The sequence below is a fragment of the Prosthecobacter sp. GW821-HT29F12 genome (genome assembly GCF_058803405.1).
This window is the reverse complement of sequence record NZ_CM179517.1, coordinates 4,417,296-4,473,332: the sequence shown is the minus strand read 5'-3', so window position 1 is coordinate 4,473,332 and position 56,037 is coordinate 4,417,296. Positions and strand designations below refer to the sequence as shown.

The window sequence follows — 56,037 nt, the reverse complement described above, 5'->3', positions numbered from 1 at the left end:
CGATGCCTTAAATGAAGGCTTCCAGGTGAACTTGATAGCTCAGGCCTGCCGGGGTGTAAATCTAGTGCATGGAGATGTGGCACGCGCGTTGGAGGAAATGCAGGCGGCGGGCGCGCTCATCCAGGATTGATCGCGTCAAGCCACCATCGCCTCCCACATCGGGTGCGTGTCGGCAAACATGCGAAAGCGGGCGATCCGGCCATCTCTCAAATCATAGACGTGGGCCACGGCGGCTCTCATGGCTTTGCCGGTGGCGGGAGAGGTGCCACTATAGTGACCAAGTACAACGACACGGTCACCAGTCGCGAACATCTCTTCTTCCGTGAAGGCGAAGCCGGCCCAGCGCCTGGCATTGGCGCGGAAAACATTCTCAATCACCGCAGCAGCTCCATGCCAGGTGGAGCCGCCGGGAAAACCCGCGCTCTGCTGCCAGACGAGGTCGTCGGTGCAGAGCGCGGTGAAGGCTGCATCATCTCCCGCGCGCATGGCACGATACATTTCGCGGATGATTTCGAGCGGGGTCATGACGCGTGATTATTACTGCGCAAGCAAGCCGCCATCAACCTTCAACGATGTGCCGGTGATGAATGAAGCTGCGTCGCTTGCGAGGAAGAGCACCGGATTGGCTATCTCTTCCGAGCGCCCCATGCGGCCAATAGGATGCAGGGAGCGCAGGTAGCTGAGTGCCTCTTCATTTCCATTGCCGGTGAAGCGCGTCATCATGTCAGTCTCGATCGCAGCAGGTGCCACAGCATTCACTCGGATGCCCTGTTTGGCATACTCTAGCGCCGCTGCTTTGGTGAGGCCTTCCACAGCATGCTTGCTGGCCACGTAGATGCTCGCACCAGCCATGCCCACATGTCCGGCCACGCTGCTGGTGTTGATGATGACACCCGCGCCTTGCTTGAGCATGACGGGAATTTCATGCTTCATCGAGGTGATCACACCCCACACATTGATGTCAAACACGCGGCGGTAATCCGCTTCCTTGGCATCAACGACAGCTCCACCGAGCTCGACGCCTGCGTTATTAAAAGCGATGTCGAGTCGGCCATACGTCTCCACCGTTTTGGCCACGAGCGCCGCGACATCCGCCTCCACGGCAACGTCCGCCTTTACAAAGGTGGCTTCACCACCCGCCGCTTTGATTTCACTGACGACCGCCTGACCTTCGGCTTCACGCCGGCCGCTGACGACGACTTTCGCCCCGGCTTTGGCGAAGGCGAGAGCACTGACTTTGCCGATGCCACTGGTGGCTCCGGTGATGAGAACGACTTTGTTTTGGAATGAGGTTTGCATGAGAGTATGGTCTTGAGGGATGGAGTTGAGGGAGTGATGGAATCAGGCTTTGCCGCCGAAGGAGACGTGATCGTCGAAATCGAGAAAATCGAACCAGGTGGCGATGTCTTCACGTGCAGACCCGCCTGCCTTGGCAATCTGCGCACTGATGTACTCGCGGCTTTCATTGTCAGCAGGCACGGCAGCTGCACGGTATTCGCTCCAGTGGGCGATCTCGTAGTCGCTGCGTTTGTGCAGCGCGCTTTTCTCGATCCAGGCGAACATGTCGGCATCCCCCAGTCCCTTCGCCGCTTCGGCTTTCAGTGCCTCATGGTCGATGCCGGTGAAGCTGAGGAAGCGCTGATCCAGCGGGCAGTTGTAGTGATACTCGCCGTTTTTACCGGCGATTTCAGCGCGGCATTTGTCGAGCAGGCGAGGGAGCAGAACGTAGCCGCCGAGGCGGACGCGTGGGCTGCGTGGGGGACGTTGGGTGAGGTCGATGGACATGGTTTTGGGGTTGTTTTTGCGTTGTTTTTTGGGGGATAAAGAAATCAGGCGGCCAGCGCAGCTTCCAGGAAGCCCTTGCTCTTCACGCCGGTGATCGTGTTCACGGGCTGGCCGTTTTTGAAGACGATGAGCGTGGGGATGGCGCGGATGCCAAAGCGAGCTTGCAGGTCGGGGAAGGCGTCGATGTTCACCTTGGCGATGGTGGCACGTCCTGCCTGCTCGGCGGCAAGCTGGTCGAGGATGGGCGACATCATTTTGCAGGGGCCGCACCACTCCGCCCAGAAGTCCACAAGGACGGGCTGGTCGGTGTTGGCGAGGGTGGTGTCGAAGCTTTCAGTGGTGAGGGCGATGGGTTTCATAAGTTAGTCAGGGTAAAAAATAGACCGGTCGGTTTGTTTACGATTCAAAAGCAATCAAGGCGTCAACAATGTGCGCACAAAATTCAGGGCATCGCGCGGAGGGGTGGCATCTCGGCTGATCGCCGAGCGCTGCATGGCTCCGTTCCAGAGATCGTGAATGATGATCGCCATTTCGGCAGGGCGCACAGTTTTGGCGATCTTCTTTTTCTCAATTCCTTCCTGCAGCACCTGCTCCAGAATGGCGATCGACTCGCGATTTCCAGCCGCAAGCACCTCGCGCATCGCCTCACTCATGTCAGCGACTTCAGCCGCCAGTTTGAGCACCAGACAAGGGCACTTCCCCTTCGTTTCCAGCACACGACAGATCGTGCCTTCGCAAAAACTGAGCAGCCGCTTGAGCGGGTCTGGCTCAGGCGTGTCGGAAAGCAGCATCTGCTTTTTGTAGGCCGTGGCATCGGCCACGTAATGCCTCAGCATTTCCACGCCAAACTGTTCCTTGGATTTGAAGTGGTGATAGAAAGAGCCCTTGGGCACCTTCACGGCCTCAAGAATCTCGGTCAGCCCGACTGAATGAAAGCTCTTCTCAAGCATCAGCCCTTCAGCTGCGTCGAGAATGCGTTCTTTGGTCGTCCGGTCACTCATGATGGGTGAATCAGTAGACCGATCAGTCTAATCAGTCAACCGCATTCTTTTATTTCTGCAATCCTGCCCGGTGATGCTATGAAACGCAGTCCCTGCACGCAGTCGATCATTCAATCGCCATGACACTCATCCATCCACACCTCGAAGTCAGCATCGGCACGCAGCGGCTGCGTTTGTTTGATGACAGGCGCCTCGTGCGCGAGTGGCCGTGCAGCACTTCGAAGTTCGGCATCGGCTTCACCGAAGGCAGCAACAAGACGCCGCTGGGCCGTTTTGTGGTGAAGGAAAAGCACGGCGACGGCGCAGAAAGCGGCACCATTTTCAAGTCACGCCAGCCCGTTGGTCGCTGGACCCCTGGCATGGAAACAAAGTCCGATCTCGTCCTCACGCGCATCCTCTGGCTGCATGGCACGGAGCCGCGCAATGAGAACACCTTCCAGCGCTACATTTACATCCACGGCACCAACGATGAAAGCAGCATCGGCCGCCCCGCCAGCCACGGCTGCGTGCGCCTGCGCAATCGCGAAATGATCGAGCTGTTTGATCTCGTGCCGGCGGGGACGCCGGTATGGATCGAGGAATGATCAGTTGAGCAGCCCGAGAGACTTCAGGAACGCATCTGTCTTCGTCATCGTGTCGTCAAAGAGCACCTTGTCGCGCATGAGATAGCCATGCACGCCACCTTCGTTGATGTCTAGTTCACAGCGGTTGCCCGCCTTCAGCATGGCCTCTTGGAAAGCCTTGGCGCCTGCAAAGGGCGTGACAGTGTCGCCGGTGCCGTGGAAGATGATCGTTGGAGGCACGCCCGGGCGGACATGATGCACGGGGGACAGCTCCTGCCATCGCTCGCCGATCTTCGCATTCCCGTAGCCTTCCTTGGAGGTGTCGATGACAGGAAAGAGCAGCACCAGTGCATTGGGAATCGGTGAGATTTTGAGGTCGTCGCTGTCTTCATTCACGTTGTCAAAGAGGGCCGTGGCTGCGGCCAGATGACCACCGGCGGAGCCACCGCTGACGATGACTTTTTGCGGATCAATGCCCAGCTCCATCGCATGCGCACGGATGTAGCGCACGGCGGAGCGCGCATCCTTCACGCAGTCAAAGACGCTGAATCCGGTCTTCGCGCTGTGCAGGCGGTACTGCATGCTGATCCCCACCAGTCCGAGCTTCGCGTAATGCGCAGCGAAGGGGTACATGCGCTGCGGTGTGCCGCCCGTCCAGCCGCCGCCATGAATGATCAGGTGGCAGGCGCGCCTGTCGCCAGCCTTGAAACCTTCCGGCTCAAAAACATGCAGTTGCAGCTCTTTGTCAGCGATCTTCTTGTACGGCACGATTCGCGTGGGTTTCAGCACGGCGGCCATCTGGTCCACCGCATCAGGCGTTTTCGGCTTGGCGGCGGGTTTTTCCGTCGGAGCAGGGCTTTGGGCGTGCAGGGATGTGATGGCAAAAACGAACGCGAAGCAGAGTTGTTTCATGGCAGGTGGCTTGAACGGCCAAAAGGGCGCAGCCATTTCACTCAAGGTTCGGGTCACCGTTCTGCTGTCTCCAGGTGTGCAGCTTCGCGGCCAGTTCCTCTTTCTTTGCGCGATGCACCGGATCTCCGCTCAAATCATGCAACTCATCGGGATCGCTCTTCAAATCAAAGAGCTGCTCCCGTCCCACCTTCGGGTAAATCACAAACTTCCAGCGCTCATCGCAGATCATGCGCTGGGTGTCCGTAAAAACACCGGTGACAAAATCATGCACGCGCTCGGCTTGATGCCGCAGCAGCGGCACGAGACTCTTCGACTGCACAGTGGCAGGAACCGCGATGCCCACGAGATCACACAGCGTGGGGAAAAGATCGTTCAGGTTCACCAGTGCTGCGCTGCGCTCATTCTTCGGCAGGCCAGGACCGCAGATGATCAGCGGGCTGCGGATGCTGTGCTCATATTCGTTCTGTTTGCCCAGCAGCCCGTGGCTGCCCAGCGCAAGGCCCTGGTCGCTGGTGAAAATAATGATCGTTTCATCAGGCGCTGGCAGCGCATCCAGAATGCGGCCCATCTGCGCATCGAGATCCGTGATCATGGCATGGTAGATGGCCAGTTCCTCGCGCACCTCGCTTTCAATGCGCGGCGTCTTCAGCAGCAGTTCATCACGCCCGTCGATGTTGCCGTGGTCAAACGGATGCTTCGGCGCAAAGTTGGCTGGCAGCGGCATTTTCGCCGCGTCATAGCGGTCCTTCATGCCCGCCGGCCATTGGCGTGGATCGTGAGGAAAAGCAAAATTCACATGAAGAAACAGCGGCTTGCCCTTGGGTGCCGTTTGAATCCCACGAATCGCCCCATCAGCGATGTGCCGGCTGTTGTCGGACTGGAGGCCGACGCCTTTGCCGAGTTCAGCCTGGTTGTTTTCATCCTTGAAAGTCCAGCCGCGATACCCCGTGAGCGGCCGACCACGATCATCCATGTCCGGTTGCGTGACACCCTTGCCACCGCCGCTGGAATAAAGCCCGCTGGTGGTGGTGTAGCCTCGCTGCGTTGGGTGGCCATCGTTGTGCCACTTGCCCGTATAGCAGGTGTGGTAGCCTGCCTTTTGCAACGTCCCGCCGAGCGTGGCCAGGCGGGGATCAATCGCGCCGCCAGGATACTTTGGCAGCGCTTTGAAAGCGGGGGTGCCTGTGAGGATCTGCGCACGGCTCACGTGGCAGATGGGGTAGCCCGCATAGGCACGGGAGAATGAAGTGCCGCGAGCGACAAGGCGGTCCAGATTCGGTGTGTCGATCACGTCATTTCCCAGCGCGTGAATCGTGTCCGGCCGCTGATCATCAGCGACGATCAGGAGAATGTTCGGCGCAGCGTGGAGGCTGATGCCGACTATGAAGAAAAGAAGCAGCGTGCGCATTCAAGAATAACGCTGCAAATCATCTCGCCCATCAAGCTTTCGGCCGGTTGCCCAGCGCTGCCAGAAACACTTCGTGGAGGCGCTTGGTGAATGCCGCAGCACTTTCATCCGGCGGGCTGGCCAGTGGCTCTCCCAGCGTGATGCGCATGCGGATCTTTTTATCTGGCAGATGCCACAGCGGCCAGCCCTTGGAAAGGTAGTCGCTGTTGGTTTCGATGAACACCGGCCACACCGGAGCGCTCGACTGCGTGGCGATGATGCCCAGGCCGCCCTGAAGCGTGTTGATGCAGTTTTCCAGCTTCCGCGTGCGCGTTCCCTCCGGGAAAAACAGCAGCCGGTCGCCCTGGCGCAGCGCTTCGATGGAATTCTGCAGCATTTTATGCGCGGGCTTGTTCGGGATAAAGCCCGCCAGTTTGGCTGCACCACGTAGAAACGGATTGTGCATCAACGACGCCTTCAAAATGCAGCGCAGCCCGTGGATTTTGGACAGTATGAAAACGGCATCCCAAAGCGCCGGATGATTAGGTGCAATAATCAGCCCCCCTTTGACATCCTTCAGCGCATCAAAACCGATGTATTCGCACTCATACACACCGCACACGCGCAGGAAGGTGAGGAAAAGGCGAAAGGCCACACTCAGCAGCCACTGGCCCAGGGAGCGGGATTTTTCCACGGGCAGAACCGGCACCAGCACAGCACCGGCCAGCACAAACAACAAGCCCCCGATGGCCCAGTAGATCATGCTCAGCAGCAGCACGACGACATGCCACACATGGATGAGCACACGGCAGAACGTCGGCGCAGGAGCGCATCTTGGTGTTTGCTCTGTGAGTGAATCGTGAATAAGACCGCAGCATGCCATCTTCTGCCGACCTAATTCAAGCGCTTTCCTCCCTTCCGCACGGTTCTGAGTTTTGTTTTATTGACGAGCTTGTAGAGCTGATTCCCGGCACCTCCGCCACAGCGGTGTGGAAGCTCAAGGGTGATGAGGAGTTTCTCCGTGGCCATTTCCCCGGTTCCCCGCTCATGCCCGGCGTGCTGATGATCGAGGCGCTGGCCCAGCTCGGCGGCATTCTCATTCAAACCCGCCCTGGCGAAGCCCCGCTCAAAAACATGCGCCTCACGGCAGTGCGCCAGATCAAAATCCTCGGCAGCATCACACCCGGCCAGTCGCTTCACCTCAGTGGCGCGCTGCAGGGCATGCTCGGCAATCTCGGACAGGTCAGCGGCGAAATCCGTGATGATGCCGGCAATGTCATCCTCACGGGGGCTGTCACACTCGCGGGAGAGAGCTGACTACTTCGGCAGGCGCAGCATGAAACACGCACCCTCTTTGTGCGTGGCATCCAGCGTGATCGCGCCGCCCAGCGCGGTGGCCAGCCTGCGGCACAGGGCGAGTCCCAGCCCGACGCCGGGTGCCGAATGCGCCGCCTGATCGGCGCTTTTGTGAAAGGGGTGGAAAATCCGCCGCTGCTCGCTGCGGGAGATGCCGCCGCCGTGGTCGCGCACGCGCAGCATGGCAAACTTGCCACTCGTGTCCGCCTCCACATGGATCACCGGCTGCGCCGCACGCGGAGCGGCGTATTTGCAGGCGTTGTCCACGAGGTTGAAAAGGATCTGCTCCACCGCCGCCGCGTCCACATGCAGCTCGGTTTTGCGGTCCGTTTCCGTGGCTTGCACCTGCACCGTCATGCCGCAGTCATCGGCACGCTGCTGCAGCCGCGGCAGGATGCGGTCCAGCAGCTCGCCAATCGTGATGTTTTCGGCTCGTGCCTTCGCACTGCCACGCTCAAGCCGGGCATAAGCGAGCACGTTTTCGACGAGATGGCTCAGCCGGCTCGCTTCTCCGGTCAAGGTGTCGAGGTAGGTCTTCCGCTGCGTTTCATCGGTCACCATGCCGTCTGCCAGCATCTCGGAGTAGAGGCGAAACGTCGTCAGCGGCGTGCGCAGCTCATGCGTCACGGCGGAAACGAAATCCGCGCGGCGCTCGCTCAGCGCCACCGTGCCAAACAGTACCAGTCCCACCGCTGCCGCCGCGAGCAGGACACATGCGAGAGCAATGCCCAGAGACCTGCGCAGCGGCGTCCAGAACGGCAGCGGTGGCAGCTGGATGGCTCCTGGCACCAGACGCACCGGCAGTGCGGCAAAGCGCAGCGGATCGTCATTCGGCCGTGTGCCTGCGGTGGCGTTCGCGGCTGGCTCCAGCTTCGCGTCTGGAAACAGATCGGTGATCTCCCGCAGCAGGGCTTCGCGCAGCGCAGGCCAGTCCAGCCACACGCCCTGCACCATGCGCACACCATCCACGAAGGCTTCGCGGGTCAGCATGAGGTTGCTGCCGATCCACACACCTTGAAAGGGACGCGAACTGTTCGCGGCTGGGGCGTTTTTGAGTGGCGGCTGCACAGCGGAAGGAACGCCTGGAGCAGCGGGTGTGGCGGAGGACTCATGGCCCAAAGCTCGGGCGGCATCATCTTGCTTCGGCTTCAAAGGCATAGGCGCTGGAGCCGCCATTTGTTTGTCATCCATCGCCTTTGCTGCCGGTTCTGCGGAAGCGACGAGGCTGGATCCATTGCTGCTGCTTGCCGGCTTCGCGAATTCTTTTTTGAAAGCCTTCCCCGTTGCGGGCTTGGGCTCGGCCGCCTTTTCGTTGGTAAGAACCAGGGCGCCGGCACCTTGCTTCATCTTGATCTGCGGCTGCTGCTTGATCGCCTCTTCGGCCTGCAGGTTGACGGCACGATTACGCGAATAGTTTTCCGTGCTGTTCAGCATCAACTGCTGGGACGCCACCTGGCCCTGCTGGGTGTTCCAGGCCGGGTTGCGTGGAAGATTGGCATCATTGGCTTCAGCCGTCTTGGAATCATCAATGTCAAAGCGGGCCACGCAGGCCATTTCGGCAAGCAGCTGGCGGTTGAGCGGGGTTGCCGCGGCTGGGGCCATGGGGGGCGCACGTCCGTTGTTCCAGGCCGAGGACTCGCGTTGTTGCGGCGGCGTGATCACCTGCACCGGCTTGGCGAGCAGTTCGCGCAATCCGCTCAAGCGTTGCTCGCTGCGAGTCAGGTCATCCGCATTGATGAACTGCGCCAGTGCCAGGGTACGCTCGTTGTTTTGCGGCACCTGCGGGGACAGAACCTGGCCGCGCGTGTCCATCTGAAAATACAGCAGCACATGCTCCGGCACTTCCGCGAGTAGCGGCGATGGCACCAGCACCTCCCCCTTCGCCACATTGTCGTACGCTTTGTTGATCAGACCTTCCGGCGAATGAAACGGCCGGAAATCATAGGGCGGCCGTGCATTTTCTCGGATCATGAGCGCGCTCGCCTGGAAATCGAGCCGCCACAGCGCCAGCCGAACGCGCTCCTGCTGGTCAGCCTCCCGCGCCGCCGTTTCACGCTCACGCTCCAGAGCCAGCGTGTGCCAGCTCACCCACGCCATCGCCGCGAGCAGCAGCCCGAGGCAGGCGATGAAGGTGATCCAGATGTGAAGCGGTTTGCGCATGGGGGAATCAGGTGAGTTGGTAGCCTTTGCCGCGTATGGTGACGATCACACGTGGCGACTCTGCATCATCTCGCAGTTTGTGGCGTAGATTTGCAATGTGCATGTCCACAGTGCGTGTTTCGGTCTGCTGGTTCTCGATGTGCCAGACACGCTGCAGCAGCTCCTCCCGTGAAACGGGCCTGCCGCGATTGAGCGCAAGATAGCGCAGCACATCACGCTCGCGTTCGGAGAGTTCGGCACTCTCGCCATTCTCAAAACGGGCCACGCTTTGCCCGAAATCGATCGTCGCTGCGGTGAGAGTGAGCGTTTCACTCACGGGCTGGCGCTCGGGCGCACGGCGCAGCACCGCCTCCACGCGGGCGAGCAGTTCGCGCACGCTGAACGGCTTCACCACATAATCATCCGCACCCAGCCGCAGGCCGCGCACACGGTCATTTTCTTCACCACGGGCGGAGAGGATGATCACCGGTGTGCCGGGCCGTTCGCGGCGCAGGGCTTTCAGGATGTCAAAGCCGCTCGCATGGGGCAGCACCAGATCCAGCAGCATGAGGTCGAAGGTCGAACTCAGGGCCAGCTTCATGCCCTTCTCACCATCGGTTGCCTCCAGTGTCGTATGACCGGCGAACTTGAGCGCATCCAGGACGCCGCGACGGATCGCGGCGTCGTCTTCAACAACAAGGATGGTGGCGGGCATGGCGAAGTTTAAAGGTTCATTTCTCCCACGCGATGCCTTTTTTCTCCGCCTGGGACCGCAGGGCCTTGGTCATGGCGGTGTCGAGCGTGTCGGCCTTGGCGGACTCTTTGCGCTGCGTTGCCACGTAGGCCTCGCGTTCCTTGTTCAGTGCCAGCACCTGCTTTTGGATTCCCTCACGTTCCGCCATTTTCTTTTCCAGGTAGGTTTTGCGCTCTTCGACGCTCATCTTCTTCATCTCCTCCGGCAGGTCGGCCTCCTTGATCTTCGTGATGTCGAAGTCCTTTTGCTTGCAGGCATCCACCAAATCCCAGCCGGTGTTGCAGTAGTTTGCGCTGGCTTTGCTGACGATGCGCTGGACCTGGGCGCCGGATTCGGCCTTGGCGGCGGCGTTGCTGTCTTGGGCGAGTTGCCGGGCCTTGGCCATCGGTGCCTCTTTGCCGTAGTTGATGTAAGTTTTGTTCAGCTCTTCGTTGAGCTTCACGATCTCCTTGTCCTGCGGTGCTTCGATGTGAACGATGGCCTGGTTCTGGTCGATCACGAGGTATTTGCCGTCCGCTAGCAGCGCACCCTGGTTCCAATGCTCGGCGATGCCCTGGGACTCGCTGCCGCAATGGATCGTGTTCACAATAATGCCCTTCGCGATGGCGTTCTGGCAGCTTTTTTTGGAATCGATGGGACCCTGGGTGAAAGGTTCGTTGCCGGCGATGAAGATCGCCTTGTATACCTTTGAATTCGCATCCCAGGCGAGATCTTTCGTCGCCCGCTCAATCACCGCGCCGCAGTATTCGTCACCACCGTTTGTCGTCAGGGCGAAGAGTTCTTCAGACACTTTGTCCAGATCACGGGTCAGTGGCTGGATCTGACGGATCCAGTTCTCTTCCGCCCGCAGCGATGATTTGCCATATTCATACAGCGCCACCTGCACGATGGGCGTTTTACCGTCCTGCTTCGCGGTGATGAATTCGTTCACCATCTTCCAGAGCTGGGTCTTCGCCTGTTCGATCAGGCCGCTCATGCTGCCGCTGGTGTCCAGCAGCACGGCGATTTGCACCAGAGGGGTGTCAGCGGCGGTTGTTTCGACCTTGGTGATCTCCGCCACGGGGGCGGGCGGTTGAGCCTCTTTGGCAATGGCGAGGCATGCGGACAAGGCCGTGGCGATGAGGATGGATTGCGTTTTCATGGATGTGTTTGTGGATGAGTTGACGGGAGAAATTTCAGCGGATGAGGACGAGCTGGCCGCGATGCTGCAGCAGCAGCTCCCCACGCAGGGCCAGCAGGCTCTGGCGGTTGTCGGCGGCGAGTTCATCGACCAGGCGGCCAAACTCAGGGCTGCCGATCTCGATGGTGCGGTCGGGTGCACGTTCAGCCTTGGCGGCGCTGGCGTCGGTCCAGCGGTTGCCTTTGTTAAAGAGGGCACCGGCCTGGCACTGTTGCACGCTGGTGATCTCAATGGCCTGCATCTTGTCATCGAGGAAACGATTGCGGACGTTGAGCTGCTTGGAACTGGCGGCTTTGGTCAAATTGCCTTCCTGAGAGACGGAGCCGACACCACTGCGCATCTTCATCGCCCGGTCGCTGTAATTGTCGGCGGTTTTGATGGCATTGGCAGGCGCTGCGGCGAGCGAGGTGCCTTCTTCGGCCAGGAAGGCGGTGTATTCCGTGAGAATGCCGAACTGCGTTGAAAGGCGCACGATTTCATTCACCAGCTCCGTGGTTCCACCCGTTGCACCATCGGCACCCAGGTCACGGATCGCCTCGCTGAGCACCGCGATTTTGTTGCTGGCCCAAAGCCGGGCCACAAAGGCGTTTGCGGTGCTGGCCTTGTCGAGATTGAAGGTGAAATCGAATTTTCGTTCTCCCCCGGCGGCGGCGCCGGTGAGCTGGAAATGCAGCGGTGCTTCACCACGGTAGGTGCCGGACAGGAGAATCTGCTCCCCTTCAAACACATCGGGCAGGGGAGAGGGGATGAGATCGCTCACACGGCTTGGATCATCCACCCGCACTACCGGTTTCGTGAGCAGCGGTCCACGCAGACGGTCAAAAACACGGCCTACTTTGACCTCCACATCCTCCTTCGGCAGCACAAACTCCGCGCTGCCTCGGGTATCGCGGGCGATGCGGGAAAGCAGCGGTGTGTTCACATCCACTCCGACGCCGAAGGTGAAGACGCGGCGCTGTTGCGGATTCCCCTTGGCCACCGCCTCACGGATCGCCTTCTCCGAGGTCTGGCCGATGGTGGGCAGGCCGTCGGTGAGGAAAAGGACGATGGGCAGCATGCCTTCGAGCGGCTTCTGGCGCAGCGCCTCGACGACGGAGTCATGGATGTTCGTGCCGCCGCTCACCCGCAGCGCACTGATGTAGTCGCGGGCCTGCTTGGTGGTCTCGGTATTTTTGATCACCGGCTGAGCTGCAAACATCTCAACTGCCTCATTATAAACGATGAGGTTGAAGCCCTCGCCGTCGTTCAGGCCTTCGATCACCTGCAAGGCGGCAGCTTTGACCTGATCGAGCTTGGGGCCGGCCATGCTGCCGCTGCGGTCGATGACGAGGGTGACCTCGCGCAGGATGGGTTTCGCATCTGCCTTGGGCTTGGGCGGGGCGATCATTACGAGGAAATAGCCGCCGCCAATCTTCGGATCTGGATAGGCCAGCAGCGAGGCGGTCATTTCATCTTTGGTTTCGCGTAGCAGAGACACCCGGAAAGCTCCTGGGTCCCTGGTCTCGCAGGAGAGGGTGGCGGTGTTGCCATCCGGCTGTTTGGCCGAGATCTCGTGGCTTGCAGAATACAGCGAGGCGATGCGTGACGTGGATTTGACGCGCATGGAGAGCTTCCACGGCACTGAATATTCCACTGCTTCCGAGCGCGGCAGGATATAATCGAGCCGTGCACCATCGGCTTCGAGCAGTTGCTCATAGGTTACCCGCACTTTTTGCGTGCCATTGGCCGGGACGGGGAACACGCTCGATTTCACGACCGCGTTACCGACAAACTCCAGCAGCGCCGGATCGCGCGTCTGTGCAACGATAGTGTCGTAGATGCGTCGAGCTTCATCACGCGGCAGCAATTTGGCCGTTCCCTCGGAATTGCCGCCCTCAAAGGCGAAGGCCTTCAGCACCGCTCCGCTCGGCACCGGGACGAGCAGTTCGGACTCCTGCGGACGGGCGGTCGGATTACGCAGGGCGATGTCGAGGGTGGTTGTGGCGATTTGATCCGCGATGTCGATGTGGGCATCGACCTGGGTCACCTGCACCGGTTGTGAGTGAATGATGCGCGAACTGGGAGAAATCCAGGCCCGCTGGCGGAAATCCTGCGCAATCAGGGGCGTGGCGATGAAAAAAGCATAAAGAATCGTCTTCATGCCACCATGGTGGTTTAGGCGGCGGCTGGCGTCTGTAAACGCACTGTAAAGGAGTGGAAAACGCCCTGACTGGCCCTGGACAGTGGAGTGAATCGGGCTGCTCAACTGGAACTCCCCCTTGCCAAGCTGGGAAGTCCCCCCATATTCGCGCCCCTTTTATGGACATCTTCATTGGAATTCTTACCGTAGTCGAAGTCATCGTCTGCCTTCTGCTCATTCTCGTCGTGCTTATGCAGCGCCCCCGTCAGGAAGGCCTCGGTGCCTCCTTCGGCGACGCCGCCGCCAGCCAGGTCTGGGGCGCACAGACCACGAACGTGCTGCAGAAGTTCACGGTCTATCTGGCCATCTTCCTTTTTGCCATCACCATCCTCCTGGCCGTGCTTGTGAGCCGTCACCAGACCGGCAGCAAGGCCCCGACTATCTATGGCGATGCCAAGCCTGCGGCAGCAGCCCCGGCGGCCGCAGCCGCCCCAACGGCTGAAGAGCAGGCCAAGGCCAAGATTCTGGAGAAAATCCAGGAAGCCGTGAAAAAGGATGCGGCCAAGCCGGGCGAACCTGCCAAGGCAGCTGAGGCTCCGAAGGCTGAAGCGAAGAACGACGCTCCTGCGCCTGCTCCTGCCAAGACAGAGCCGGCCAAGGCTCCTGAAGCACCCAAGGCCGCTGCACCCGCGCCAGCCGCGACACCTGCACCTACGGCAGCTCCGGCTCCTGCGGCAACACCAGCGCCGACACCGGCTCCTGCGCCCGCAGCACAGCCGAAGTAAGCGGCGGATTGCTTTGAATTTCAGACCAAGGGCACGACGCGAGTCGTGCCCTTTGTCTTTTCAGGCGGGGATGGCATGTGCATTTCCGATAGTGTGCCGTGCGAAAACGGGCTTCACATCATGCGTTGGTTCTGCCTACCATCGAACCAACCATGAAACGTTTCCTTTTCTGTCTCGCACTTGCTGCGTCTTGCGTTGTTCCGCACTCGTCCTTCGCGGCGGAGCCGCTGCGCGTTTTCATCCGGTCGGGTCCGAAGTCCCACGGCCCGGGAGCGCATGATCATCCCTCCTTCCTGCGGGACTGGGTGCCGCTGCTGAATGAGCGGGGGGCGAAGGCGACGGGCGGGGATGCTTTCCCGACCAAGGAGCAGCTGGCTGCAACGGATGTCCTGATTCTGCACCTGGACAGCGGTGGGGACATCAAGATCGGGCAGGAACGGAAGGACTTGATGGAGTATTTGCAGCGGGGAGGCGGCATTGTGACGATCCACGCGGCCTCGGTTTCCAAGGATCATGACTGGTTCAAGGGCATCATTGGCGGGTCCTGGCACCATGGGCAGACGAAATGGCGGGAGGGGCCGATGCATTTGTATTTCACCGACAGGTCGGACAAAATCACGAAAGATGTGTCGAATTTCGCAATGGATGACGAAATTTACTACGACATGGATGTATTGCCTGAGTGCCGGATTCTGGCCGGAGCCTACACCCCAAAACCGGCGGGGACCCGCAATGAGAAGGCGGCGAAGCGGGCGGCGGAAATTACCAAGGGGGGCAAGGAGGTCAGTATCTATGACATTCAGCCGCAGGTCTGGACTTATGAGAAGGACAACTACCGGTCTTTTGTCAGCATTCCGGGGCACTACTATGCGAACTTCAGCCGGCCGAATTTCCGTGCGCTGCTGCTGAGGGGGATCGCGTGGGCGGGGAAGAGGGAGAATGTGGATGAGCTGTGCAAGCCGGAGGAGCTGGGGGACAATCTGCGGTATGTGGAAGGTGGACCCACGCGGCCGGAAAAGGCGGCGGAGAAGCTGGAGGTGCATCCGGAGTTCGACATCTCGCTGGTGGCCAGCGAGCCGCTGATCAACAAGGTCATGAATGTGGACTGGGACGAGAAGGGGCGGCTGTGGGTCTGTGAGACGCCGGAGTATCCGAACGGGCGGCGTGAGCTGAATGTGGAGAAGTGGAAGGACAGCGGCTCATGGACGACCAAGTATGATCGTGATCCGATCGACCGGATTTCGATTTTGTCTGACACGAACGGCGACGGGGTGATGGACAAGAAGCATGTGTTTGCGGACAAGCTGGAACTCGTCACAAGCTTCTGCTTCTACAAGAAGGGCGTCATCGCCTGTGCTGCGCCGGACATCTGGTATCTCGAAGACACGGATGGAGACGAGACCGCTGACAAGCGCACGAAGCTTTATACGGGGCTGGGTACTGGTGACACGCATGCGGTGATCAACAATCTGCGCTGGGGGCTGGATGGCTGGGTGTATGCCACGCATGGGTACAGCTCCGGGCATGTGACCTCGCCGGATGGGAAGCAGGATTTTGGGACGGACGGCAGCGGTGTGGTGAGGTTCAAGCCGGATGGCAGCGCGTTTGAGCAGTATGCTTCGCGCGGTGGGAATACCTGGGGGCTGGACATCACTTCGGACGGGCAGGTGTTTTTCACGCAGCCGACGAGCGGGAATCATTTCCTGCATGTGGTGCTGCCTGAGTATGTGCTGGCGAAGGGCAAGCTGCCCGGGGTGATGGGCACGAATGGGATGCTGCCGAAGGAGCCGACGTATCCGCTGATGTCATGGCCGGAGCAGGCGTATGTGCAGATCGATCAGGTGGGGAGCTATACGGCTGCGGCTGGATGTGCCATTTATGAAGGTGGCGCGTGGCCGTCGAAGTGGAACTACAGCTACTTCACCACCGAGCCGACGCTGAACATCGTGAGTCATTTCTTTGTGGAGAAAGACGGGGTGACCTACAAGGCGCATCGTGAGGCGGGGCGTGAGAAGACGGAGTTTATTCGCAGCAAGGATTTGTGGTTCCGTCCGATTGAGAACCGTGTGGGGCCGGATGGGGCGCTGTATGTGGTGGATTTTTATAATCAGGCGGTGATTCATAATGACACGCGCGGGCCGATTCATGGTCCGGCCAATGCGGCGGTGCGTCCTGACCGTGACCATTATTTTGGCCGCATCTGGAAGGTGCAGCACAAGCAGGCGACGAAGGTGGCGAAGAAGGGCGAAAACCTCAATGCAAGCATGGGCAGCGATGCCCTCAAAGCCTACGAAGCTGCTGAGAAAGCCGTGCAGACCGATGCGGGGCGCGAGCAGGTTCTGAAGGACTACGCGGCTGCCAAGGAGGACTGGAGCCGTTCGGCGCTGATTGCCGCCTGTGCTGATCAAGCGCAGCCAAGCATTGAAGCCGCGCTCGCCCATGGTGGGGCAGAAGCTTTCGTGGCGGCATTGCTTCCAGCGGCTTTGCCAGCTGGTGCTGACAAACTTATCAGTGCCTGTGCCAATGCGGATGCCAAAGCCGATGCGCTGAAAATTGTCATCCTGCAGGGCATCACCCAGCAGTTGAATGATGGGCCTGCGCTTACGCCGGAGCTGACGGCTTCTTTGAAGAAGCTTCTGGCGCAGCCTGCGCTGGCGGCGGCTGCGTTGCCGCTGGTGGTGAAGTGGGACAAGGCGGGTGTGCTGGCGGCGGAGGTGAAGGGGCAGATTGCCCGACTGACGGGGAAGCTGGAGGACAAGGCTGCGGCTATGGGTGAGCGCATTACGTCTGCCAAGGCGCTGATCGGCATCGGTGGTGAGGCGAGTGCTTTGGTTGTGGGGGCTTTGGCGAAGACTGATGTGCCAGTGGAACTGCAGGGGGCGATTATTGCGGCGATGGATGAGAAGGGGAGTGTTACGGCTCTTGTGGGGAACCTGAACGGGCTGAAGCCCGAACTACGTACCCAAGCGTTTGATGCGATTTTGAAGAGGCCGGAGGCTGCGCTGGCGCTGCTGGCTGCTATCCAGAATGGGAAGATTGATCCGAAGGAGATTGGGCCGGGGAATATTGCGCGGCTGCGGACGCATCCGAACAAGCAGGTGGCGAAGCAGGCGAATGCGATGATCGACAAGCTGAACCCGAATGCGAAGGCGAAGAACGAGCTGCTGGCGCAGCTGACGCCGGAGGTGGAGAAGCCGGGCGATGCGGTCAAGGGCAAGGCGATGTTTGCTGCGGCCTGTGCTGTTTGTCATAAGCTGGGTGATCTGGGGCTGCGTGATGTGGGGCCGCAGCTCACGGGCATGGGGGCGCATGGTCCGGCGGAACTGCTGGTGCATATTGTGGATCCGAACCGTGAGGTGGATCCGAGCTTCTGGGCCTGGAACATCACCACGAAGAAGGGTGAGACTCAGGCGGGGGTGATCATCACGGAAAATCAGGCGAGCCTGACGCTGCGCAATCAGGTGGGTGATTTTGAAATCAAGAAGGATGACATCGTCACACGCGAGAATACACGGCGGAGTCTGATGCCGGAAGGATTGGATGCGCTGGGTGCTGAGACGCTGAGGGACATTCTGGCTTTCATCTGCGGTGGGGAGCAGAAGTTCCGTGTGATTGATCTGCGCACTGCCTACAACGCTGACAGCCGTGCCGGCATCTTCGCGAAGGAAGATGCGAAGGATCAGACGGTGACGCTGCACAAGTTTGGAAATGTCACTGTGAATGGTGTGCCGTTTTTCGTGATGGATCCTGAGAAATCGCAGACTGGCGCGAGCCTGATCGCGCTCAAAGGTGGTGGCAAAGGCACGGTGGCGGAGAATTTCCCTGAGAAGGTCGAGATCGCCACGAGTGCGACTGCCGCAAGCCTGCACTTCCTTGGCGGGGTCGCTGGCTGGGGCTGGCCTTTCGGCGGGGACAAAGCTCTCGGGCAGCCCGCGATGACGGTGCAGGTTGAATTCGCTGACGGCGACAAGGAGAGCATCGTGCTCAAAAACGGAGAGCACTTCGCCGACTACATCGGCAAGGCCGAGGTGCCGCTGAGTGATGATGCGGGCGACTTTACCCGGCGCGGACAGCTGCGTTATTTCGCAATCAACTTGAAGAAGAAGGGCGCGCTGAAGAAGATCACGCTGGAGACGAGCGGCAGCATTGTCACGCCTTGCACGGTGGCGATCACGGCGAGCGCGGAACCTGCGAAACTGGGAAGGGCGGCGGCCAAGCCGAAAACGAACGTGGACGTTCGTGCTACGCCGGAAGGCGGGCCCAAAGAAGGTGGCAAGGGTGATGGGCCGCTGGTGGCTGCGACGCCGGTGCAGTGGGAGGCTGGGAAGACGAAGGTGCTGGTCATTGGTGGTGGTTCATCGCACAACTTCGCGAAGTTCTTTGGTGAGACGGATGTGGCGACGCTGAAGGCGGCTGGGTTTACGGTGCATTATACGGAGGACCGCGATCAGGCTGCGGCTGAGCTTGCGAATGCGGATGTGGCGGTGATCAGCGTGAACCGGAAGTTTTTTGACACGGCGGTGTATCGGAAGGCGCTGTTTGATTTCGCGGCTGCGGGCAAGGGGATCATCATGCTGCATCCTGGCACGTGGTATGGGTTTGGCGGATGGCCTGAGCTGAATGCGCAGATCGTGGGTGGTGGTGCGCGGGGGCATGACCGGATTCATCCGTTTGATGTGAAGGCGGTGAAGGCGGATCATCCGATCATGGCGGGGGTGCCAGCGAGCTTCACGGTGGAAGACGAGCTGTACTATGTGAATGCGGAGCCGGAGAAAATTCCTGCGGGCACGGCGAAGATCACCGTGCTGGCTGAGACGAGCCCGAGCGAGAAGTACAAGGCGGGGCATCCGAGCGTGTGGATCACCGAGCATGCGAAGGCGAAGGTGGTTGGCATCGCGCTGGGGCATGATGCGCGGGTGCATGATCTGAAGCCGTATCAGCAGATTCTGACGAATGCGGTGAAGTGGGCGAGCGGGAAGTGATGGTTGAAATTGGAAGGCGAGCTTAGGGCCAGCGACGGTGGGGGATATCTTGATCCCCCAGACTGAAGGCGTGTTTGAGGATGTGCGGGAGCGGTGGGCGGTGCGGGAGCGGGACGAACCCTCTCCGCCAGAACGCTGACGCGTTTCCCGGCGCGCTCTGCCAATAAAGTCTGGCTCATAGCCTTGCCATCAAACGAGTTTGCCGTTTAACATGCCTGCATGAAGTTCCTCATGCCGTGTCTTCTTGGTCTGATGCTCAACATTCTTCCTTCGGCTGATTTGGGCGGGAAGTGTGTCACCATGGGGTCGGATGTGGTCTTTCTGACCCGCGATGTGATTGCCAGCGATCTTCATCAAACAGACCGTTACCCCGAGGTGCAATATGATGATGCCGGGCAGCCTGTCGGATTGAAGTGGCTCGCCAAAGGTAGCAGCACTGTTTTCAAGACAGAGCTGATGGCACGCGTGGGTGGGAAAGCGATCCGGCGGTTTGTGTTTTGGAACGAAGGTGGGAACCCCGATGGTGATGGACTGGTGTGCGTCTGGCTGGGGATGCAAGATGTGGCACCTGGAGGTGGAATGGGTTTCCGTCCATTCCTGGTGTTTAATGGTGATGATCAGGTGGGTTCGTGGGAATCCTTTTGTGCGTATGACAAGCAGGATGGTTTCACTGTGAACCTGGAGATGACCCTCAAAGGCAATGGCGTGATTCATGAACATGCCACGATTCAAGTCAAAGAAGACGGCCCGGTGCCGCTGCGGCTTGAAAGCGGTGGACGAGGCAAGGAGGAGCCCGAGGTGAAACGATACCATTCCACCAGCACACCTCGATGAAATCCACCGTCATCCAACAGGTGCCGCTGCGGCTGATCACGGTGAAGTCTCGGACTTTTCCAGATGGCATTCGTGCGGCGTGGCAGGAGATTGAATCAAAGCGTGCGATGAAGGGGCGGAAGAGCTATGGGCTGATTTGCAGGACCGAGTCTGGGATGGAGTACTTCGCGGGACTGGTGTCTGATGGAGAGCTGGAGGAGCGCGTGACGGGGCTGCCGGTGATGGAAGTGGCGGGTGGTCCTTGTGCGCGGATCAAGCTGGAGAACTGGAGGAGCAAGCTCGACCAGATTGGCGGGTTGTTTGCGCAGATGGCGGAGGAGCATGAGGTGGATTCATCACGGCCGGCGATGGAGTTTTATCGTGGCTTTGCGGAGCTGCATTTGTTGCTGCCGGTGAAGCAGGCGGGTGGGTGATGGTGGGGAGAATGCGATGGGTGGAGCGGAGGTTTGTGTCACCGCTACGCGGTTCGACTGGATTCCACAGACGAGGGCGGCGCGATTCCGTGGGGTTGGCACCCACGGCTACCGTTATGCCAGCGCTACGCGCTTCCGAGATTGGTATGTCGGGGCGATGGGGGAGCCGCGTAAACCCTGCGATTTATGGAGCCTTTGACTTCGTGTTTTGGTGACTGGATCGGAGGATGAAGGGCATGGGTGTTTTCACTGTGCTCAAGGACTGGCGGGCTGTCGCCACACCCATCCTACGATTCATCACCGGCTAATTTCCATGCTTTGCCTTCGGCTGTCTCCGCTTTGCCTCGGCTCTCCGGGAGCCAGACAGAATCAACGCGAGTGAAGTGCATCTATATTGCCACAGAACTAACCTTGTTATTTGAGTCTCAATCAAACGGACTCTGGTGAAGTTCGATGGACATTTTTTGTTGGTCAGGGGTGATTGGAGAGCGCTGACCGACAGACAAGAGTGTCTGTCGTACTTCAGACTTTGAGGAAGAGCTGCCGTTTGTGGAGCCACTGGGCGGTGGCGAGCATGAGGGCGAAGGTCAGGGCGGAAGGGAGCCAGTCGTAGGGGGGAGGTGGGGTGGTGGCTAGGCGTTCGCTGATGGTGCGGAAGAAGCCAAAGCCGGAGCAGAGGTAGAGGGCGATGGGGTTGGCGCCGACCCAGAGGAAGGGGGCGAGGCCGCGGCGAAAACCGAGGACATCGACGAGGGTGTAAAACAGTCCAAGGAGGATGGCGCTCCAACCGGCGGCGACGAGCACGAAGCTGGAAGACCAGATCTTTTTGATGACGGGGAAGAAGGGATGCCATGCCCAGCCGAAGGCGAGCAGGATGAGGCCTGCGGCGATGAGCCCGGCTGCCTTGCGCGGGGGTGATGAGGCACCTGTGATCCATTTGCCTGCGAGCAGGCCGAGCAGTGCTGTGGAGATGGCTGGCAGGGTGCTGAGGATGCCCTCGGGGTCGTGATTGCCATCATACTTGCGGCCTGGAAGCCAGATGCTGTCGAGGTAGTTGGTGAGGTTCATGCCTTCGGCGAAGTTTCCTGCGCCAACTCCGGGGACCGGAACGAAACGGAGCAGGAGGAAGTAGCCGATGAGCAGGATGGCGGCGGCCACCGTCAAGCCGCGGGTCTTCAGAAACAGTGAAAGCAAACCGGCTGCTGCTGAGGCGATGCCGATGCGCTGGAGGACGCCGAGCCAGCGGATTTGATCCCAGCCGTTCTTCACGCCGCCGGAGAAAATGACGCCGAGGGCCACGAGAATGGCGGCGCGTGCGAGCAGGTGGCGGATGGTCGAGACGCGGCCCTCGCGTGCGAGACGGCGTGGCAGTGCGATGGCGAGGGAGACGCCTGCGAGAAAGAGGAAGAGGGGGAAGATGAGGTCGTAGAAACGGAAGCCGGCCCAGTCCACATGCTTGAACTGAGTGGTGATGGTGGTGACGGCATCGGACTGCGGGAATGCGCGATTGAGGATCTGGGAGACGACGGTGGAAAGACCGAGAATCCAGCACATGTCGAAACCGCGCAGGGCATCGAGGGACAGCAGGCGTGTCGAGGAGGCGGAGGGCAAGGGTGTGGCTGGGGACATGGTTGAGGCGAGTCTCAGGAGTCATACGGAGTGGAGATCGCAAACGATCAGGCGGGTTCCGCGAACAGCGCAAAACGGCGGACTGGCGGTATTGTGGCAAAATCCGGCTGAAACACGTGATCCGTTATCGAGTGTCTAGAGGTGGGCGTGAGTTGAGAGGCCTGCGGAAGCGGTAGCGGCGCTTCCTCCTTCGCTCTGCGAGCTACGTAGGACAGGCTGTTCCTCGCTTCGCAACCGCAGTCCAAAAGATTTGCGATGGACGCTGCCAATGAAAAAGGGCAGGTCCGAAGACCTGCCCTGATGTGATTCAATGATGAAGGGTGCGATTACTTCACGATGCCGAGGAGCTCGACTTCGAAGATGAGAGGGACGCCTGGGCCAATGCCGCCGCTTGGGCTGCCGCTGTCGCCGTAGGCGAGATCGGAGGGGATGACAAACTTCCACTTGGAGCCGACGGGCATGAGCTGGAGACCTTCGGTCCAGCCTTTGATGACTTCCTGCAGGCCGAAGGTGGCGGGCATGCCGCGCTCGACGGAGCTGTCGAAGACGGTGCCGTTCACGAGGGTACCGTGGTAGTGAACGCTGACGGTGTCGGTGACGGCGGGCTTGGGTCCGGTGCCTTCCTTGATGATTTCATACTGGAGGCCGCTCTTGGTGGTGGTGACGCCTTTGCGCTTGGCATTTTCGGCGAGGAATTTCACGCCCTCTTCCTTGGCGGCGGCCATTTTCTGCTTCACAGCGGCTTGTTCAGCGCGCTGCTCAGGTGTCATGTTGGCTTCAGCCTTGGCCTTCATGAAGATCTCAAAGGAGGCCATGGCGGAAGTGAGTTCTTCCTCGGTGTAGGCGGGCTTGTCAGAGCCGGGCTTCACGGTGTGGGTGATGCCGGCGATGAATTTTTCGATGTCGATCGGGATGCCTTCGCTGGCGAACTGCTGGCCGAGGCCGGTGCCCATGGAATAGCTGGAGCTTTTCTTGGAGGTGAGAGCGTCCTTGACGCCTTCGGTGAATTCCTTGAGGTCAATTTTCTCCTGCTGCTTGAGGATGGAATTGCCGACGTTTTTGCCGATGAAGTAGCTGACTTTGTCCATGGGGAGGGAGGGGGAGGCTGCGGGTGCGTCGGCCGGCTGCGCGGGCTTGACATCTTGAGCGTGAATGAGTGGTACCGCAGCAAGTGCGGTGCAGAGCAGGGCGATGGTGGGTTTCATATTGGAGGCGCGGAGACTACCCAGTGGCCTCATGCGGTCAATGGCGGCCTTGGCGGGGCGGGAAAAAGCCGTTTGACCCCGCCCCCCCCTTGAAGCACTATCGCCGCCCCTCTAACCAGAACTTATATGCCCGCGAAAATCTATACTGAAAAAGACGCCAGCCTTGCACCGCTCAAAGGCAAGACCTGCGCTGTGATCGGCTTCGGCTCCCAAGGCCACGCCCACGCTCTGAACCTTAAAGAGAGCGGCGTCAATGTGATCATCGGCCTCTACCCCGGCAGCAAGAGCCGCGCAGTGGCTGAAGAAAAGGGTCTCAAGGTCTATGACACCGCTGAAGCCGTGAAGAAAGCTGATGTGATCTTCGTCGCGGTGCCGGACACGAAAATCGCCGCTGTGTTCGACAAGGACATCAAGCCATTCCTGACCAAGGGCAAGACCCTGCTGTTCAGCCACGGCTTCGCCATTCACTTCAAGACGATCACCGTTCCTGCGGACGTGAACGTGATCATGGTGGCTCCGAAAGGCCCAGGCCACATCGTGCGCCGTCAATACACCGAAGGCAAAGGCGTCCCCGCCCTCATCGCCATCTATCAGAACGCTGACAAGCAGGCCAAGAAGATCGCTCTTGCCTGGGCGCACGGCATCGGCGGCACCCGTGGCGGTGTCCTCGAGACCACCTTCAAGGAAGAAACCGAAACCGATCTCTTCGGTGAGCAGACCGTGCTTTGCGGCGGCGCCAGCGCGCTGGTGCAGGCAGGCTTTGAAGTGCTGGTGGAAGCCGGCTACGCTCCTGAGATGGCCTACTTCGAGTGCTTGCACGAATTGAAGCTCATCGTCGATCTGATGAACGAGTCCGGCATCGCCGGCATGCGTTTCTCGATTTCCGAAACCGCCAAGTGGGGCGACGTGAAGGTCGGTCCGAAAATCATCGACAAGTCGGTGAAGAAGCGCATGAAGGAAGCCCTCAAGGACATCCAGTCCGGCAAGTTTGCCAAGGAGTGGATCCGCGAGACGAAGACCGGCTACAAGAAGTTCAACAAGCTGCTCAAAGACGGCGAGAAGCACCCGATCGAGAAGACCGGCGCACGCCTCCGCAGCCTGATGCCGTGGATCAAGAAGCGCGACATCAAGGGCCAGCAGGCCAGCTACTCGTAAGAGTGGTGGAAGACGGTGCCGCTGGCGGGATCGTCAAAAAATCAAGAAAGGCGCGGACTGGAAACGGTCCGCGCTTTTTTATGCCCGCATGTCTGCCTGCGCCTGGGCGGGGGTACGGAAGAGGACCGCAACGCAGAAGGTGACGACGGTGCCAAACATGATGCGCCACGGGAACTCGATGACGGGCACCCAGTCGGCATGTTTCCAGGTGCTTTTGGCATTGAAGAGCTTCAGCACATCGATGTCCAGGCCGCTGAGGTAGGCGACGACGATGAAGCCTGCGAGCATGGCGAGGATATTGCCAAAATCATTGCCACGGGAGCGGGTGAAGAGGCCCACCATGAACACACCGAGCAGCGAGCCGTAGGTGTAGCCGAAGATGCCCAAGATAATGGGAAGGATGCGGAGTGTGGGATTATGTGCGGTGACCCAGGCGGTGCCGAGCGCAACGGAGATGAGCAGGGCGGCGAAGAGAACGGTGCCAAAGCGCAGCACGCGCACGCGGCCTGCGTCTGTGGCGGGCTCGCCGAACCAGCGGAAGTGGAAATCGCGCACGTAGCTAGTGGCGAGGGCATTGAGCGCAGTGCTCAGGGAGCCCATGGCGGTGGCGAGGACGCCTGCCAGCACGAGACCACGAATGCCAGCGGGCATGACGGTGAGGATGAAGTGGGGGAAGACCTTGTTTGCGGAGACGATGCCGGATTCACTGCGTGGCAATGTGAGGTCCGGATTCTGCTGGTAGTAAACCCAAAGAAGGATGCCAATGGCGAGAACGACGAGCGTGATGGGCACATCTGCCAGGCCGGAGAGGATGGTGGCGACGGCGCTCTGCTTTTTGTTTTTGGCGGTGAGCATGCGCTGCACCATGTCCTGGTCTGTGCCGTGCGTGGCGAGAGTGACGAAGGTGGAGCCGAGGAACGCGGCCCAAACGGTGTACTCCTGTTCGAGGATGCCTTTGATGTTGCCCCAGACGCCTGCGCCCTCCTTGAAGCCCCAGTCCCAGAAGAGCAGGTCTTTGTCGCCGGTGAGCAGTTTGGTGGCACCGGCCCAGCCGCCGGGGATGTGGCCGAGCAGATAGAACAAGGAAAAGCCGAGGGCGCAGATGAGGACGATGATCTGAATCACATCCGTCCAGATCACGGCGCGAATGCCGCCGATGGAGGTGTAGAGTGCGGTGGCGAGTGTGACGAACACCAATGCGCCGCCAGTGAGGAAGAACTCCTTGGTGGGAGACAAGAATTCGTTGGGATATTGCAGATGCCACAGCAGAACCAGCAGCATGCTGGGCACCCAGAGTCGTGTGCCGCTGGCCAGCGTGCGGGTGACGAGAAACACGGCGGACGTCAGCCGCCGCGTGCGGGGGCCGAAGCGCTGGCCGAGGAATTCATAGATGCTGACGACATTGTGCCGGTAATAGGCAGGTATGAAGACGGCGCTGACGACCACGCGCGCAAGCAGATAACCGACAATGAGCTGGATGTAGGTGAAATTGCGCAGTGCAAAGCCTTCGCCCGGAGCGCCGAAGAAGGTGCCGGCACTGATCTCCGCCGCGAGGATGGAGGCGAGGACGGCCCACCAGGCAATCTGCCGGTCTCCGAGCGTGAAGCCTTCCACGCTGTCGCTTTTGCTGCGCTGCGACAGACCGATGCCGATGATCAGGGCGAAGTAACCGAGGATGACGATCGCGTCGAGGAGGTAAGGCATGGCGTGTGTGGTGCGAAGTCTCGCTGCAAAGCACCACACACGTCAAGAGAACAGCCTGCGGCTGTGGAAACTAACCCGGGGCGGGGACAGGCCCGTGGTGCGGGTTATTTGGAGACGACGTTGGTCTCCAACTTTGGCAAGGCGCGCACGATGACGCGTTCTTCAACCGAGGTGCCGCGGGGGGACACGATGGTGATTTCCTCGTACACTTTGCCGATGTCCTTGTTGGTGAGCGGATGATGGATCAGCCTGCGCGTGGCAACGGTGGTGTCTCCCAGAGCTTTCACCGTGACGTTTCCAGTCTGTGTGGGAGTGGCGGCGCGAGCATTTTCAGCCCGGATTTCTGCACGAGGGGCGGCGCACTGGGTCAGCAGGATCGTGGAAAGAGTGAGGGCGGAGAAACCGAGGGTGGTGAAGAGGGATTTCATGGTTGGATGAGGGGGCTTAATTTCAGCACGAAGCTGAGGCGGGATTGGACGCGGCAGCGTGGAAGGCGTTCAAAGTTTAGAAAGTATGCATTAGTCATTTTCATATGTGAGAGCGCCGTCTGACCGGATTTTAGTCTTGCTTCACCATCCCATCATCCGCATGATCCTACACGCCCATGCATGAAATACGCCTATCCTTGGTGATGTCAGCTGTCTGCCTGCTGGCGTGGGCTGGCTTGAGAGCCGAGTCGCCGAAGGCGGAGATGGCGAGTGAGAAGGGGCGCTTGATCGCTCTTCATCGGCATTACCAAAGCGCGGCCGCCATGTCTGCCCAGGGGCGGCTGGTGGAGGCGGAGGCGGAACTGCGGGTGATCGTGTCCACCTGCAGGGAGGTGTTTGGCAAGGAGCATCCGGACACGCTGACGAGCCGGAGCGATCTGGCGGCCACGCTGGCCGGGGAGGGCAAGTATGCCGAGGCGGAAAAAGAAAACCGTGTGGTGCTGGAGATCCGCCAACGTGTGCTGGGCAAGGAGCACCCGGACACGCTGCTGAGCCGGAACAATCTGGCGATGACGCTGCAGGAACAGGGGCGGCATGCGGAAGCGGTGCGCGAGTATCGTGCGGTGCTGGAGGTGCGGCAGCGTGTGCTGGGAGAAGAACATTCGGACACGCTGGACAGCCGCAACAACCTGGCGACGGCGCTGAATGACATGGGCAGGCATGCGGAGGCCGAGAAGGAACACCGGGCGGTGCTGGAGCTGCGCGAACGGCTGCTGGGTGTGAAGCATCCAAAGACGCTGGCAAGCTGCAACAATCTGGCGGCGGTGCTGCAGGAGCAGGAGCGCCATGCCGAGGCGGAGCAGGAACACCGCAAGGTGCTGGCGCTGCGGGAGCAAGTGCTGGGAGCCAAGCATGCGGATGTTTTCATGAGCTGTTTCAATCTGGCTTTGTGCCTTGAGGCGCAGGCCAAGCACAAGGAGGCGCTGGTTTTCATGGAGCGCGCGCAGGCGGGCTTTAAAAAAGGCCTGGGTGAGCGCCATCCGTACACTCAAGCTGCAGAAGAGTGCCGGAAGCGGATCGCAGCGGAGATCAAAAAATAATTGTCTTTGCTGAAGGCATTCTGCTGCAAAAGCTCTCGCGCCATGGCAGGTACTCGTTAACATCGGCCCCCAATGTCAGCCGTCACCTTCGTCAAAGAACTGCGCCATAACTGGAAGACCATCGGCGCGGTGGCGCCCTCAAGTACGGCGCTGGCGGAGCGCATGATGGAGTCTGCGGGGGTGTGGAAGTCCAAACGCATTCTTGAGCTTGGCCCGGGAACGGGTGCTTTTACCGGAGCCATTGCCGACGCCATGCCGCATGGTGCGGACTATGTGGGCATCGAGCTGATCGACAGCTTTGTGCAGCAACTGCGGCCACGGTTTCCGAAGATGCGCTTTGAGTGCGCCGGTGCGCAGGAGTTTGATTTCAGCCAGGTGCTGCCAGAGGGAGAGAAATTTGACACGATCGTGAGCGGCCTGCCGTGGACGGCGTTTCCGCGCGGTTTGCAGGAGGCCATTTTGAACAATGTGCTGCCGCACCTCGCGCCGGGGGGATGCTTTGCGACTTTTGCGTACTGGGGATTTCACAAGCTGCCGGGCGGCAGGCAGTTTCGTGCGCTGCTGCATGAGATGACGCATGGCGTGGAAACCAGTCGCATCGTGTGGGGCAATGTGCCGCCGGCGTTTGTGTATCTGGCGCGGAAAAAGTGAGCGGGGTTACTCCGCTTTCTTCTTTTTGCCTTTGCCCTTTTTCTTGGGTGCTGCGGTGGTCTGCTGGTCGTTCTTCGTGGGCATCGGTGCTTTGATGGCCTCGCGCCATGCGATCATTTTGGCGTGGAGTTCCTTGGTTTTTTCGGGCTGCTCGGCGGCGAGGTTCTTCTGTTCGCCGATGTCATCCTTGAGGTTGTACAATTCGAGGCGGCCGTCTTCGAAGAACTCCATGAGCTTCCAGTCACCTTCTTCGATGAGACCGACGGGAGTGGTGCGCCAGGTGTTTTCTCCTGCGCCGAGATAACCGGGGAAGTGCTGGTAGATGGCGTCGCGCTTCAGGTTGGCGGAGGCATCGCGAAAGAGTGGGACGAGGCTCTCGCCATCGAGGGGCTGATTGGCGGGAGGTGTGGCTTTGCTGATGTCGGCGAAGGTGGGGTATAGATCCACGTGGATGGTGGGCACATCGCTGCTGGAGCCGGGTTTGGTGACGCCGGGCCAGCGGACGATGAAGGGGACACGGGTGCCGCCTTCGTAGAGGCTGCCTTTGCCGCTGCGGAGCGGGGCGTTGTCGGTGATGTCGCCGGCTTTTTTGAGGCCTTCGCGGGCGTAGCCACCCACGCCACCGTTGTCGCTGGCGAAAATGAGGACGGTGTTGTCGGCGAGCTTGAGTTCATCGAGCGTGGCCATGACGCGGCCGACGCTTTCGTCCACGCTGGCGATCATGGCTGCGTAGACCGGGCTGTGATGACCGCCGACGGGGGTCTTGTCCTTGAAGCGGGCGGTGATTTCATCCTTGGCATCGTGCGGGGAATGGACACCGAAATGGGGCAGGTAGAGGAAGAAGGGCGCGTCTTTGTGGCGCTGGATGAAATCGACGGCTTTGTCGGTGAGGAAGTCGGCGAGGTATTCGCCTTTGGGGTATTCGACTGGTGGCTGAGTTTTGAAATCGAAGTGCTTGCCCATGGTGACGATGGCCTCGTCAAAGCCGCGCTGCCCGGGATGGTAAGCGTCTTTTTCGCCGAGGTGCCATTTGCCGAACATGCCGGTGGCGTAACCGGCCTGCTTCATGGTTTGCGCGATGGTGATTTTTTCCAGGGGCAGCTGCTGTGCGTTGTCCACCGGGCGCAATGGGCGAGACTCCCATCCAAAGCGGTCGATGCCGCCCACGGTGTAGACACCGGTGCGTGGGGCATACTGGCCGCTCATCAATGCAGCGCGTGTGGGCTGGCAGTTCTGGCAGTGGTGGTGACGCGTGAGCTTCATGCCCTGGGCAGCCAGTTTGTCGATGTTCGGCGTCTCGTAGTATTTGGAGCCGAAGCAGGCGACGTCCGTGTAGCCGAGGTCATCCGCCAGAATGAAAACGATGTTGGGCGCGCGATCTGCGGCGCGCAGGGAGAGGGTGAGGAGGAAGAGGCAGAGCAGGTGCTTCATGGGCCCGTGAACGGCTGGTACAGCCGCGAGATTGCATGATTTCAGCATCGACAGCCGCAAACGGAGCCGCTTTGATCGGCGCATGTCCCGGCTACATCTGATCCTTCCATTCCTGACCGCGCTTAGCTTCGCCGCCGATGTGGCGATCAAGCCCGGTGTGCGTTCGCCCATTTCCTTCAAAGTCTCGCCACAGGTCTCCGACAATGCGCAGATCAAGATGCGCATGCATGCGGCGGAAACGCCGCCGCCCTACGACGTGAGCATGGAGAAGTTCGACATCATCGTGCCGAAGAAGTACAAGAAGGGCGATCCGCATGGACTCTTTATCTGGGTGAGTCCGAGTCCCGCGCCTTCGATCTCGCCTGAATGGGAGGCCGTGCTGGCGGAGAAGAAGCTCATCTTTGTGGGAGCGCATAATTCCGGCAACAACCGCGAAGTCTTTGCACGCATGCGCATGGCCGTGGATGCGAACGACAACATGCGTGAGCTTTACGATATCGACGACAAGCGTGTGTATGTCTCGGGGTTCTCGGGTGGCGGGCGTGTGGCCAGCATGTTGGGCGTGACGTATGCGGACATGTTCACCGGGACCATCGCCTTCATGGGCACGAATTTTTATACGGACATCGTCACCCTGGACAAAAGCGAGGTCTTTGAGGCGCGGTACATTCCGCATGAAGAGATCGCTGCGCTGGCGAAGGACCAGTGCCGTTATGTGCTGGTGACGGGAGAGAAGGATTTCAATCTCAAGAACACGAGCGCGGTGTTTGAGAATGGTTTTAAGAAAGAGGGGTTCAAAGCTGTGGAGCTTATGAATATTCCCGGGCAGGGGCATCAGCCGCCGAAGGCGGAATGGCTGAAGAAGGCGATCGAGTTTCTGGATGCTGGCAAGACGGTGAAGAAGTGATCAGCGTAGGATGGGCGTGGCGGCATTTTGTGTCACCGCTACGCGGTTCCATGACATTTGGATGACGGGGGCGACGCATTCCGTGGGTTGGCACCCACGGCTACGATTGTGCCAGCCCTACGGGCTTTCGGAGAGAGACCTGCGATCCAAGAAGTTTGTGGCGAACTGGAGTGAGCGCATTCAGCTCACTCCAGAAACTCAGCACAAGCTTTTCAATAATGCTTAATCCTTCCTCTTCAACTGCGGGAAGAGAATGACGTCGCGGATGCTTTCGGCGCCGGTGAGCATCATGATGAGACGGTCGATGCCGATGCCGATGCCGCCGGCGGGGGGCATGCCGTGTTCGAGGGCGAGGATGAACTCTTCGTCGATCTTCTGGGTCTCTTCGCCGGCCTGGTGCTCGAGGCGCTCGCGCTGGACGATGGGGTCGTTCAGTTCGGAGTAACCGGGGCTGATTTCCTGGCCGTTGATGATGAGTTCGTACACGTCCACGATGGAGTCGTCTGTGGCGTTCTGTTTGGCCAGGGGGACGAGTTCCTTCGGGCAGTGGGTGACGTAGAGTGGATCGAACTGCTTGGCTTCGATGAGGCGCTCGAAGACGTGCTGGGTGACTTCGTAATCTTCAAAGTTGGCTCCGATCTCAACGCCGAGCTCCTTGGCGCGTGCTTTGCGCTCTTCGGGTGTGTATTCATACCACTTTGGATCGACTCCTTTGAGGAGGTCGGTGTAGCGAGTGCGCTTCCATGGACGGGAGAGGTCGATGGACTTGGTGACGGCGCCTTCTTCGTCTTTGTGCTCGATCTTGAGACCGCCGCAGAAGTTTTCGGCGAGGTGGCAGATCATGCCTTCGACGAGGTCGGCCATCTTCTCGAAGTCGGCGTAAGCCCAGTAGGCCTCGAGCATGGTGAACTCGGGATTGTGACGACGGCTGAGGCCTTCGTTACGGAAGTTGCGGTTGAGTTCAAAGATCTGCGTGAAGCCGGCGACGAGCAGGCGCTTCAAATAGAGCTCCGGCGCGATGCGCAGAAACATCTGCTGATTGAGTGCGTGGAAAAAGGTTTCGAAGGGCTTGGCTGCAGCGCCGCCGGGGACGTCCTGCATCATGGGGGTTTCGACTTCGAGGAAGCCGCGCTCCTGCATGTAGCTGCGGATGGCCGCGACCATCTTGCTGCGGGTCACGAAGATCTCGCGGCTGCGGTCATTGGAAATGAGGTCGAGGTAACGCTGACGGTACTTGATCTCCTTGTCGGTCACGCCGTGCCACTTGTCGGGCAGGGGGCGCAGGGCCTTGGACAGCGGGGTGAGCTTCTTGACGTGGATGGAGTTTTCGCCGCGCTTGGTGACGAAGGTGAAGCCTTCCACGCCGACGAAGTCGCCGATGTCGATGAGCTGATTGAACTGAACGTAGGCTTCGTCGCCCACGTCGCCCTTGCTGAGGTAGCACTGCATGCGGCCGGTGATGTCGCCGATGTCAAAGAAGGTGGCCTTGCCCATCTCGCGGCGAGAGAGCACGCGGCCAGCGACTTGAACCTGAAGCTCTTCGAAATTCGACTTCATCTGCTCTTTCAGAGCGCCGGGCTGATGCGTGGTGTCAAAGCGGCCGCCGAAGGGGTCCAGTCCGGCCTTCACCAGTCCATCGAGCTTTTCGCGGCGGAATTGGAGGAGTTCGGACTCGGAATGTTCTGGGGCTGCGGGCGTCGGTTGCATGGTCGTACGGATGAGTGGGCCGTGTTCATAGCCGTTTCCGGGCGCATTGCCACTGCAAAAGCCGGTCTTGAAGCCCCCGGGGAGAGGCATGCATCCCGCACATCGCTGAGAAATTGCCAATCCATGGCGGACCGCTATCATTCAAGCGCATGAAGCCGTTGATCACGTTGTCCCTCGCCCTGGTTGCTTTTGCCGGTGCTCTGGCTGCCCAGGAGATTCAGAAATTCGCCTCGGACATCACGAACATCACGTGGGATCTGCGCGGCACCGCGAATCTCAAGCACCTGCGATTTGACGGCGAAAAATTCAGGTCTCTCAGCAATGATGGAGAGCCGCAGAGCGCATTCGATCACGCCTTGATCGATGCGGGTGTCTTTCGCTTCGATTATGGCAAATCGAGGTCAGGCTGGTATTTGGTGACGGATGATCTGAAGCAAATCATGTCGGCCTATGTGATCAAAGAGGTCACTTTCAAACCGGAAAAAAGCGGCCAGGCCAAACCCGTGAAGGATTTCCCGCAGGACGTCAAGAATGTGGTCTGGGTCGGGGAGCGTGACCATCTTCCCGCCAAGCTGCGCTGGAACGGGACAACGCTTGAAGTGGGCGTCAAAGACCCGCACTGGCAGGTGAATTTTGTGCAGCCGGTCATCGCCAACCGGCGGGCCTTGGAGTTTCAACTCGACAACAAGACGACGGTCTGGCTCGTCTTCTCAGCCGATGGATCCACGGCATGGTGGCTGACAATCACGGACGTTTTTGGCGGGCACCGGTCAGGACTGCAAACCGCTGACGCCCAAATCCCCGGACTCAGCCCGCGGCAAAACGATCTGGCAAATCACGCCCAGGATCTGATGAAAGCGGACCACCCTATGACTGCAGCAACGCTGGTGCGGGAGCTGGAGCGGAAATGCGCAGGTAACGCAGAAGCGCTGGGACAATTGAAAGCACGCTTTGCGCCTCTCAAGCGGTAGGAGGTTTGAGGCATGCGCTCACCGTTTCTGATTTCGCGTCATCAATGGGAAGAGCTGCTGGCTCGCTTGAGCACTCCTCGCTTTGCGACTGCAAAAGACGCCTGTGGCTTGGAGATTGCCAGACGCTGTCTGGAATGCCAGAATCGGCCCCCATGAGACCGCTGCATGCCGTTTTTCTTTCTCTCTTCGCTTTCGCCAGTCTTGCCCAGGGCCAACAAAAGGAATGGCCTGAGGTGGAAAAATTTGCCACCTCGATCACCAATGTGCTTTGGGATCTGCGGGGGACGAACTCGCTCAGGCATCTGCGTTACGATGGTGAAAACATCTTTCCGGTGACGGGGAATGGCATGAATCAGAATCCGTACAAGGAGCATGCCTTTGTGGATGTGGGGGTGTTCCAGCTCGTTTTCAGCGATACCCGGGCCGCATGGTATTTTGTGAGCGACGACTTGAAGCTCATCACCCCGATCAACATCAGCGAAATGGTGGAGCTGAAAGCCGATGCCGGAACTGCCATCAAGCCGGTGAAAAATTTCCCGCAGGACATTCAGAACATCGTTTGGGTGGGCAGGAATCAGAAAGCCGAACTCAAGCTGCGCTGGAACGGGAAGGAGCTTGAGGTGGGTGCTAAGCAGGATGCGTGGATCGTGCAGAAGGTGGACGCCGTTGTGGCCAACCGCCGAGTCTTGGAAGCTGGCGGCGAAAATAATGTCTTGTTCTGGCTGGCCGTTTCTGAGGATGGCTCCGAAGCCACGTGGCTGACGGTCGACAGCATTTTCGGCGGCCATGCCCGGGGGAATCCAGGCAAGGCATCCCAGACTGCCGCGACCACCGGCCTTACCCCTCAGCTCAATGATCTGGCCAATCACGCCGAAGACCTCATGAACGCGGGTGACAAAATGCGTGCCGCGACGCTTTTGCGTGAACTGGAACGCAAAAACGCCGCCAACAAGGATGCGCTCAAAAAACTGCAAGTCCGCTTCAAGGCACTGAAGTGAGAGGAAGGGATAATGAATGACGTGCGTTCAGGCTCGCCGTCGTAAATTTGGGAGTGAAGGGAATTTCTGTGAAGCAGGCATGCTTCGGGGCTTGTTGTGGACGCTGCTGGTGGAAGCTGAGCGCGGCGGAGTGCTGGGTTTGCTTCCTGGCTTTTGATGACACTACCCAAGGTCGCCTCGCCGAGGCTTCCTCCTTCGCTCTGCGAGCTTCGTAGGACACGCGGCTGACCCTGGGCTGAGTCCCCAGCCCTTTCAGGGCTGAGATGAGTTCGAAAACGGTTTTGTTAAAGAGGGACTCAGTGGAAATGCGATGCGAAGGAAATTTCAGAAATTCGGTGAGCGGGCATTACTTCTGATCGTAAAACGGGAAGAGCTGCTTGATCTCGGCGGCGCTGGGGCGGCGGCCGTATTCGCAGACTTCGAAGGTCTCGGCGTATTTCACGGCCTTGCCTTTTTCTTCACCGTAGAGTTTGATGATGAGGGGGCGGTATTTTTCGGCTTCGCTGCTTTGGCGGGCGCCCCAGCGGCGTTTGAGCCAGGCGCGGCGGGCGACTTCATTGTCGGCAGGTGGGACGTCTTTTGCGACGTATTCGGCGGAGCCGCTGGCGCCGCCTTCGTAGGCCTGGGAGGTGAGCTCGTGGAGGCCGTCGAGTTTTTGCTCGAATGAATCGTCCACGCTGACGGCGATGTCCGGCGTGAAGGGGTAGGGCTTTTGAAAGCCGTCGCTGGAATAGAGGAAGACGGGGTTCTTTTTCAAAAACGGCACGTCAGGAACAATGAAGGGGACGGTGACCATGAAGGCGGCGTCCTGGATCAGCACGCCGACATAGCGATGGTCCGGATGATAATCCCAAGGGCGGTGGGCGATGACGATGTCCGCCTTCCACTCGCGAATGACGCGGGTGATGAGCTTGCGGTTTTCGAGGGAGGGAAGGAGTTCGCCGTCGTGGATGTCGAGGACCTGGGAGGTCACGCCGAGCTTTTTGGCGCAGGCCGCCACTTCTGCGGCGCGGCGCTGGGCCAGAGGGCCACCGGCATCTTTCCAGTGGCCGATGTCGCCATTGGTGACGGACACTAGTTTTACGTGGTGGCCCAGGCGGGCCCATTTCACGGCTGTGCCTGCGGTCTTGTATTCGGCATCATCGGGATGGGCGCCGAAGACGATGATGCGCAGCTTGCCGTCGTTTGGATCCTCCGCGTGGAGGGTGAAGGTGGCGAAGCAGATGGCGAGAGAGAGAAGAGAGCGAATCATGGCGGCAGGAGTACGCCGCCATGACATAGACTCTCTCGGCTCAAGCCTCTTCCGCCTTGGGTTCTGGCAGCATGAAGCCGATGAGGAAACTCAGCACCACGATGGCGGTGGCGACGATGCCTGCGGCTTTGGCCACATGCATGGGCAGCATGGGGCCGCTGCCGGCGAGCATGGGGGCGACGAGATTGGTGGTGACGAAGGCCATGCTGGTGCCGATCATGCGACCGCCGACATTCGTGGCGAAGCTGCCGCCGGTGCCGCGCAGATGCATCGGGAACACCTTGGGCAGGTATTCACCGAAGTAGCTGAACTGAGCGACGGTGAGGAGTCCGCAGACGCCATAGGCCCAGAGGAAGCTGTTGCCGCCCTGCTCAAAGAAGTAGAAGTAAGTCAGCGGCAGGATGATGAGCGCGGGGACCTGGAAGACCTTTAACAAGGCCACGCGGCTGATGCCGACGATGAGGAGGATGGCCAGAGCGATTCGGCCGACGAGGCCGCCCATTTCCTGGTAGAACTGCACGGTGTCGGCCATCTTTTTCACTTCATCGTTGATGGGCTTTTGCTGGCCGAAGTTGGCCTTGATCTGCGCGATGAGTTCTTTGCGGGCGGGGTCGGTGGCAGGGAGTGCATTGAGCTGCTTGTTGAGGTCTTCACCGGCCTTGCGCAGTGGTGCCAAGGCCTTGGACTGCGCTCTCAATTCCGGCAGGCCGGGAGTCACGCGTGACACGGTGACCTGGAGCGCGCCGAAGGCGATGCCGTAGGCGCAGGCGGACAGGGCGGCTGTGACCAGGGTGACGCGGCGGAGCTCGGGGGCAAAGAGGGCGGCGAAGCTGGGGCGCTTGAGCGTGCCTGCGGCTTTCTTTTCCTTCCAGGCCTGGGATTCAGGCACAAATGGCAGGAGCAGTGCGATGGGGATGGCGGGAAGGATGCCCGTCATGAGGAGGTAGCGCCAGGTGGAGGGATCGTTTGATCCGAGACCGGCAGGCAGACCGATGTGCGGGAGATCCACGCCGTGCTTGTTGATCCAGACACTGACGAGCGTGACAAAAACACCGCCGAGCGAGGCGAAGGCCTGCGTGATGCCCATCCACTTTTCCTTCTGCTTTTTATCCGAGAAGACTTCCGCGAGCCAAGTGATGGCGGCGACGAACTCGACGCAGACGCCGATGAAGGTGGTGCTGCGGAAGAAGACGAACATGCCCAGCGAAGTGGAGTAGGCGGCGCAGAAGGGGGAGAAGGAGTAGAGGAAGATGCTCAGTGCCATGATCTTCTTGCGGCCGAATTTATCGACCAGCCAGCCGCCGAGCAGGCCAAACACGCCACCGCAGAGTGCGGCGATCCAGAGGAGATTGCCCACCCAGGTGGTCACGATGGGGTTGTTCATCGGGAGCTTGAGGAGTTCGGCGATGGCCGGGGCCGCTACGAGGGGCGTCATCAGCAGCTCATAGGTGTCAAACAAGAAGCCAATGCTGGCGATGATGATGATGAGCCAGTGGGTGGTGGTGAATTTGGGTGCGGGAGAGGACATGGCGGGTCGATGCTGTCAGGAGATGGGAGGCAAGTCAACGGGCGGCGTGGGCGGAATTCATCAACGGGATTGCCGGTGGGCAGACATCCTACAGGTGTCGGAGTTTGGGCTCGACAAATCCGACATTTGTCGGCAAACTCGCGAAATATGGCTAAAAAATCACTCCCGCCGTTGTCCGCCGCCGAGCAGGCGCTGATGGACATTCTTTGGAAAAAGCATCCGCGCAGCGTGCTGGAACTGCTGGAGGCGGTGAATCAGGGGAGAAGCGATCCGGTGACGCGCAACACGCTGCAAACGCAGCTGACTCGGCTGGAGGCCAAGGGATGGATCAACCGGGATGACTCGAGCCGGAGTCATGCGTATGAGCCGGCGGTGCCGGAACAGCGAGGACGGACCAGTGTGCTGGTGGATTTGAAGCAGCGCTTTTTTGGCGGGAGCAATCTGGCGCTGGTGCGCTGCCTGGTGGAAAGCGGTGACATCAGCGAGGAGGAGCTGGCGGAACTGCGCAAGTATGTGCGCAACAGCACGGGGAAGAAGGGGGAGGAGTCATGAATGCGGAGACGGTCAGCACGCTGAATTTTTTGGTTCACAGTCTTGTGATTGGCGCGGCGGCGTGGCTTCTGGTGCGCTTTGTTATTCGCGATGCGCTGCGGCGCTGCATTCTGGCGAATCTGGCGGTGCTGATGTGTCTGTACACGCCCTTTGACATCAGGGTGCAGGACCTGCTGCCGAAGAAGGAGGAAAGCGTGCCGGTATGGACGCCGATCAAGGAGACGTTCAAGGCGGACTGGAGGGTGAGTGTGGCGCCAGCGAGTGTGCCGAAGGTGGAGGTGGCTGCTGAGAGGCGAGGCTGGGATGTGGATGATGTGGTGAGTGTGCTGCGCTGGTTGTTCTGGCTGGTGACTGTGGCCTTGTGGGCGCGTCTATTGTACCAAAGTGTTCGCGTGCAGCGCTGGGCGTGGCGGCTGCGGCAGCCTGCGTCCATAGAGTACGACAAACTGCCGGAGGACTTGAAGCGAGATCACGTGCGTGTCTTTGACCAGGAGGGGACGCCTTGTGTGGCGGGCTGGTTTTTTCCAGTGATCGCGGTGCCGGTCTCTGCTTTTGGGAAGCTCACGCCGAGGCAGTGGCGGTGGCTGCTGCGGCATGAGGGGGAGCATCTGCGCCTGCATGACACGGTGGTGGTGCTGCTGCAAAACATCGTGCGTGCTTTCCTGTGGTGGAATCCTTTCGTGCATGCGCTCGTGGAGGAATATGCCCGGGCGCGTGAGGAGATGTGTGATGCTGCGGCTGTGGGTGAGGGGTGCGACCATACGGCCTATGCGGACTTTCTGCTGACGTGGGCTGACCGATCTGCGCCGCAGCAAGAGTTTGTGATGGCCATTGCTTATTCACGACCTGCGAAGAGGCTGAAGGTACGGCTGGTGGCGTTGATGGAGGCTCGGGGGGGGAGGAAGAAGCTTGGGGCGCTGTTTGTGCTGGGCTGCCTTGTGTTTGCGGTGGTGGCTCCGCTGATTGCGGCGTCGTTTGGGATTGCGACGGCGGCTGCGCAGGTGACGGTGAAGACCAAGGCGGATGATGGGGCCATGCACACGCGGGCATACAGAGTCAGGCCTGATTTTCTGACGGCGGCGCAGGTGCAGGAGGATCCTTTTGCGCCGGGAAAGGCGGCAGCAACTGATGTCATTACCCGGAAAACCGCCCGCGATTTGCTGGAGGATCGCGGCATTCCTTTTCCTGAAGGGGCCAGCGCTCAATACAACCCTGTGACCGCACAACTGATCGTGCGTCATTATAAGCAGGCACTCGATCAAATCGAATCCATCGTTGACGAGTCTAACAAGGTGACGCCGCTGGTCTATTTTCAGTGCAGATTGATTCAAGCGGGCAGCTATTTTGGGGTGCATGGAGGCATTTTAAAGCCTGATGAAGCCAGGGAGCTTTGGCGGCAGGTGTCGCAGAAGAAGGGCATCGACCTGGCAACCCTGCCGGCTATTACGACCAAGTTTGGGCAGGATGTCACCAACGAAGTTGTGAAGGAGGTGCTTCCTGAGAAGCTAAAAGACGCGACTGTCGGAAATGCTCTCAAACTCATCGGGCCGAGCATCGAGATCGCCGCCCATTTGGCGGGGGATGGCAAAGCGCTGGTCGCTGCAAAAGTGGGGCTGGGCGTTGACCCAGATGGGGTGCATCCGTGGCTGCCCCAAAAGGGGGACAAGCCGGTTTGGGATCGAGTGCAATTTTACACAGCGTCCGCACAGGCGGAACTGGCGAGCGGTGAGACCCTCGTGACGCATCTCGCAACGCCGAAAAAAAACGTCACCGTGCTCATCACCGCCGAAGCGCTGAATCCGACGGGCGAGAAAGCTGCCAGTTTTGAACCGACCGCCGCGCCGCGGTTTTCCAGCGCAGGCATCGATGTGCCGGACAAAAGTGAGAACGAATGGAGTCAGCACGTGTACCGGGTTCCTCCGAATTTTCCAAAAGACAAGCCGCCCATGGAGGTGCTCCAAGACGCAGGCATTCCATTTGAAAAGAACGCCTCGGCGGTGCTCAAGGATGGAAAACTCACGGTGCGCAACACCAAGCCCAAGCTGGATCTCATTGATGTCTGGGTCTGGCAGCTCCATCAGGCTGCGGTGAAAAGGAGCGTTATCGTCACGGTACATGCCGCAGAGATGAAGGGCGATTTTTTGAAGCTGGCTCGAAACTGGATTCCTGTGCCGCCCAGCGATCAAAAGCCCGCCGCCCCCATGGACCCGCCGCCGTTATCCATTGCGGCGTCAGCTCCATCCGAGGATGTGCTGCGACAGTTCACCGTGGCTGGTGTTTTCACCAACGATCAGTTTGCGACGGTGCTGCAGCGGATGGCCGAGAGGGCAGACTATCATCTGAACCTCGAAATCTTGAAGCCGAAAGGCGATCCGGAATCCATGCCGCTGGCGTATGTGCTGCCCGCCTTCATGGGCGGCAGCGGGATGACTGTGGAGGCGCAGATCGGCGGGGATGGAGGCACCCTGAATTTCACGGTCAGCAACGATCCCAACATGAAAAGACGTTTCTCCACGGCATTGAGCACTTGGGACGGACAGACCTTCGTCATGGCCGCCCAGCCGACTGAAGGTATGTCGCGCCTTCTGTTTATCACGGGACAAATGATCGCGAGACCGATCAAAGAAGAGGAGAAGAAAAAGTGAAATCAGGTTTTGCTGCTCATAGGGGCCGCCTTCATCATGCGGCCTTATGTTTCACGACCTGACCTCTGCGCCTGCCACTGATCCGACGAGCATTTACCGCTACCGCGACTGCCTGTATGGGGCGGATATGGTGACGGCGGCACTGAGTGTGGATTTCTTTACGTGGCTGTCGGCGAATCCGTCTTCGCTGGCGGGCATTTGCGGGCACTTTGGATTTACGGAGCGTCCGACGGATACGATGATGACGTTGTTTGCGGCGAATGGCTGGGTGGAAAATGTGGGCGGTGTGTTTCAGGCGACGGAGGTGGCGCGTGAGTTTTTGTGCGCGGGGCCGGTGTGGGAGGTGAGGCCTTACTTTGCCTCGCTGCATGATCGCCCGATTGCGCGCGACTTTTTGGAAGTGCTGAGGACGGACAAGCCGGCGGGGTGGAGTGGTGACAAGGCGGCCTTTGACTGGCACAAGGCCATGGAGCAGGAGGACTTTGCGCGGAAGTTCACGGCTGCGATGGACTGCCGCGGCGTGCTGCTTTCGCAGGCGCTGGCGAAGAAGCTGGATCTGAAGGGACGAAGCTGCGTGCTGGACATTGGCGCGGGGTCGGGTGTGTATGCGTGTGCGATCACGGCGCAGCACAAGCATATGAGAGGGGTCGCGTTTGATCAGGCGCCGGTGGACCGCATCGCGGCCAAATTGATTGAAGAGCGCGGGTGTGCGGAGCGAGTGAGCGTGGCGACGGGCAACATGTTTGATGGCATGCCTGCGGGGTGCGATGTGCATCTGTTTTCCAACGTGCTGCATGACTGGGGCGTGCCGGAAGTGAAGAAACTGCTGGCGGTTTCACATGCGGCGCTGCCGGCTGGCGGGCTGCTCATCATTCATGATGCGTTCATCAATGCAGACAAAACAGGGCCGCTGCATGTGGCGGAGTATTCATGCCTGCTGATGCATTCCACGCAGGGGAAATGCTACAGCACGAGCGAGTATGCAGAGCTGCTGGATGAAGCGGGATTCACACCGGGTGAGTATCATGACACGGCGGTGGCGCGTGGATTCATGACAGCGATTCGACGTTAAAAATTAAATTGTGCAAATAAACCGAGTTGTCGTATCGTCTTAGAGTTCGCTTATGAAATTAATCACTCTGCTTTCCGTCCTCGCTCTCACTGCATCTCTTCGCGCTGAGACCACACTCACCATGACTGGCGTGCACAACTGCTGCGGCAGCTGCGCCAAGGGCATCACCAAGGCTGGCAGCATCGGCGAAGGTGTCACGATTGATGTTCCTGAAAAGAGCACGACGGTGACCATCACATCGAAGAAGAAGGGTGATGCGATGAAAGCGGCTGAGGCGATCATTGCTGCAGGATACTTTGGCAAAATCGAAGGTGGTGAACCTTCCAAGACCGCCAGCAAATCAACGGCGAGCACCAAGCCGGAAGCGAAGATGACCAAGGCCACTGTTTCCGGTGTGCACCTCTGCTGCAAGAAGTGCGAAACGGCCGCTGCCAATGCGGTGAAGACTGTTCCTGGCATCACGAAGAGCGACATCGTCGCGAAGGCCACCTCATTCACTGTCGAAGGCGAGTTCACGAAATCCGAACTGACCGCCGCCCTCAATGCCGCTGGCTTCGCCGGCGACATCAAATAACTACCGCAACCAACAACGAGCGGGGCCGGGGTTTGCGAAAGCAGCCCCGGCTTTCTTTTTGCCTATGAGAGAGGATTGAGACGGGCAACCGGGACGGTCGCGCCACGCTGCAGAACAGAGCGGACGGGAAGGTTGCGCCACGCTGCAGAACAGAGCGGACGGGAAGGTTGCGCCTTCGTCTGCGTGGATTCGACATGGGGCTTGACGATTGGGTGCGAAACGTGGTTTTATCCTGCTTATGAACCAGAAAATCATATGGTCCTGCATCATCGGCTTGATTAGTGTGAGTTTGAATGTTGTGGGGCAGCAGCCGGATAAAGCTGCCAAGGAGAAGATGGAGAAAAAATATCCGTCTCTGCATATCCAGGCCAAGGTCGGCAAGCGAAACACTCCAGTCTCAGGATCGTCCTATATGATGACGATGACAATGACCCCGGAGATTATCATCGAGAGTGCCAAAACTCAGCCCATGGCCTCGGCTTCAGCCACCTTCCTGCTGGTGACCATGGAAACGTCGGCCAAATACGCGCGCGGCCAAGAAGAGCTCATCATTGCGACTTCAGAGACGCAGGGAATCCCTGCGGTGGCCAAAGGCTCGCGTCGCAGCATTGAATTCAAATCATTGTCGACGCGCTATGATTCGGATCGTGACAGCAGCAACGTTGGTGGGCAGGAGTACAAGTATTACATCATGGCCGTGTTTGCCGATGACAATCAGTTCCTGCATTTTGAAACCAACTGCCCTGAGCTGTCGCGGCATCTGCAAGCGCATCCGGAGCTGAGGGTGAAGTTTCTTGGGATGAAGCCGAGGGAGACGTTCAAGACGAATTTCAAGTGATCACAAGGCCGCGCGGAGGATCGCTGTCAGCTCCTCATGCGTGAGTGATACTGGGTTGGCTTTCATGCTGCTGGCGGCTGCTGCTTTGTGGGCGATTTCGTTGAGATCGGTTTCGGCGATGCCCCACTGGCTGAGTTTGGGGATGAGCAGGCGTGCGGTGAGGGCGTGGAGGTAGGACACGGCATCGCCTCCGAGCATGGAATCGATTTGAGCGAACTTGGTGCGGTCTTGCACACGTGTGGAGTTGGCTTCCCAGACGGGGGCGAGGAGTGCGGCGCAGACGGCGCCGTGGGGGGCGTGAAACATGCCGCCGATGGGGGCGGCGAAGCCGTGGACGGCACCGAGGCCGGCATTCGCAAGGGCGATGCCGCTGTTGAGTGCGCAGAGGGCCATTTCTTCACGGGCTTCGAGGTCGTGGCCGTTTTGGAAGGCGCGTTCGAGGGAACGAATGGCGCGCTGGATGCCATCGAGGCAGAGGGCGTCGGTCATGGGCTGGGCGCGGGAGCAGACGAAAGCTTCGAGGCATTGCGTGAGGGCATCCATGCCGCTGGCGGCGGTGACGGAGGGCGGGACATCGGCGGCGAGTTCGGGATCGATCAAGGCGATGCGCGGCAGCATGGAGATGTGGCGCAGGCTGGCTTTGATGCGGTGCTCGGTGCTGGCGATGACGGCATTGCGCGTGGCTTCGGCACCGGTGCCTGCGGTGGTGGGGACGGCGATGTAGGGCAGGGGGGCTGACTCAAGCGGTCTACCTTCTCCGATGACTTCGATGTAGCGCAGCAACCCACCGGGCTGCGTGCTCATGGCTGAGATGGCTTTGCCGGCATCGACCACGCTGCCGCCGCCGATGGCGACGATGACATCGGCGTTGAGTTGTTTGGCGAGCGCGACGCCGGTTTGGATGTCTTCAACGGTGGGTTCGCCACTGGTGGAATGAACGCCGACGTATGGCAGGCGGCCTTCCCATTGTTGCGGGCGGCTGCCGGTGATGAGGAGGGTGCGCTGGCCGAAGCTGCGACATAGTTCGGGGAGTTCGCGGAAGACACCGCGGCCGAAGATGATGCGCTGGGCGGTGGCGAATTCGAAGCGGTTCATGGTCCAGGGCTTACGGATGGAAGGTCGCTCGTGTTTTTGGGAGTCAGAGATACTGAAGCCAGACCGGATTCCGGCTAAAGCCGGTACTACAGAACAGCCGTGGATGGATCGATGACTTGCATGGCTTGAGAGAGTTTGTGCGAACTGCTGTTTACGCGGAAGCGCTGTTCATCGGATTGGCCATCCCATCATTGGAGTCGCGGCTCAGCGTCATGACGCATTCGAGGTGCTTTGTCTGCGGGAAGAGATCGAAGGGCTGCACGGTGCCGAGTTTGAATCCGGCCTCGGTGAAGAGCACGAGGTCGCGCATCTGCGTGGCGGGATTGCAGGAGATGTAGACGACGCCTTTGGGATTGAAGGCGAAGAGCTGCTGCAGGAACTCGGGGCTGCTGCCTGCACGCGGAGGATCGATGATCACCACGGTGTCGGCTCCGGCATGCGGGACGTCTTTGAACACGTGCTGGGCATCTGCGGCGATGAAGCGGCAGTTGGTGAGGGAATTGATCTCGGCGTTGTGCGCGGCTTTTTTGACGGCGGTTTCGGAGATCTCGACGCCGATGACACTTTCGAAGTCGCGCGCGGCGCTGATGGCGAAGAGGCCGCTGCCGCAGTAGGCATCGACGAGATGCTTTGCGCCGGTGGCTTTGGCTTCGTCGATGGCGTGGCGGACGAACTTGGGCAGGATGAAGGGATTGTTCTGGAAGAAGTCGCCTGCTTGAAACTCGAAGCGGACACCGTCCACGTCTTCGACGGCAATTTCATCGGGGCGGGTGAGGACGCCGTTGCTGGCGGCACGCATGAGCAGCGTGGCGCCGTTTTTGAATTCGGCGGAGTTTGCACGGGCGCGCTCGCGCACGGCGGCGAGCTGCGCGTTGAGCTCGGGCATGGCGATGGGGCATTGCTCGACATCGACCATGGCATTGCGGGTGCGGGCACGGAGGAAACCGATGGCACCGATGCCGCCTTCCTTCGGACGCTGGAAGTGAGGCGTGATCTTGGAGCGGTAGCCGTATTGAACGGGTGAGGGGATCACCGGGCACACGGGGTGCTCGATTTTCGCCATGTGCTTGAGCAGCTCCGCCACCTGGCGTTGCTTGGAGAGCAACTGCTCCTCATAGGAGAGGTGCTGGTACTGGCAGCCACCGCACTGGCTGAACAAAGGACACTGAGGTGTGACACGGTTCGGTGAGGGCTCGATGACAGAGACGAAGTCGGCCTCGCTGTAGTTCTTGTGATTGCGGAAGACGCGGCACTTCACCAGCTCTCCGGCGAGCGTGAAGGGAACGAAGACGACCCAGCCATCGACGCGGGCGACTCCCGCTCCTTCGTTGGTGAGGCTTTCGATGCGAACGTCCAGCTCCTGGTGATAGGCGAAGGGATGGGGCGTGAATTTGCGCGGCGGTTGCATGCGTCGCGTCAGGGTTTGGCGGGGGTGTTCATCTTCATGTAGGTGCGGCCTTGGACTTTGCCGGTGGCGGGATCCAGGGTTTCGACCCGTAGTTCTTTCAAGGCATTCGTGCCATTCACTTTCTGCATCTTGGTGACTTCATAGCGTTTGATGACCTTGCTGCTGCGGTCATAGGCGGCCATTTTGGCCGCGCCACCGCTGGCCTGATGAACCCAAACGTCCACGGCGTAGTAGGGGCCTTCCCTGCCGGGGTTGATGACGCGCACGATCCAGCATTTCTGTCCGCTGACGCGGCCCTCGCCCATGAGCTGCGGGTGCGGCCAGTAGAGGAAGCGGAGGGAGAGATCCTCATAATTCAAATCCATGCCGCGCACCTTGCTGCCGAGCTGGCTGGAGGGAACCTGCTTTGAAGTGCCCTTGATCACCTGATACAGCCTGGCGGGGGAGGTGTTTAAATCGACACGGATGGTCTCAGCCGGTGGGTTGGAGAACAGGAAGCTCATGACCTGATTTCCCATGGTGAGCTCCAGAGGTTCGGTGCGGCCGGTGGCATCATCACGAAGTTCACCCTGCAGCTTTTGGTTCTGCCCGGCGTAGCTCTGGCGCACATCGAGCATGATTTCCTCGGCGGTCTTTGGCTGCGCCCCTGCGGCACGCAGGCATGGCGTGAGCAGCAGTGTGGCGAGAAAGATGAACTTCATGGCGGTGCGGGTGAAGGGAGTGATCTGTGTGAGCCGCCCTTTCACAGACGAGGCATTAATTATTCTTCACTGGATCATCCAGCTTCATGTAGGTGCGGCCGATGACTTCGCCGTTGGCGGGATTCAAGGTCTCGATGCGCAGCTCCTTGAGCGTCGTGGCGCCTTCCACTTTCTGCACCTTGGTGACCTGGTAGCGTTTGACGATTTTGCTCGTGCGATCAAAGGCCGCCATCTTGGCTGCGCCGCCGCTGCCCTGATGCACCCAGAGATCCACGGCGTAGTAGGGGCCCTGGCTGCTGGGGTTGGTGACACGGACGATCCAGCATTTCTGGCCGCTGACACGGTCTTCGCCCATGAGCTGAGGGCGCGGCCAGTAGAGGAAGGCGAGGGAGAGATCCTCGTAATTGAACTCCATGCCGCGCACTTTGTTGCCATGCTGGCTGTCAGGCACCACGGACGATCCGCCGGCGCGCACCTGATACAGCGTGGCCGGGGAGGTGTTCATGTCCAGGTGGACGATTTCTGGCGGTGCGTTTTTGAAGAGGAAGCGCATGACCCGGTTTTGCATGGTGAGCGTGAGGGGCTCTGAGCGGCCGGAGGTGTCGTCACGAAGCTCGCCGGTCATCTTGTAGTTTTGCAGGGCATAGCTGTTCTGGACAATGCGAATGATTTCCTCGGCGGTTTTCGGCTGTGCATCCTCAGCACGCAGCATGGAGGCGAGAAGCAGCGGGAGCAGGAAGAGACGTTTCATAAGAGTGGGGGAGATTGGAGACGACACTTTGACATGCGGACGGCGTCCTCTATTCAATGCGCTCAACCATCATGCAGCGCCAGCGCTTTCTCTTTGCCGCCCTGGGCCTGCTCACGCTCTGGCGCTGGGCGCTGCTGCCGACGCTGGAACTCGCGCCGGAGGAGGCACTGGCGGTTTTCTGCGGCAAACGTGGTCAGTGGGGCAGTTTTTTTGAAATCGGGCCGCTGCTGCCGCTGTTTGCGAGGCTGGGCATGCTGTTTGGAGGAGCGGGTGAATTTGGGGTGAGGTTCTTTGCGCCGCTGCTTGCGCTGGGTGCGTCGCTGCTGATTTGGAGGCTGGCGCGTGACTTGTTTGATGAGCAGATCGCGGGCTGGGCGGTGGTGATCGTGAATGTGCTGCCTGCATTCAATCTCGCCGCTGTCACGCTGACGCCAGGGACATTGGCCTGCGTGCTGGTGCCAGCAGCGGCGTTGTGTATGCGCCGTGCGCTGTTGCAGGGAGGAGCTCAGCAGCGGACCTGGTGGTGCGCTGCGGCGTGCGTAGCGGGCACGGCGCTGGCGCAGCCGCCTGCATTGGCCACGATGGCGGCGGTGGTGTGCGTTTTGGGTCTGTCCAAGCAGCTGCGGCTTCACCTGAATAGTACGGGGTTCAGAGGGATCCTGGCTGCATGGTCCGTGGTGGTGCTGGTGTGGCTGATCTGGCAGGGCGTGCATGGCTGGCCGGCGTTTGCGGCGTGGCACTGGCTGCCGGAGTGGCGGGTGATTCCGAATTTGCTGCGCTGGATCGTGCTCGCGTCGCCTCTGCTGCTGGTGCTTTTCGTGATGGCGGTGCGTGCGGGATTTATGAACGGCATGCTGCAAACCCACCGAAGCCTGCCCATGGCGATGCTGCTACCGCTGGCGGGGATCGACTTTTTCTATGGTCCGCATGAAATCTGGCCGGACACGGGAGGCGTGGTGTGGATGCTCTTTGCGGCGGTGCTGCTGGCGCATCGCAGCACGGTCGCCCGGACGGGGGTGATCGAGCAGAAGATCAGCCTGCGCACCATCACGATAGTGCTGGCCGCGCTGCAGAGTGCTTTTTTGCTGCAAACGGACCTGCCGCGCACGCTGGGGCTGACGTGGCGATTTTCATCCAAACCCAGCGCTGCGACTGATGCCGCGCATGCATTCACCGCTGATCCGTCCAAGACTATGCGTGGCTGGCGTGAGAGCGCCAGAGTCGTTTCTGCGGTGCTGGAGCAGGCGGGTGGGGCGGAGTCTTGGTTTGTATTGGCGGGTGACTGGCCGCTCGCGGTCGAGCTGGATCACTACCTGAGCCAGGGCGGGACGGTGCAGTGGCCAGACAGCGATCTGAGCTCATTTGCCGGGCGAAGTGCGCTCTTTGTCACGGAAGACAGGGACGCGAAAGACCTTCCCGATTTGCTCAAGAAGAGGTTTCAGCGCACCGAATTGCTCTCCGTGGCCCGGATCATGCATGCGGGGAATGAGGTGCGATGGCTGAAAATCTTCGCTTGCCACGATTATCGAGCGCCCGACTTTTGACGCCCTTTTCGCCTCCATGTCTTCCTCACCTGCCATTTCCGTCGTCGTGCCGCTCTATAATGAAGAGGACAATGTCGTGGAGATGCAGCAGCAGATCGACAAGGTCCTGGGAGGACGCGACTATGAGCTGGTGCTGGTTGATGATGGATCGAAGGATCAGACACTTGCCCGTGTGCAGCGTGGCCCGCGAGTGCGTGTGATCGTCTTTGAAAAGAACAGCGGGCAGAGCGCCGCCATGCATGCCGGGATTTATGCCGCGCTGGGGGATGTGATCGTCACGCTTGATGGTGACCTGCAGAATGACCCGGCCGATATTCCCGCGATGATCGCGAAGCTGGATGAAGACGGGGGCTATGATCTCGTCTGCGGCTACCGTGCGAAGCGGAAGGACACGACGTTCAAGCGGCTGCAGAGCCGCATCGCCAATTTTGTGCGCTCCCGCTTTGTGGGTGATCACGTGCGCGACACGGGCTGCACGCTCAAAGTCATGCGCCGTGACTGCCGCGAGGCCCTGCTGCTCTTCAATGGCATGCACCGTTTCATTCCCGCGCTGATCCGCAACATGGGCTGGCGCGTGACCGAAATGCCGGTGAACCACCGCGCGCGCATCCATGGCGTGAGCAAATATGGCTTCGGCAATCGGGCGCTGCGTGCGACGATGGACATGTTTGGCGTGCGCTGGTTGAACAGCCGGCGTACCCGCTATGTCATTCGTGAGGAGCGGCGTGGCTGATGCGTTTCTGTTGTTGACGAGACAACTGCTTCGCAGCCATGCTGTGACACAGCACCAAGGATGAACCTACGCGAACAACTGCGACTACTGCTGCCCGAAATCCTGCCGCATGATCCTGCGGACTCGATCAAGGGCACCGAACTCATCCGCCTTGTGCGCTTGCGCCTCGGAGACGGCTACAGCGACGCCACGCTGCGCTACCATTTTTCCATCCTCAGCTACGATCCCACGTCGCCCATCGCGAAGGTTGATCAGGGCCAGGGCTACTACCAGCGGCAGAAGAAAACACTGGGCGGCAGCAATGGAGTCAGCCGCCAGGGGCTGTTCGACAGCGAGCTGGGCGAGAGCGATCAATGCTGGTCGCGCTACCTGCGGATGGTGGCCATCTATGAGCGGCTCTGCCTGCAGCGCTCGCGCTATCCGTTTCTGCTCAACCGCAACAGCAGCGGCACCCCCAGCATGGAGGGTGAGTGGGATATTCCTGATCTTGTGGTCGCGGACTGGGATCTCGACACGGGCAGCGATGATGCGCCGCGATTTGATGCGGCGATGCTCGATCTGCGCCGCCACCTTGGGGGACCCGAAGTGGGGCTGGCCGGGGTGCAGCTCAAGCTCAGCGTGGCGCCGGACACCTTCAGCGCCGACTTTTTCCAGGCGCTCAGCGCCACACGGTGGACGCTGCAGAGCGAGATCGTGATCGCGGAAGGCTTGAATGACGAGGCGCTGGTGGATGCGCTGCGGAGCCTGGGGCATCAGTTTGGCGTTGGCATCAGCAGCCTGGGCGTTCCGCTGACCGTGCTGGATGATTTGCCCTCGGCGAAGGAGTTGCGCGCCATGAGCGCGGCGGAGTTTGAGGCGGTGCACAATCTGCTGCGCATCCAGAAGATCACGCTGCCAACGTCCCGCCCGACGCTTGACTGGTCGGCGCTCAATACGTTGCGGAAGAAGCATGACTCCGTGGCTGATCTGGTGCGGTGGCTGTCTGAGTGTCTGGCGAAGCGGCAGCCGGAGTGGGTGGGCGGGGTGGTGAGGTGAGGACACGACTGCTGCCATGCATAACGCCAAGGAGGAACTGCTTAACGTTCTCAAAGAGACGAGGGAGCTGCTGGTACTTCCAGAAAACGACTTTGCTTGGTCAACATGGGATGACACCGCGGAGGCGTTGTCCGAGTTTGATCGGCTGGTGGCAAACATCGAATCAGATCGCCGCTTCGATCTTTTGGATCTCGTTGTTTTATATGCTCCCACGGGGCCTATTCAAGAAGTGAGTCTTAGCAGCGGTTGGGGACGGGAATTCTGTGATGTAGCAGCACGATTTGACGCGGCATTAGCGGCCTATCGGATGGATCTTCAAATCTGAATCGTCCAATCGTTGTTCCGGCAGGAAGATTGCTGTTCAACTCGGAGAAATGAATTCCTTTTCGCACACGTTGTTTTAAGCCGCATGACCCGTCGTACGTTTCTCACCTCTGCTGCTGCTTTCGCGGCTGCGCTGCCTGCGTCGGGAGCCCTGCGGGGGAAGAAGATGGGGATCGTGATTCATTCGTATTGGAAGCGCTGGCAGGGGAAGTACTCGAATTTGAAGTATCCGCCGTTTGAGCATGCGCTGGATGTGCTGGATCATGTGCGTGACCTTGGCGTGGGCGCGTTGCAGACGCTGGTGGGCGGGTGGACGAGTGAGTTTGCTGGGAAGGTGCGCGCGACCTGTGAATCTTATGGCATGAAGCTGGAGGGCAGCATCACCCTGCCGAAAAATGAGAATGATGTGGGGCGCTTTGAGCAGGAGGTACGCATCGCCAAGGAGGCGGGGGCTGTGATTTTTCGTTCGGCTACCGGAGGAAGGCGCTATGAGCTGTTTTCCAGCGTGGAGGATTTCAAGCACTGGAAGGACGGGGCGTTTAAGTCCATGCAACTGGCGGAGCCTGTGGCGCGGCGGCAGAGGGTGAAGATTGGCATTGAGAATCATAAGGATTTCCATGCGGCGGAGCTTGCGGAGGTGCTGGGGCGTCTGAGCAGCCCGCACATGGGTGCGTGTGTCGATACGGGCAACAGCATCGCTTTGCTGGAAGATCCGATGACGGTCGTTGAAACGCTCGCGCCCTTTGCGGTGACCACGCATATCAAGGACATGGCGGTGCAGGAGACGGCGACGGGTTTTCTGCTGGCGGAGGTGCCGCTCGGAGAGGGCATCCTGGATCTTCCGCGGATGTTTGCCTTATTTGAGAAGTACAATCCTCAGATCGACTACCATCTGGAGATGATCACGCGTGATCCGCTCGACATTCCCTGCCTCAAGCCGACTTACTGGGCCACGTTTCCGGACAAGCCCGGCACGGAACTCGCCCGCACCCTGATGATGGTGCGTGAGCGCAAGGCGGAGAAGATGCCCAAGACCAGCGGGCTCAATCTTGAGACGGCGCTGGAGTTTGAGGAGACCAATATTGTGAAATGCCTGCGTCAGGCGGGGGACAAGTATGGGTTTACGCCTTCGTTGAAGCCGAAGGCTGCGGGGAAGAAGGATGAGCATTGAGTGGCCGCAAAGAGACGCAAAAGGATGCAAAAAACTGAACAAGCCGGTGATTTGCGCGGTGGTTAATTTTTGAGGGTTCTTGCGGGCATTCCTCCTTGCATGCATGATCGAGCGTCCGTGTCCGAACTTCTTCCAACCGCAGCCTCCACTCCTATTCACGACGCCAAGATGGCGTTGCAGAAGTATTTTGGCTTTCGGGAGTTTTTGGACGGTCAGGAAACGGTGATGGCGAGCATCCTGAGTGGGCGTGATACGATGGTGATCATGCCGACTGGGGGCGGCAAATCACTGTGCTATCAGCTTCCGGCGATGGTGATGGACGGTGTGACGGTGGTGGTGAGTCCGCTGATTGCGTTGATGAAGGATCAGGTGGATGCGCTGGAGCGCCGGGGCATTCCTGCGACGCTGATCAACAGCTCGATCTCGCTGGGCGAGCAGCAGGAGCGCATCGATGCGTTGCGACGCGGTGACTACAAGCTGGTCTATGTGGCGCCGGAGCGGTTTCGGAGCCGCGCGTTTACGAATGCGCTGAGGCAGGTGCAGATTGCGCTGGTGGCGGTGGATGAAGCGCACTGTCTTTCGCAGTGGGGGCATGATTTCCGCCCTGACTACATGAGGCTTGGGGAGGCGCTGGCGCAGCTGGACCGGCCGCAGGTCGTGGCCCTGACCGCGACGGCTACACCGGAGGTGCGGGATGATATTTTGCAGACGCTGGCGCTGCGGGATCCGTTTGTGACGATCCGTGGCTTTGAGCGGCCGAACCTGAGCCTGAACATCGTTCATACGAAGTCGAACTCGGACAAGTATGACCGGCTGAAGAAGATCATCACGCAGTTCAAGACGGGCATCATCTACTGCTCCACGCGCAAGCGCGTCGAAGAGGTCGGAGAGGAGCTGCGTTCGTGGAAGATCAAGGTGATCGAGTACCATGGCGGACTCGATGACAAGGAGCGTGAGTCGCGGCAGACGAAATTCATCACGAAGAAAGCGGATGTGGCCGTGGCCACCAATGCGTTTGGCATGGGGATCGACCGCTCTGACGTGCGGTTTGTGGTGCACTTCGATGTGCCCGGAAGCGTGGAGGCCTACTACCAGGAGGCGGGGCGTGCGGGTCGCGATGGCGAGCCTTCGCAGTGCGATTTGTTTTTCAATTTTGCCGATACGAAGACGCAGGAGTTCTTCATTGATGGGAACAACCCGAGCGTGGACATCATCCGCAATGTGTACCAGACGCTGCTGAATGCGGCGGACTCTAATCATGAGGTGCAGGCTTCGATTGATGATATCACGGAGCGTGCTGGTGCGAAGAACAGCATGGCGATTGGCTCGGCTCTGAGTTTCCTGAACCGGAACGACTACATCGAGCGCTTTGACATTCCCGGCAAACGCATCCGAGGCACGCGGCTGCTGCAGCCGACTGTGCTGACGCGAGATTTGAAGTTCGACACGGACGCGCTGAAGGAGAAAGACCGCCGTGACCGCTCGAAGCTCAAGGCGATGGTGGAGCTCTGCTACGATGACAAGGCGTGCCGCCAGGAGCAGATTTTACGCTACTTTGGTGAGAGCGAAAGCACGCCCTGCGGCACCTGCGATGTGTGCCGGGCTGAAGGCGTGCAGCCGCCGCGCGAAGGGGGGGCGGACGAAGTCACCATGCTGCGGCAGGCGCTGAGCGGCATTGCGCGAATGTCCGTGAAGCTGCCGGATGGAACGTGGGAAGGTCGCTTTGGCAAAGGGCGCATCATCCAGATGCTGGTGGGCAGCAAGTCGAAGGAGATCGTGGACGCGGGGCATGACCAGCTCACGACCTATGGACTGCTCAAGGATGTGGGCACGCATGCGCTGCACCCGCTGTTTGCTGAAATTGAAAAGCTCGGTCTCATCGAGACCAGCAGCGGTGAGTATCCCAAGGTCACGCTGACCTCACGCGGTGCGGAGGTGATGAAAAAGGGCCTGAACGTGAAGATGCGCTGGCCTTCGATGCATGCGCCGGTGACGAAGCCGAAGGGCAAGACGGCGATGAACGAAGAGCTGGCCGCGCGAGAGCTTGGGTTTGACGATGCGCTGTTTGAGAAGCTCAAGCGGCACCGCAGCACCCTGGCGGAGTCCGAGGGCGTGCCGCCCTATATTATTTTCAGCAATCAGACGCTGGAGTTTATGACGCGACTGAAACCCAAGACGATTGAGGCGGGGCTCAAGATTCGCGGGGTGGGCGAGAAGAAGGCGAAGGAGTATCTGCCGGACTTCATCCAGATCATCAAGAAGCACGGGTGAGGTCAGATCAGTAGCGCATGACCGGCCGCTTTAGGATCCGTGCTTTTTGAATGATGTCTGCTGGATGCTCCGGGGTGCCGCGATCCATGAAGTTTTCGATGCTGCGAGAGGCATCGAGAATGGAGCGGACCTGGCTGCCGACGGTGGGTGCGGGATTGAGGTAGTCGTCGATACCGGTCACGGCCTTGTAAACGACGGACATTTCGACCACGAAGATGTCGTCCAGGCGGTAGAATTCGCTACCGGTGAGGAGGCCGGAACCTGTCTGGCCAGTGGGGGATGCGGGTGAGGCGGGGTGCAGGGTTTTGTAGAGACGGGCGCGGCTGACGGGGAATTCGAGGCTGCGCAAGCGGCGCTCATAAACCTGACGGCGGCTGTATTCATCACGCGGCAGTGAGCTGCAACCGGCGGTGGTGAGGATGAGCAGGAGGAGCAGGAAAGCGTGACGGAGGTTCATGCGCTGAACGTGACTCCACCACGCAGCGAATCAACCGCGGTCTTCATTCGGTCTTTGCTGCGGTGTTGAAGGGCGTGGCTTCGCTGATGGCGGACAAGGCGGTGAGGGATTGCTGGAGTGTGGTGCCGGCGGGGAGTTTGGCTAGAGCTGCTGTCAATGCTGTCTGTGCTGCACCACCTTCGGGATGCTGAAGGGTGGTGGTGGCGAGGGCGAGGACATCGCTGACAGCGGGATGGGATGAAGACTCGATGAGAAGCTGCTGCGCGTGATGGGCGGCGGGAATGTCATCGAGCTGGATGGCAAGAGCGGCAGTGAGGCGCAGGGTGGCTTCATCGAGCTGCGCGCTGGGAATGGACTGCAGGGTGCGCAGGGCCTGGGAAGGCTGGGCAGCGGAGACTTGCAGTCTGGCAAGGTGCTGCAACGCGGGGGCATCGTCGGGGAAGCGTTTGAGGAAGCCTTCCCACAGCATCGGAGCGGAGGATTCACCGCGCAGCATGATGTCGAGCTGTGTGAGCAGGCGCCAGCCTGCGCGGTCATCGGGCGATGACTGGAGGTGGGTGGCGAGCAGTGTGCGCGCAGCCGCAGGTGCATCGCCGTCTGTCAGCGCCTGTGCCAACTGCACCGGAGAGAAGCGGCCATGCAGGCTGGTGAGCACATCGGTGAGTTCTTTGCCACGCCCGATCTGGGTGGCCAGTGCGTGCAGGCGGGCCAGCACGTGGGTTTCACCGATGGCGGCGAGGCGGAAGTACAACTCGCAGGCGATGCTGGTCAGATGATTGAGATCGGCGATGCTGGCACCTTCGTTCAGCCAGCGGCGATATTCAGGGTCGATGGCTGTTGCCGAGGCGAGCTCTTTCAGCGAGCGCTTGTGGTCGGGGCAGGTGCGGAGCTGGCGCTCAATCCAGGGCAGGAGTTCAGCGGATTCTCCTGCGGCGCGGGTGGCCTGCAGCGCGCGCTGCATGAGGCGTGGCGGGATGGCGTCTGCGGGCTTCAATGCGCGCAGAGAATCGAGGGCGACACGACTGGCCTCGGCATAGCGGGTGCCTTCGAGCAGAAGGGTGCTCTGCAGATCGAGGGCAGCTTCGCGCTCGACCTCAGTGAGGCGCGGGGGCGTGGCACCGAGCCACTCATTCACGACACGCAAGGCTGAGGCTGGACGCCGTGCGGTGAGGGCAGCTTCGGTGAGGTTCAGCACATTTTGCCAAGTGGCGGCGGGAGAGTCGCACACACGCTCATGGATTTCGACGGCCAGGATGCGTTCGTGGGTCGCCATGGCCTGAGAGGCGAGCAGTTCGAGGGCTTCGATTTTATGGGGTTCTTCGATGCGGTCGCCGGAGGCGGAGACGAGGAGCCGGCTTTCGTCGATGAGCGGTGCGTCGGTGCGCGTGAGTTGGACAAACAGCAGCGCGGTGTTCAGCGGGCAGGGCGTATGAAGCGGGCCCTGCTGCACTGTGAGCTGACGCAGCCGCTGCTCAGGCGCCGCCTTCAGCCAGGTGTGCAGTGCCTCCAATTCACGATCTGGAAGCATGGCGAGCTGAAACACGGCTGGCTGTTGCAGATGCTTAGGGGCATGGGCGAGGCAGGAAGCGATGGCGGTGCGTGTGACAGCCAGCTGCGGGTTCTCCTTGGGGGTGGCTGGATCGTTCGCAAGCAGGCGCCAGCCCCAGGCGACGGCGAGCATGGTGTAGGAAAAAATGAGCAGGGAAGCCTGGCGGGAACTGCGTGACATGAGGGCTCGGAAAAGAGGTGGGATCAGCGCATGGCCGCGTGGGCGGCGGGCGGCAGGGACTGGAGGGAGACGGTGGAACGGCAGGCGACTTCGAGATGAACGAGGCCCTGAGCGTCTGCGTTTGCGGTGTAAGGGCGGCCGTTTTCGAGATAGGCGCACTGGCCGCGGGGCTCGAAACCACCGAGCACGATTTCCACGGGACGGAGATCGCGTACCTGGAAGGTGGCGCGGCCTGTGGTCAGCTCAAAGAATGAAACTGCG

Annotated in this window: 51 protein-coding genes (2 of these 51 running past the window's edge); 24 read left to right on the top strand and 27 right to left on the bottom strand. The window is 59.9% G+C overall.

All coding sequences use genetic code 11. The annotated features are described in order from the left end of the window. Window positions 1-130: the 3' end of a bifunctional nicotinamidase/pyrazinamidase gene (gene pncA / locus AC3RLQ_RS18345; protein ID WP_493030105.1), read on the top strand. Its footprint begins 470 nt before the window's first position; the window shows 130 of its 600 coding nt (coding positions 471-600); its start codon lies off the left edge, out of view; it ends in the stop codon at window positions 128-130. Between the two features lie 5 nt (window positions 131-135). Here pncA and AC3RLQ_RS18340 read toward each other — a convergent pair whose 3' ends face one another. The 5 genes from AC3RLQ_RS18340 to AC3RLQ_RS18320 are packed head-to-tail and all read right to left on the bottom strand — an operon-like array spanning window position 136 to window position 2,786. After that, window positions 136-525 carry a nuclear transport factor 2 family protein gene (locus AC3RLQ_RS18340; protein ID WP_493030104.1) on the bottom strand — a complete coding sequence of 130 codons (390 nt, stop codon included), beginning with the start codon at window positions 523-525 and terminating at the stop codon, window positions 136-138. A 12-nt stretch (window positions 526-537) separates the two neighbouring features. Further along, the gene (locus AC3RLQ_RS18335) at window positions 538-1,299 is read right to left on the bottom strand and encodes an SDR family oxidoreductase (protein ID WP_493030103.1); all 762 of its coding nucleotides are present in this window, start codon (window positions 1,297-1,299) and stop codon (window positions 538-540) included. Between the two features lie 42 nt (window positions 1,300-1,341). Then, window positions 1,342-1,785 (bottom strand): DUF5069 domain-containing protein, encoded by a 444-nt coding sequence (locus AC3RLQ_RS18330; protein WP_493030102.1) that lies wholly within the window; start codon window positions 1,783-1,785, stop codon window positions 1,342-1,344. A 44-nt stretch (window positions 1,786-1,829) separates the two neighbouring features. After that, window positions 1,830-2,144, bottom strand: coding sequence for a thioredoxin (gene trxA / locus AC3RLQ_RS18325; protein WP_493030101.1), 315 nt, complete (start codon window positions 2,142-2,144; stop codon window positions 1,830-1,832). A gap of 54 nt (window positions 2,145-2,198) precedes the next feature. After that, a complete protein-coding gene (locus tag AC3RLQ_RS18320; RefSeq protein ID WP_493030100.1) occupies window positions 2,199-2,786 on the bottom strand; it encodes a TetR/AcrR family transcriptional regulator in 588 nt (195 codons plus the stop codon). 119 nt (window positions 2,787-2,905) lie between these two features. On the opposite strand from AC3RLQ_RS18320, the gene AC3RLQ_RS18315 reads away from it, so the two are divergent. After that, window positions 2,906-3,370 (top strand): L,D-transpeptidase family protein, encoded by a 465-nt coding sequence (locus tag AC3RLQ_RS18315; protein WP_493030099.1) that lies wholly within the window; start codon window positions 2,906-2,908, stop codon window positions 3,368-3,370. Here AC3RLQ_RS18315 and AC3RLQ_RS18310 read toward each other — a convergent pair whose 3' ends face one another. The 3 genes from AC3RLQ_RS18310 to AC3RLQ_RS18300 are packed head-to-tail and all read right to left on the bottom strand — an operon-like array spanning window position 3,371 to window position 6,453. Next, complete coding sequence (locus tag AC3RLQ_RS18310; RefSeq protein WP_493030098.1) at window positions 3,371-4,261, bottom strand: alpha/beta hydrolase; 891 nt, start codon at window positions 4,259-4,261, stop codon at window positions 3,371-3,373. 37 nt (window positions 4,262-4,298) lie between these two features. Continuing rightward, on the bottom strand, window positions 4,299-5,669 hold the full coding sequence (locus tag AC3RLQ_RS18305; protein ID WP_493030097.1) for a sulfatase family protein: 1,371 nt from the start codon (window positions 5,667-5,669) through the stop codon (window positions 4,299-4,301). Window positions 5,670-5,700: 31 nt separating this feature from the next. Next, window positions 5,701-6,453, bottom strand: a complete 753-nt coding sequence (locus AC3RLQ_RS18300; RefSeq protein WP_493030096.1) for a lysophospholipid acyltransferase family protein — start codon at window positions 6,451-6,453, stop codon at window positions 5,701-5,703. Window positions 6,454-6,524: 71 nt separating this feature from the next. On the opposite strand from AC3RLQ_RS18300, the gene AC3RLQ_RS18295 reads away from it, so the two are divergent. After that, window positions 6,525-6,965, top strand: a complete 441-nt coding sequence (locus AC3RLQ_RS18295) for a 3-hydroxyacyl-ACP dehydratase FabZ family protein (RefSeq protein ID WP_493030095.1) — start codon at window positions 6,525-6,527, stop codon at window positions 6,963-6,965. Here the strand turns inward: AC3RLQ_RS18295 and AC3RLQ_RS18290 are convergent, their stop codons facing one another. The 4 genes from AC3RLQ_RS18290 to AC3RLQ_RS18275 are packed head-to-tail and all read right to left on the bottom strand — an operon-like array spanning window position 6,966 to window position 13,217. After that, on the bottom strand, window positions 6,966-9,164 hold the full coding sequence (locus tag AC3RLQ_RS18290) for a sensor histidine kinase (protein ID WP_493030094.1): 2,199 nt from the start codon (window positions 9,162-9,164) through the stop codon (window positions 6,966-6,968). 7 nt (window positions 9,165-9,171) lie between these two features. After that, window positions 9,172-9,858, bottom strand: coding sequence for a response regulator transcription factor (locus AC3RLQ_RS18285; protein ID WP_493030093.1), 687 nt, complete (start codon window positions 9,856-9,858; stop codon window positions 9,172-9,174). Between the two features lie 16 nt (window positions 9,859-9,874). Then, window positions 9,875-11,038 carry a vWA domain-containing protein gene (locus AC3RLQ_RS18280; protein WP_493030092.1) on the bottom strand — a complete coding sequence of 388 codons (1,164 nt, stop codon included), beginning with the start codon at window positions 11,036-11,038 and terminating at the stop codon, window positions 9,875-9,877. A gap of 34 nt (window positions 11,039-11,072) precedes the next feature. Next, complete coding sequence (locus AC3RLQ_RS18275; RefSeq protein WP_493030091.1) at window positions 11,073-13,217, bottom strand: VIT and vWA domain-containing protein; 2,145 nt, start codon at window positions 13,215-13,217, stop codon at window positions 11,073-11,075. 158 nt (window positions 13,218-13,375) lie between these two features. Between AC3RLQ_RS18275 and secG the strand changes: the two genes are divergently transcribed. The 4 genes from secG (at window position 13,376) to AC3RLQ_RS18255 (ending at window position 20,210) form a co-directional block, all read left to right on the top strand. Beyond that, window positions 13,376-13,981, top strand: a complete 606-nt coding sequence (gene secG / locus AC3RLQ_RS18270; RefSeq protein ID WP_493030090.1) for a preprotein translocase subunit SecG — start codon at window positions 13,376-13,378, stop codon at window positions 13,979-13,981. A gap of 152 nt (window positions 13,982-14,133) precedes the next feature. Continuing rightward, window positions 14,134-18,963, top strand: a complete 4,830-nt coding sequence (locus AC3RLQ_RS18265; RefSeq protein ID WP_493030089.1) for a PVC-type heme-binding CxxCH protein — start codon at window positions 14,134-14,136, stop codon at window positions 18,961-18,963. A 231-nt stretch (window positions 18,964-19,194) separates the two neighbouring features. Further along, a complete protein-coding gene (locus AC3RLQ_RS18260; protein WP_493030088.1) occupies window positions 19,195-19,797 on the top strand; it encodes a hypothetical protein in 603 nt (200 codons plus the stop codon). Continuing rightward, window positions 19,794-20,210 (top strand): hypothetical protein, encoded by a 417-nt coding sequence (locus AC3RLQ_RS18255; RefSeq protein ID WP_493030087.1) that lies wholly within the window; start codon window positions 19,794-19,796, stop codon window positions 20,208-20,210. Before AC3RLQ_RS18260 ends, AC3RLQ_RS18255 begins: the two co-directional genes overlap by 4 nt. Before the next feature lie 522 nt (window positions 20,211-20,732). Here AC3RLQ_RS18255 and AC3RLQ_RS18250 read toward each other — a convergent pair. Then, entirely contained in the window at window positions 20,733-21,839 is a 1,107-nt protein-coding gene (locus AC3RLQ_RS18250; RefSeq protein WP_493030086.1) for an acyltransferase family protein, read from the bottom strand. Window positions 21,840-22,165: 326 nt separating this feature from the next. After that, complete coding sequence (gene bamJ, locus AC3RLQ_RS18245) at window positions 22,166-23,044, bottom strand: BamJ family beta-barrel-assembly machinery protein (RefSeq protein ID WP_493030085.1); 879 nt, start codon at window positions 23,042-23,044, stop codon at window positions 22,166-22,168. Between the two features lie 126 nt (window positions 23,045-23,170). Here bamJ and ilvC point away from each other — a divergent pair, with 126 nt between their 5' ends. After that, window positions 23,171-24,199, top strand: a complete 1,029-nt coding sequence (gene ilvC / locus AC3RLQ_RS18240; RefSeq protein WP_461528188.1) for a ketol-acid reductoisomerase — start codon at window positions 23,171-23,173, stop codon at window positions 24,197-24,199. Window positions 24,200-24,277: 78 nt separating this feature from the next. Here ilvC and AC3RLQ_RS18235 read toward each other — a convergent pair whose 3' ends face one another. Both AC3RLQ_RS18235 and AC3RLQ_RS18230 read right to left on the bottom strand, forming a co-directional pair. Beyond that, entirely contained in the window at window positions 24,278-25,903 is a 1,626-nt protein-coding gene (locus tag AC3RLQ_RS18235) for a sodium:solute symporter (protein WP_493030084.1), read from the bottom strand. 104 nt (window positions 25,904-26,007) lie between these two features. Then, window positions 26,008-26,331, bottom strand: coding sequence for a hypothetical protein (locus tag AC3RLQ_RS18230; RefSeq protein ID WP_493030083.1), 324 nt, complete (start codon window positions 26,329-26,331; stop codon window positions 26,008-26,010). Window positions 26,332-26,507: 176 nt separating this feature from the next. On the opposite strand from AC3RLQ_RS18230, the gene AC3RLQ_RS18225 reads away from it, so the two are divergent. Both AC3RLQ_RS18225 and AC3RLQ_RS18220 read left to right on the top strand, forming a co-directional pair. Then, entirely contained in the window at window positions 26,508-27,431 is a 924-nt protein-coding gene (locus AC3RLQ_RS18225; RefSeq protein ID WP_493030082.1) for a tetratricopeptide repeat protein, read from the top strand. 72 nt (window positions 27,432-27,503) lie between these two features. Beyond that, window positions 27,504-28,082 carry a class I SAM-dependent methyltransferase gene (locus AC3RLQ_RS18220; protein WP_493030081.1) on the top strand — a complete coding sequence of 193 codons (579 nt, stop codon included), beginning with the start codon at window positions 27,504-27,506 and terminating at the stop codon, window positions 28,080-28,082. Between the two features lie 6 nt (window positions 28,083-28,088). On the opposite strand, the gene AC3RLQ_RS18215 is transcribed toward AC3RLQ_RS18220, so the two are convergent. Further along, window positions 28,089-29,513, bottom strand: coding sequence for a sulfatase (locus tag AC3RLQ_RS18215; RefSeq protein WP_493030080.1), 1,425 nt, complete (start codon window positions 29,511-29,513; stop codon window positions 28,089-28,091). Window positions 29,514-29,595: 82 nt separating this feature from the next. Between AC3RLQ_RS18215 and AC3RLQ_RS18210 the strand changes: the two genes are divergently transcribed. Then, window positions 29,596-30,420: an alpha/beta hydrolase family protein gene (locus AC3RLQ_RS18210; RefSeq protein ID WP_493030079.1), complete on the top strand. Its 825-nt coding sequence runs from the start codon at window positions 29,596-29,598 to the stop codon at window positions 30,418-30,420. 222 nt (window positions 30,421-30,642) lie between these two features. Here the strand turns inward: AC3RLQ_RS18210 and lysS are convergent, their stop codons facing one another. After that, a complete protein-coding gene (gene lysS / locus AC3RLQ_RS18205; RefSeq protein WP_493030078.1) occupies window positions 30,643-32,217 on the bottom strand; it encodes a lysine--tRNA ligase in 1,575 nt (524 codons plus the stop codon). Window positions 32,218-32,276: 59 nt separating this feature from the next. Between lysS and AC3RLQ_RS18200 the strand changes: the two genes are divergently transcribed. Next, the gene (locus AC3RLQ_RS18200) at window positions 32,277-33,098 is read left to right on the top strand and encodes a hypothetical protein (protein ID WP_493030077.1); all 822 of its coding nucleotides are present in this window, start codon (window positions 32,277-32,279) and stop codon (window positions 33,096-33,098) included. Window positions 33,099-33,250: 152 nt separating this feature from the next. Beyond that, complete coding sequence (locus tag AC3RLQ_RS18195) at window positions 33,251-34,096, top strand: hypothetical protein (RefSeq protein WP_493030076.1); 846 nt, start codon at window positions 33,251-33,253, stop codon at window positions 34,094-34,096. A 346-nt stretch (window positions 34,097-34,442) separates the two neighbouring features. On the opposite strand, the gene AC3RLQ_RS18190 is transcribed toward AC3RLQ_RS18195, so the two are convergent. Both AC3RLQ_RS18190 and AC3RLQ_RS18185 read right to left on the bottom strand, forming a co-directional pair. Further along, a complete protein-coding gene (locus tag AC3RLQ_RS18190) occupies window positions 34,443-35,348 on the bottom strand; it encodes a PIG-L deacetylase family protein (protein ID WP_493030075.1) in 906 nt (301 codons plus the stop codon). A 40-nt stretch (window positions 35,349-35,388) separates the two neighbouring features. Further along, on the bottom strand, window positions 35,389-36,876 hold the full coding sequence (locus AC3RLQ_RS18185) for an MFS transporter (protein ID WP_493030074.1): 1,488 nt from the start codon (window positions 36,874-36,876) through the stop codon (window positions 35,389-35,391). Between the two features lie 147 nt (window positions 36,877-37,023). Here AC3RLQ_RS18185 and AC3RLQ_RS18180 point away from each other — a divergent pair, with 147 nt between their 5' ends. The 5 genes from AC3RLQ_RS18180 to AC3RLQ_RS18160 all read left to right on the top strand — a co-directional run bounded on the left by AC3RLQ_RS18180 (window position 37,024) and on the right by AC3RLQ_RS18160 (window position 42,557). After that, complete coding sequence (locus AC3RLQ_RS18180; protein ID WP_493030073.1) at window positions 37,024-37,428, top strand: BlaI/MecI/CopY family transcriptional regulator; 405 nt, start codon at window positions 37,024-37,026, stop codon at window positions 37,426-37,428. Beyond that, window positions 37,425-40,073, top strand: coding sequence for a M56 family metallopeptidase (locus AC3RLQ_RS18175; RefSeq protein ID WP_493030072.1), 2,649 nt, complete (start codon window positions 37,425-37,427; stop codon window positions 40,071-40,073). Before AC3RLQ_RS18180 ends, AC3RLQ_RS18175 begins: the two co-directional genes overlap by 4 nt. Window positions 40,074-40,119: 46 nt before the next feature. Further along, window positions 40,120-41,145, top strand: coding sequence for a methyltransferase (locus AC3RLQ_RS18170; RefSeq protein WP_493030071.1), 1,026 nt, complete (start codon window positions 40,120-40,122; stop codon window positions 41,143-41,145). A 52-nt stretch (window positions 41,146-41,197) separates the two neighbouring features. After that, complete coding sequence (locus tag AC3RLQ_RS18165) at window positions 41,198-41,719, top strand: hypothetical protein (RefSeq protein ID WP_493030070.1); 522 nt, start codon at window positions 41,198-41,200, stop codon at window positions 41,717-41,719. Between the two features lie 238 nt (window positions 41,720-41,957). Continuing rightward, on the top strand, window positions 41,958-42,557 hold the full coding sequence (locus AC3RLQ_RS18160) for a hypothetical protein (protein ID WP_493030069.1): 600 nt from the start codon (window positions 41,958-41,960) through the stop codon (window positions 42,555-42,557). Here the strand turns inward: AC3RLQ_RS18160 and AC3RLQ_RS18155 are convergent, their stop codons facing one another. From AC3RLQ_RS18155 to AC3RLQ_RS18140, 4 genes are all read right to left on the bottom strand, one after another. After that, a complete protein-coding gene (locus tag AC3RLQ_RS18155) occupies window positions 42,558-43,652 on the bottom strand; it encodes an iron-containing alcohol dehydrogenase (protein ID WP_493030068.1) in 1,095 nt (364 codons plus the stop codon). A 151-nt stretch (window positions 43,653-43,803) separates the two neighbouring features. Beyond that, window positions 43,804-45,060 (bottom strand): class I SAM-dependent RNA methyltransferase, encoded by a 1,257-nt coding sequence (locus AC3RLQ_RS18150; protein WP_493030067.1) that lies wholly within the window; start codon window positions 45,058-45,060, stop codon window positions 43,804-43,806. Window positions 45,061-45,068: 8 nt separating this feature from the next. Then, window positions 45,069-45,761 carry an outer membrane lipoprotein-sorting protein gene (locus tag AC3RLQ_RS18145; RefSeq protein WP_493030066.1) on the bottom strand — a complete coding sequence of 231 codons (693 nt, stop codon included), beginning with the start codon at window positions 45,759-45,761 and terminating at the stop codon, window positions 45,069-45,071. A gap of 55 nt (window positions 45,762-45,816) precedes the next feature. After that, window positions 45,817-46,512 (bottom strand): outer membrane lipoprotein-sorting protein, encoded by a 696-nt coding sequence (locus tag AC3RLQ_RS18140; RefSeq protein ID WP_493030065.1) that lies wholly within the window; start codon window positions 46,510-46,512, stop codon window positions 45,817-45,819. Between the two features lie 71 nt (window positions 46,513-46,583). Between AC3RLQ_RS18140 and AC3RLQ_RS18135 the strand changes: the two genes are divergently transcribed. The 6 genes from AC3RLQ_RS18135 to AC3RLQ_RS18110 all read left to right on the top strand — a co-directional run bounded on the left by AC3RLQ_RS18135 (window position 46,584) and on the right by AC3RLQ_RS18110 (window position 53,590). Further along, window positions 46,584-48,056 (top strand): glycosyltransferase family 39 protein, encoded by a 1,473-nt coding sequence (locus AC3RLQ_RS18135; protein WP_493030064.1) that lies wholly within the window; start codon window positions 46,584-46,586, stop codon window positions 48,054-48,056. A gap of 16 nt (window positions 48,057-48,072) precedes the next feature. Then, complete coding sequence (locus tag AC3RLQ_RS18130) at window positions 48,073-48,789, top strand: glycosyltransferase family 2 protein (RefSeq protein ID WP_487679521.1); 717 nt, start codon at window positions 48,073-48,075, stop codon at window positions 48,787-48,789. A 60-nt stretch (window positions 48,790-48,849) separates the two neighbouring features. Beyond that, window positions 48,850-49,824, top strand: a complete 975-nt coding sequence (locus tag AC3RLQ_RS18125) for a hypothetical protein (RefSeq protein ID WP_422322125.1) — start codon at window positions 48,850-48,852, stop codon at window positions 49,822-49,824. 16 nt (window positions 49,825-49,840) lie between these two features. After that, entirely contained in the window at window positions 49,841-50,149 is a 309-nt protein-coding gene (locus tag AC3RLQ_RS18120; RefSeq protein ID WP_493030063.1) for a hypothetical protein, read from the top strand. 84 nt (window positions 50,150-50,233) lie between these two features. Continuing rightward, window positions 50,234-51,319: a sugar phosphate isomerase/epimerase family protein gene (locus tag AC3RLQ_RS18115; protein ID WP_493030062.1), complete on the top strand. Its 1,086-nt coding sequence runs from the start codon at window positions 50,234-50,236 to the stop codon at window positions 51,317-51,319. A 117-nt stretch (window positions 51,320-51,436) separates the two neighbouring features. Beyond that, window positions 51,437-53,590 carry a RecQ family ATP-dependent DNA helicase gene (locus tag AC3RLQ_RS18110; RefSeq protein WP_493030061.1) on the top strand — a complete coding sequence of 718 codons (2,154 nt, stop codon included), beginning with the start codon at window positions 51,437-51,439 and terminating at the stop codon, window positions 53,588-53,590. Window positions 53,591-53,597: 7 nt separating this feature from the next. On the opposite strand, the gene AC3RLQ_RS18105 is transcribed toward AC3RLQ_RS18110, so the two are convergent. The 3 genes in view from AC3RLQ_RS18105 to AC3RLQ_RS18095 are tightly spaced (at most 43 nt apart) and all read right to left on the bottom strand, a layout consistent with a single transcriptional unit that may run on beyond the window. Continuing rightward, a complete protein-coding gene (locus AC3RLQ_RS18105) occupies window positions 53,598-54,047 on the bottom strand; it encodes a hypothetical protein (protein ID WP_493030060.1) in 450 nt (149 codons plus the stop codon). A gap of 43 nt (window positions 54,048-54,090) precedes the next feature. Then, window positions 54,091-55,776 (bottom strand): hypothetical protein, encoded by a 1,686-nt coding sequence (locus tag AC3RLQ_RS18100; RefSeq protein ID WP_493030059.1) that lies wholly within the window; start codon window positions 55,774-55,776, stop codon window positions 54,091-54,093. Window positions 55,777-55,799: 23 nt separating this feature from the next. Beyond that, on the bottom strand, window positions 55,800-56,037 hold the final stretch of the coding sequence (locus tag AC3RLQ_RS18095; protein WP_493030058.1) for a hypothetical protein. The gene runs 2,372 nt beyond the window's last position; the window shows 238 of its 2,610 coding nt (coding positions 2,373-2,610); its start codon lies off the right edge, out of view — the gene reads right to left on this strand; its stop codon occupies window positions 55,800-55,802.

Excerpts from the sequence above, each read along its gene's own strand:
- AC3RLQ_RS18165 (WP_493030070.1), top strand. The coding sequence starts at position 41,198 with ATGAAATTAATCACTCTGCTTTCCGTCCTCGCTCTCACTGCATCTCTT.
- secG (WP_493030090.1), top strand. The coding sequence starts at position 13,376 with ATGGACATCTTCATTGGAATTCTTACCGTAGTCGAAGTCATCGTCTGC.
- AC3RLQ_RS18305 (WP_493030097.1), bottom strand. The coding sequence starts at position 5,669 with ATGCGCACGCTGCTTCTTTTCTTCATAGTCGGCATCAGCCTCCACGCT.
- AC3RLQ_RS18150 (WP_493030067.1), bottom strand. The coding sequence starts at position 45,060 with ATGCAACCGCCGCGCAAATTCACGCCCCATCCCTTCGCCTATCACCAG.
- AC3RLQ_RS18120 (WP_493030063.1), top strand. The coding sequence starts at position 49,841 with ATGCATAACGCCAAGGAGGAACTGCTTAACGTTCTCAAAGAGACGAGG.
- AC3RLQ_RS18200 (WP_493030077.1), top strand. The coding sequence starts at position 32,277 with ATGAAGCCGTTGATCACGTTGTCCCTCGCCCTGGTTGCTTTTGCCGGT.
- bamJ (WP_493030085.1), bottom strand. The coding sequence starts at position 23,044 with ATGAAACCCACCATCGCCCTGCTCTGCACCGCACTTGCTGCGGTACCA.
- AC3RLQ_RS18115 (WP_493030062.1), top strand. The coding sequence starts at position 50,234 with ATGACCCGTCGTACGTTTCTCACCTCTGCTGCTGCTTTCGCGGCTGCG.
- AC3RLQ_RS18195 (WP_493030076.1), top strand. The coding sequence starts at position 33,251 with ATGAGACCGCTGCATGCCGTTTTTCTTTCTCTCTTCGCTTTCGCCAGT.
- AC3RLQ_RS18310 (WP_493030098.1), bottom strand. The coding sequence starts at position 4,261 with ATGAAACAACTCTGCTTCGCGTTCGTTTTTGCCATCACATCCCTGCAC.
- AC3RLQ_RS18100 (WP_493030059.1), bottom strand. The coding sequence starts at position 55,776 with ATGTCACGCAGTTCCCGCCAGGCTTCCCTGCTCATTTTTTCCTACACC.
- AC3RLQ_RS18250 (WP_493030086.1), bottom strand. The coding sequence starts at position 21,839 with ATGTCCCCAGCCACACCCTTGCCCTCCGCCTCCTCGACACGCCTGCTG.
- AC3RLQ_RS18280 (WP_493030092.1), bottom strand. The coding sequence starts at position 11,038 with ATGAAAACGCAATCCATCCTCATCGCCACGGCCTTGTCCGCATGCCTC.
- AC3RLQ_RS18130 (WP_487679521.1), top strand. The coding sequence starts at position 48,073 with ATGTCTTCCTCACCTGCCATTTCCGTCGTCGTGCCGCTCTATAATGAA.
- AC3RLQ_RS18255 (WP_493030087.1), top strand. The coding sequence starts at position 19,794 with ATGAAATCCACCGTCATCCAACAGGTGCCGCTGCGGCTGATCACGGTG.
- AC3RLQ_RS18145 (WP_493030066.1), bottom strand. The coding sequence starts at position 45,761 with ATGAAGTTCATCTTTCTCGCCACACTGCTGCTCACGCCATGCCTGCGT.
- AC3RLQ_RS18285 (WP_493030093.1), bottom strand. The coding sequence starts at position 9,858 with ATGCCCGCCACCATCCTTGTTGTTGAAGACGACGCCGCGATCCGTCGC.
- AC3RLQ_RS18275 (WP_493030091.1), bottom strand. The coding sequence starts at position 13,217 with ATGAAGACGATTCTTTATGCTTTTTTCATCGCCACGCCCCTGATTGCG.
- AC3RLQ_RS18315 (WP_493030099.1), top strand. The coding sequence starts at position 2,906 with ATGACACTCATCCATCCACACCTCGAAGTCAGCATCGGCACGCAGCGG.
- AC3RLQ_RS18210 (WP_493030079.1), top strand. The coding sequence starts at position 29,596 with ATGTCCCGGCTACATCTGATCCTTCCATTCCTGACCGCGCTTAGCTTC.
- ilvC (WP_461528188.1), top strand. The coding sequence starts at position 23,171 with ATGCCCGCGAAAATCTATACTGAAAAAGACGCCAGCCTTGCACCGCTC.
- AC3RLQ_RS18105 (WP_493030060.1), bottom strand. The coding sequence starts at position 54,047 with ATGAACCTCCGTCACGCTTTCCTGCTCCTCCTGCTCATCCTCACCACC.
- AC3RLQ_RS18340 (WP_493030104.1), bottom strand. The coding sequence starts at position 525 with ATGACCCCGCTCGAAATCATCCGCGAAATGTATCGTGCCATGCGCGCG.
- AC3RLQ_RS18235 (WP_493030084.1), bottom strand. The coding sequence starts at position 25,903 with ATGCCTTACCTCCTCGACGCGATCGTCATCCTCGGTTACTTCGCCCTG.
- AC3RLQ_RS18230 (WP_493030083.1), bottom strand. The coding sequence starts at position 26,331 with ATGAAATCCCTCTTCACCACCCTCGGTTTCTCCGCCCTCACTCTTTCC.
- AC3RLQ_RS18185 (WP_493030074.1), bottom strand. The coding sequence starts at position 36,876 with ATGTCCTCTCCCGCACCCAAATTCACCACCACCCACTGGCTCATCATC.
- AC3RLQ_RS18180 (WP_493030073.1), top strand. The coding sequence starts at position 37,024 with ATGGCTAAAAAATCACTCCCGCCGTTGTCCGCCGCCGAGCAGGCGCTG.
- AC3RLQ_RS18170 (WP_493030071.1), top strand. The coding sequence starts at position 40,120 with ATGTTTCACGACCTGACCTCTGCGCCTGCCACTGATCCGACGAGCATT.
- AC3RLQ_RS18215 (WP_493030080.1), bottom strand. The coding sequence starts at position 29,513 with ATGAAGCACCTGCTCTGCCTCTTCCTCCTCACCCTCTCCCTGCGCGCC.
- AC3RLQ_RS18225 (WP_493030082.1), top strand. The coding sequence starts at position 26,508 with ATGCATGAAATACGCCTATCCTTGGTGATGTCAGCTGTCTGCCTGCTG.
- AC3RLQ_RS18220 (WP_493030081.1), top strand. The coding sequence starts at position 27,504 with ATGTCAGCCGTCACCTTCGTCAAAGAACTGCGCCATAACTGGAAGACC.
- AC3RLQ_RS18135 (WP_493030064.1), top strand. The coding sequence starts at position 46,584 with ATGCAGCGCCAGCGCTTTCTCTTTGCCGCCCTGGGCCTGCTCACGCTC.
- AC3RLQ_RS18140 (WP_493030065.1), bottom strand. The coding sequence starts at position 46,512 with ATGAAACGTCTCTTCCTGCTCCCGCTGCTTCTCGCCTCCATGCTGCGT.
- AC3RLQ_RS18265 (WP_493030089.1), top strand. The coding sequence starts at position 14,134 with ATGAAACGTTTCCTTTTCTGTCTCGCACTTGCTGCGTCTTGCGTTGTT.
- AC3RLQ_RS18175 (WP_493030072.1), top strand. The coding sequence starts at position 37,425 with ATGAATGCGGAGACGGTCAGCACGCTGAATTTTTTGGTTCACAGTCTT.
- AC3RLQ_RS18160 (WP_493030069.1), top strand. The coding sequence starts at position 41,958 with ATGAACCAGAAAATCATATGGTCCTGCATCATCGGCTTGATTAGTGTG.
- AC3RLQ_RS18295 (WP_493030095.1), top strand. The coding sequence starts at position 6,525 with ATGCCATCTTCTGCCGACCTAATTCAAGCGCTTTCCTCCCTTCCGCAC.
- AC3RLQ_RS18330 (WP_493030102.1), bottom strand. The coding sequence starts at position 1,785 with ATGTCCATCGACCTCACCCAACGTCCCCCACGCAGCCCACGCGTCCGC.
- AC3RLQ_RS18125 (WP_422322125.1), top strand. The coding sequence starts at position 48,850 with ATGAACCTACGCGAACAACTGCGACTACTGCTGCCCGAAATCCTGCCG.
- AC3RLQ_RS18320 (WP_493030100.1), bottom strand. The coding sequence starts at position 2,786 with ATGAGTGACCGGACGACCAAAGAACGCATTCTCGACGCAGCTGAAGGG.
- lysS (WP_493030078.1), bottom strand. The coding sequence starts at position 32,217 with ATGCCTCTCCCCGGGGGCTTCAAGACCGGCTTTTGCAGTGGCAATGCG.
- trxA (WP_493030101.1), bottom strand. The coding sequence starts at position 2,144 with ATGAAACCCATCGCCCTCACCACTGAAAGCTTCGACACCACCCTCGCC.
- AC3RLQ_RS18335 (WP_493030103.1), bottom strand. The coding sequence starts at position 1,299 with ATGCAAACCTCATTCCAAAACAAAGTCGTTCTCATCACCGGAGCCACC.
- AC3RLQ_RS18155 (WP_493030068.1), bottom strand. The coding sequence starts at position 43,652 with ATGAACCGCTTCGAATTCGCCACCGCCCAGCGCATCATCTTCGGCCGC.
- AC3RLQ_RS18190 (WP_493030075.1), bottom strand. The coding sequence starts at position 35,348 with ATGATTCGCTCTCTTCTCTCTCTCGCCATCTGCTTCGCCACCTTCACC.
- AC3RLQ_RS18290 (WP_493030094.1), bottom strand. The coding sequence starts at position 9,164 with ATGCGCAAACCGCTTCACATCTGGATCACCTTCATCGCCTGCCTCGGG.
- AC3RLQ_RS18260 (WP_493030088.1), top strand. The coding sequence starts at position 19,195 with ATGCCGTGTCTTCTTGGTCTGATGCTCAACATTCTTCCTTCGGCTGAT.